41 protein-coding genes and 3 pseudogenes are annotated in these 52,103 nt (G+C 70.6%); 23 read left to right on the plus strand and 21 right to left on the minus strand.

The window, feature by feature from the left end; all coding sequences use genetic code 11:
- The first annotated feature begins 158 nt into the window (after positions 1 to 158).
- From ACFWIS_RS30100 to ACFWIS_RS30115, 4 genes and pseudogenes are all read left to right on the plus strand, one after another.
- Positions 159 to 809 (plus strand): hypothetical protein, encoded by a 651-nt coding sequence (locus ACFWIS_RS30100; RefSeq protein ID WP_380454318.1) that lies wholly within the window; start codon positions 159 to 161, stop codon positions 807 to 809.
- A 208-nt stretch (positions 810 to 1,017) separates the two neighbouring features.
- Positions 1,018 to 2,083 (plus strand): annotated as a pseudogene (locus ACFWIS_RS30105) (IS701 family transposase); the annotation flags it as partial.
- Positions 2,084 to 2,319: 236 nt separating this feature from the next.
- Complete coding sequence (locus tag ACFWIS_RS30110; protein ID WP_380454320.1) at positions 2,320 to 2,994, plus strand: hypothetical protein; 675 nt, start codon at positions 2,320 to 2,322, stop codon at positions 2,992 to 2,994.
- A gap of 369 nt (positions 2,995 to 3,363) precedes the next feature.
- A pseudogene (locus ACFWIS_RS30115) lies at positions 3,364 to 3,606 on the plus strand (hypothetical protein); the annotation flags it as partial.
- Between the two features lie 418 nt (positions 3,607 to 4,024).
- On the opposite strand, the gene ACFWIS_RS30120 reads toward ACFWIS_RS30115, so the two are convergent.
- Entirely contained in the window at positions 4,025 to 5,365 is a 1,341-nt protein-coding gene (locus ACFWIS_RS30120) for a hypothetical protein (RefSeq protein WP_380524052.1), read from the minus strand.
- An 843-nt stretch (positions 5,366 to 6,208) separates the two neighbouring features.
- Here ACFWIS_RS30120 and ACFWIS_RS30125 point away from each other — a divergent pair.
- The gene (locus tag ACFWIS_RS30125; protein ID WP_380454324.1) at positions 6,209 to 6,736 is read left to right on the plus strand and encodes a hypothetical protein; all 528 of its coding nucleotides are present in this window, start codon (positions 6,209 to 6,211) and stop codon (positions 6,734 to 6,736) included.
- 45 nt (positions 6,737 to 6,781) lie between these two features.
- Here the strand turns inward: ACFWIS_RS30125 and ACFWIS_RS30130 are convergent, their stop codons facing one another.
- Positions 6,782 to 8,086: a hypothetical protein gene (locus ACFWIS_RS30130; protein ID WP_380454326.1), complete on the minus strand. Its 1,305-nt coding sequence runs from the start codon at positions 8,084 to 8,086 to the stop codon at positions 6,782 to 6,784.
- Positions 8,087 to 8,867: 781 nt separating this feature from the next.
- Between ACFWIS_RS30130 and ACFWIS_RS30135 the strand changes: the two genes are divergently transcribed.
- The 3 genes and pseudogenes from ACFWIS_RS30135 to ACFWIS_RS30145 form a co-directional block, all read left to right on the plus strand.
- Positions 8,868 to 9,329 carry a hypothetical protein gene (locus ACFWIS_RS30135; protein ID WP_380454328.1) on the plus strand — a complete coding sequence of 154 codons (462 nt, stop codon included), beginning with the start codon at positions 8,868 to 8,870 and terminating at the stop codon, positions 9,327 to 9,329.
- 512 nt (positions 9,330 to 9,841) lie between these two features.
- On the plus strand, positions 9,842 to 10,657 hold the full coding sequence (locus ACFWIS_RS30140; RefSeq protein WP_380454330.1) for a hypothetical protein: 816 nt from the start codon (positions 9,842 to 9,844) through the stop codon (positions 10,655 to 10,657).
- 168 nt (positions 10,658 to 10,825) lie between these two features.
- A pseudogene (locus ACFWIS_RS30145) lies at positions 10,826 to 11,380 on the plus strand (transposase); the annotation flags it as partial.
- A 29-nt stretch (positions 11,381 to 11,409) separates the two neighbouring features.
- Here ACFWIS_RS30145 and ACFWIS_RS30150 read toward each other — a convergent pair.
- Entirely contained in the window at positions 11,410 to 12,363 is a 954-nt protein-coding gene (locus tag ACFWIS_RS30150) for a MerR family transcriptional regulator (protein ID WP_380454332.1), read from the minus strand.
- Positions 12,364 to 12,467: 104 nt separating this feature from the next.
- On the opposite strand from ACFWIS_RS30150, the gene ACFWIS_RS30155 reads away from it, so the two are divergent.
- Entirely contained in the window at positions 12,468 to 13,052 is a 585-nt protein-coding gene (locus ACFWIS_RS30155) for a hypothetical protein (RefSeq protein WP_380454334.1), read from the plus strand.
- A gap of 240 nt (positions 13,053 to 13,292) precedes the next feature.
- Here the strand turns inward: ACFWIS_RS30155 and ACFWIS_RS30160 are convergent, their stop codons facing one another.
- Positions 13,293 to 13,874: a TetR/AcrR family transcriptional regulator gene (locus ACFWIS_RS30160; RefSeq protein ID WP_380454336.1), complete on the minus strand. Its 582-nt coding sequence runs from the start codon at positions 13,872 to 13,874 to the stop codon at positions 13,293 to 13,295.
- Positions 13,875 to 13,999: 125 nt separating this feature from the next.
- Between ACFWIS_RS30160 and ACFWIS_RS30165 the strand changes: the two genes are divergently transcribed.
- Positions 14,000 to 14,953, plus strand: coding sequence for an NADP-dependent oxidoreductase (locus ACFWIS_RS30165; RefSeq protein ID WP_380454433.1), 954 nt, complete (start codon positions 14,000 to 14,002; stop codon positions 14,951 to 14,953).
- A gap of 460 nt (positions 14,954 to 15,413) precedes the next feature.
- Here ACFWIS_RS30165 and ACFWIS_RS30170 read toward each other — a convergent pair whose 3' ends face one another.
- From ACFWIS_RS30170 to ACFWIS_RS30185, 4 genes are all read right to left on the minus strand, one after another.
- The gene (locus tag ACFWIS_RS30170) at positions 15,414 to 15,725 is read right to left on the minus strand and encodes a transposase (protein WP_380454338.1); all 312 of its coding nucleotides are present in this window, start codon (positions 15,723 to 15,725) and stop codon (positions 15,414 to 15,416) included.
- Positions 15,726 to 16,207: 482 nt separating this feature from the next.
- A complete protein-coding gene (locus ACFWIS_RS30175; protein WP_380454435.1) occupies positions 16,208 to 17,203 on the minus strand; it encodes a TniB family NTP-binding protein in 996 nt (331 codons plus the stop codon).
- A gap of 295 nt (positions 17,204 to 17,498) precedes the next feature.
- Positions 17,499 to 17,672: a hypothetical protein gene (locus tag ACFWIS_RS30180; RefSeq protein WP_380454339.1), complete on the minus strand. Its 174-nt coding sequence runs from the start codon at positions 17,670 to 17,672 to the stop codon at positions 17,499 to 17,501.
- A gap of 775 nt (positions 17,673 to 18,447) precedes the next feature.
- Positions 18,448 to 19,320: a hypothetical protein gene (locus ACFWIS_RS30185; protein ID WP_380454341.1), complete on the minus strand. Its 873-nt coding sequence runs from the start codon at positions 19,318 to 19,320 to the stop codon at positions 18,448 to 18,450.
- A gap of 145 nt (positions 19,321 to 19,465) precedes the next feature.
- Here ACFWIS_RS30185 and tap point away from each other — a divergent pair, with 145 nt between their 5' ends.
- Positions 19,466 to 21,940 (plus strand): telomere-associated protein Tap, encoded by a 2,475-nt coding sequence (tap, locus tag ACFWIS_RS30190; RefSeq protein WP_380454343.1) that lies wholly within the window; start codon positions 19,466 to 19,468, stop codon positions 21,938 to 21,940.
- A gap of 94 nt (positions 21,941 to 22,034) precedes the next feature.
- The gene (tpg, locus tag ACFWIS_RS30195; protein ID WP_380454345.1) at positions 22,035 to 22,580 is read left to right on the plus strand and encodes a telomere-protecting terminal protein Tpg; all 546 of its coding nucleotides are present in this window, start codon (positions 22,035 to 22,037) and stop codon (positions 22,578 to 22,580) included.
- 140 nt (positions 22,581 to 22,720) lie between these two features.
- On the opposite strand, the gene ACFWIS_RS30200 is transcribed toward tpg, so the two are convergent.
- The 3 genes from ACFWIS_RS30200 to ACFWIS_RS30210 form a co-directional block, all read right to left on the minus strand.
- The gene (locus ACFWIS_RS30200) at positions 22,721 to 23,842 is read right to left on the minus strand and encodes a hypothetical protein (protein WP_380454347.1); all 1,122 of its coding nucleotides are present in this window, start codon (positions 23,840 to 23,842) and stop codon (positions 22,721 to 22,723) included.
- A 759-nt stretch (positions 23,843 to 24,601) separates the two neighbouring features.
- Positions 24,602 to 25,039, minus strand: a complete 438-nt coding sequence (locus ACFWIS_RS30205; RefSeq protein ID WP_380454349.1) for a hypothetical protein — start codon at positions 25,037 to 25,039, stop codon at positions 24,602 to 24,604.
- Between the two features lie 84 nt (positions 25,040 to 25,123).
- Positions 25,124 to 25,291: a hypothetical protein gene (locus ACFWIS_RS30210; protein WP_380454351.1), complete on the minus strand. Its 168-nt coding sequence runs from the start codon at positions 25,289 to 25,291 to the stop codon at positions 25,124 to 25,126.
- Between the two features lie 560 nt (positions 25,292 to 25,851).
- Between ACFWIS_RS30210 and ACFWIS_RS30215 the strand changes: the two genes are divergently transcribed.
- On the plus strand, positions 25,852 to 26,349 hold the full coding sequence (locus ACFWIS_RS30215) for a hypothetical protein (RefSeq protein ID WP_380454352.1): 498 nt from the start codon (positions 25,852 to 25,854) through the stop codon (positions 26,347 to 26,349).
- Between the two features lie 137 nt (positions 26,350 to 26,486).
- On the opposite strand, the gene ACFWIS_RS30220 is transcribed toward ACFWIS_RS30215, so the two are convergent.
- Positions 26,487 to 26,891: a hypothetical protein gene (locus ACFWIS_RS30220; protein WP_380454354.1), complete on the minus strand. Its 405-nt coding sequence runs from the start codon at positions 26,889 to 26,891 to the stop codon at positions 26,487 to 26,489.
- A 171-nt stretch (positions 26,892 to 27,062) separates the two neighbouring features.
- On the opposite strand from ACFWIS_RS30220, the gene ACFWIS_RS30225 reads away from it, so the two are divergent.
- Complete coding sequence (locus ACFWIS_RS30225; protein WP_380454356.1) at positions 27,063 to 28,076, plus strand: hypothetical protein; 1,014 nt, start codon at positions 27,063 to 27,065, stop codon at positions 28,074 to 28,076.
- 7 nt (positions 28,077 to 28,083) lie between these two features.
- Here ACFWIS_RS30225 and ACFWIS_RS30230 read toward each other — a convergent pair whose 3' ends face one another.
- Complete coding sequence (locus ACFWIS_RS30230; RefSeq protein ID WP_380454358.1) at positions 28,084 to 28,422, minus strand: hypothetical protein; 339 nt, start codon at positions 28,420 to 28,422, stop codon at positions 28,084 to 28,086.
- Between the two features lie 194 nt (positions 28,423 to 28,616).
- On the opposite strand from ACFWIS_RS30230, the gene ACFWIS_RS30235 reads away from it, so the two are divergent.
- The 8 genes from ACFWIS_RS30235 (at position 28,617) to ACFWIS_RS30270 (ending at position 36,277) form a co-directional block, all read left to right on the plus strand.
- Entirely contained in the window at positions 28,617 to 29,183 is a 567-nt protein-coding gene (locus tag ACFWIS_RS30235; RefSeq protein ID WP_380454360.1) for a hypothetical protein, read from the plus strand.
- Positions 29,184 to 29,536: 353 nt separating this feature from the next.
- Positions 29,537 to 30,256 (plus strand): hypothetical protein, encoded by a 720-nt coding sequence (locus ACFWIS_RS30240; protein ID WP_380454362.1) that lies wholly within the window; start codon positions 29,537 to 29,539, stop codon positions 30,254 to 30,256.
- A 390-nt stretch (positions 30,257 to 30,646) separates the two neighbouring features.
- Positions 30,647 to 31,663 (plus strand): hypothetical protein, encoded by a 1,017-nt coding sequence (locus ACFWIS_RS30245; protein ID WP_380454363.1) that lies wholly within the window; start codon positions 30,647 to 30,649, stop codon positions 31,661 to 31,663.
- A gap of 178 nt (positions 31,664 to 31,841) precedes the next feature.
- The gene (locus ACFWIS_RS30250; protein ID WP_380454437.1) at positions 31,842 to 32,093 is read left to right on the plus strand and encodes a hypothetical protein; all 252 of its coding nucleotides are present in this window, start codon (positions 31,842 to 31,844) and stop codon (positions 32,091 to 32,093) included.
- 312 nt (positions 32,094 to 32,405) lie between these two features.
- On the plus strand, positions 32,406 to 33,443 hold the full coding sequence (locus ACFWIS_RS30255; RefSeq protein ID WP_380454365.1) for a S41 family peptidase: 1,038 nt from the start codon (positions 32,406 to 32,408) through the stop codon (positions 33,441 to 33,443).
- Positions 33,444 to 33,641: 198 nt separating this feature from the next.
- Positions 33,642 to 34,730 (plus strand): replication-relaxation family protein, encoded by a 1,089-nt coding sequence (locus tag ACFWIS_RS30260; protein ID WP_380454367.1) that lies wholly within the window; start codon positions 33,642 to 33,644, stop codon positions 34,728 to 34,730.
- A gap of 363 nt (positions 34,731 to 35,093) precedes the next feature.
- Positions 35,094 to 35,666 (plus strand): helix-turn-helix domain-containing protein, encoded by a 573-nt coding sequence (locus tag ACFWIS_RS30265; protein WP_380454369.1) that lies wholly within the window; start codon positions 35,094 to 35,096, stop codon positions 35,664 to 35,666.
- Between the two features lie 89 nt (positions 35,667 to 35,755).
- Positions 35,756 to 36,277 carry a GNAT family N-acetyltransferase gene (locus tag ACFWIS_RS30270; RefSeq protein WP_380454371.1) on the plus strand — a complete coding sequence of 174 codons (522 nt, stop codon included), beginning with the start codon at positions 35,756 to 35,758 and terminating at the stop codon, positions 36,275 to 36,277.
- Positions 36,278 to 36,651: 374 nt separating this feature from the next.
- On the opposite strand, the gene ACFWIS_RS30275 is transcribed toward ACFWIS_RS30270, so the two are convergent.
- Positions 36,652 to 37,521, minus strand: a complete 870-nt coding sequence (locus ACFWIS_RS30275; RefSeq protein WP_380454373.1) for an IS5 family transposase — start codon at positions 37,519 to 37,521, stop codon at positions 36,652 to 36,654.
- Between the two features lie 352 nt (positions 37,522 to 37,873).
- Between ACFWIS_RS30275 and ACFWIS_RS30280 the strand changes: the two genes are divergently transcribed.
- On the plus strand, positions 37,874 to 38,380 hold the full coding sequence (locus tag ACFWIS_RS30280) for a hypothetical protein (protein WP_380454375.1): 507 nt from the start codon (positions 37,874 to 37,876) through the stop codon (positions 38,378 to 38,380).
- Here ACFWIS_RS30280 and ACFWIS_RS30285 read toward each other — a convergent pair.
- The 7 genes from ACFWIS_RS30285 to ACFWIS_RS30315 all read right to left on the minus strand — a co-directional run bounded on the left by ACFWIS_RS30285 (position 38,346) and on the right by ACFWIS_RS30315 (position 51,630).
- Positions 38,346 to 39,128 carry an IS5 family transposase gene (locus ACFWIS_RS30285; RefSeq protein WP_043469258.1) on the minus strand — a complete coding sequence of 261 codons (783 nt, stop codon included), beginning with the start codon at positions 39,126 to 39,128 and terminating at the stop codon, positions 38,346 to 38,348. The genes ACFWIS_RS30280 and ACFWIS_RS30285 overlap by 35 nt on opposite strands.
- A 268-nt stretch (positions 39,129 to 39,396) precedes the next feature.
- Positions 39,397 to 41,178, minus strand: coding sequence for a Helicase associated domain protein (locus ACFWIS_RS30290; RefSeq protein ID WP_380454377.1), 1,782 nt, complete (start codon positions 41,176 to 41,178; stop codon positions 39,397 to 39,399).
- A gap of 299 nt (positions 41,179 to 41,477) precedes the next feature.
- Entirely contained in the window at positions 41,478 to 44,273 is a 2,796-nt protein-coding gene (locus ACFWIS_RS30295) for a TIGR02391 family protein (protein WP_380454379.1), read from the minus strand.
- Positions 44,251 to 47,559, minus strand: coding sequence for a helicase associated domain-containing protein (locus tag ACFWIS_RS30300; RefSeq protein WP_380454381.1), 3,309 nt, complete (start codon positions 47,557 to 47,559; stop codon positions 44,251 to 44,253). Before ACFWIS_RS30300 ends, ACFWIS_RS30295 begins: the two co-directional genes overlap by 23 nt.
- Positions 47,560 to 47,660: 101 nt before the next feature.
- Complete coding sequence (locus ACFWIS_RS30305; protein ID WP_380454383.1) at positions 47,661 to 48,722, minus strand: AAA family ATPase; 1,062 nt, start codon at positions 48,720 to 48,722, stop codon at positions 47,661 to 47,663.
- Complete coding sequence (locus ACFWIS_RS30310) at positions 48,713 to 50,863, minus strand: Mu transposase C-terminal domain-containing protein (protein WP_380454385.1); 2,151 nt, start codon at positions 50,861 to 50,863, stop codon at positions 48,713 to 48,715. The genes ACFWIS_RS30305 and ACFWIS_RS30310 overlap by 10 nt, the downstream gene beginning before the upstream one ends.
- Positions 50,860 to 51,630, minus strand: coding sequence for a TnsA-like heteromeric transposase endonuclease subunit (locus ACFWIS_RS30315; RefSeq protein ID WP_380454387.1), 771 nt, complete (start codon positions 51,628 to 51,630; stop codon positions 50,860 to 50,862). Before ACFWIS_RS30315 ends, ACFWIS_RS30310 begins: the two co-directional genes overlap by 4 nt.
- Positions 51,631 to 52,103: the final 473 nt, after the last annotated feature.

The following is a 52,103-nucleotide window of genomic DNA, read 5'->3' on the forward strand; positions in this document are numbered from 1 at the left end:
TCACGGTGACGCCGATCCGAACGGCTTCTCCCACGAGGTCACCAGGCAACAAAGCCTGACCAGCCCCATCGAGTTCAGACACAGCGTCTCACCAGCGTGCCGGACAACCCGGACGGCGACCGCGCGGGAGCGGGCGCGGCCGCTGGGCGAGCGACGCTGTGCCGATCCTCGCGACCACGCTGGAGCTGCTGGCCGCCCGCGGCCCCCTCGGCCCCGTCCGGTGGCGTTACGGCCGCCCCGGCCGGCACTCTCTGCTCGACGCGCTGGAGAACCCGGACAACCGCGCCGCCTACGACCAGCGCCAGACGGCCCGGGAGAAAAAGGCCCGCCAGGAGCACCGAGAGTGGATGCGCACCCTCGCCTGCGCCGACTGCGGCGACGTTCCCGGGGAGGAGAGCACCTGGCACTACGGCCCCGACGGCCGCCGTGTGGAGTGGACCCGCCGTCCCGGCGGCCGCTGCTGGACCTCCCACCAGGAACACACCGAGCGCCTGGAGCGGGAGGCCGAAGAGCAACTGGAAGCCGCCCGCACGGCCAACGCCGCGCTGCGCCCGTGCTGGACGTGCCGGGGCTCGATCGGCGGGAAGGAGGGCTCGGAGCTGGAGCTAATCGAGAAGGCCAGCCCGGATCGGCTTGAGTGCCCGCAGTGCGAACAGGCCCGCACTGCAAAGGACTTGGGCCCGCTGGTGCTGCCCGTCCCGACCAAGCGCGAGCAGGTCGCCGCACTGGTCTCCACCCCGGACGACCCGTGGCGGGAGGTGCGGGCGGTCCACGCGAAGCTCTACCCGGTCCGGAGCCGCAAGGCGTGACCTGCTCGTGCTGTGGCGGGTTCAGCGGCGTTGCTGGTGTGGGCGTTTGGCGGGGGCATGGGTGTCGGTCTGGGAAAACGGTACGGCACTCCGGGCAGGGAGGCTGCTCAGGCGATCATGACGGTGACGACTACTGAGATCACGGCCACCACTAGTACTGCAACGGTGCTTACCGTGACGGTTGTTGGGTTCGCTCGTTAGGCCGTTCATGGGTGGGGACATATCCGGAGGTTGATGCTCGTCGCTGGTCGGCGGGGCTGGCCGGACTGCATGAGCGGTTTGCTCACCGGTTCGCGCGGAGCGAGTCGAGGGAGTCGGCGCTGGCCTACATGCGGGGCCTGCTGGCGCCGTTGGAACGCAAGAACGGGTGGACGGTGGCCGAGGAGGCCGGTCATGGGGGCCCAGACCGGATCCAGCGGCTGCTGAACCGGATCGACTGGGACGCCGACGGGGTGCTCGACGACGTGCGTGAGTACGTCGTCGAGCACCTGGCGGATCCCGGCGGCGTGCTGATCGTGGACGACACCGGCTTCCTGAAGAAGGGCGTGCGGTCGGCCGGCGTCCAGCGGCAGTACTCCGGCACCGCCGGCCGCACCGAGAACTGCCAGGTCGGAGTCTTCCTTGCCTACTCCGGCGAGCTGGGCCGGGCCTTGATCGACCGGGCGCTCTACCTGCCGAAGTCCTGGACGGACGACCGCGAGCGCTGCCGGGCGGCAGGAATCGGCGACGAGGTCGAGTTCGCCACCAAGGTCCAGCTCGCACGGGCGATGGTCCGCCGTGCGATCGACGACCGGATCCCGTTCCGATGGGTGACCGCGGATGCCGGCTACGGCTACAGCAATGGCTGGCGCTACGAGTTGTAGCAGGCCGATGTCTTCCACGTCGTGGCCACCACCAGCCACGACACCGTCGTCACCCGGCGGGCCATGGACCACCGGCTGCACGACCTGGTCGCCGACCTGCCCCGACAGAAGTGGAAGCGCCGCTCCTGCGGCGAGGGCTCCCACGGCCTGCGGATCTACGACTGGGCCCGTGCGGAGGTCCGGCCCTTTCACCGACCCGACCGCAAGCACTGGGTCCTTGCGCGCCGCAGCATCACCGATCCCACGAAGATCATTGAGGCGGCCATCACCGATGGGGACACCGTCGTCGTGCGCCGCCAACCGGTCGCCGAAAACGGCGACATCATCGCCGCCATGATCGACGGCGAAGCCACCGTCAAGCGGCTCAAGCGCGAACACGGCCAGATCTGGCTGATGCCCCACAACCCGACGTAGGAGCCCGTCAACGGCGACAACGCCACCATCCTCGGCAAGGTCGTCGCGGTGCTGCGCTGCATCTAACTCGTCGACACCGGCGGTAGCCCTGATCATCCCGCCGTTTCCGCTGTTGCCGTCGGCCGTGGTCGATCGCCATGCCCGACGGAGTCAGTCGACCCGTGGATGGTCATGTCAGCCGTAGACCGTATCGTTGTGGTGATCACCATCGAACGCGTACACCGGGGGCACACATGACCGTTCACCGGCCGGGACTTCCGGAGGACCTTCCGCCAGCCGAGGAGCTGTGGGCGCGCTGGGCGCTGCTCGCCGCCCTTGAGGCGACTACCGAGAATGAGGAGCGCCCGCCGCGCCATCGGACCGGCCGGTGGATCGATGACAAGGGCCTCCATTGGGACGACTGCGGTTGTACCTGGTGGGTCATGTCCAAGGAAGGCGACGGCCGGTTCGTGCTCTACGGTGAGGACGAGGCGAGCGACGTCAAATGCTACGAGCCGGCGATCGACGTGCTGGCGGGCGGTCCGGACTGGCTGCCCTACGAAGAACTGCGGGACCGACTCGAAGGGCTCGAGATCGGCTGCGTCTACTGGTACGAGAACGGCGCGTGGGCCCGGGCCCCGTACCCGGACGACCTTGACGATGATGGATTGGACTGCGGGATGAGCTCCTTCATCGACCGCGGCGAGGTACTGGGCGAACTTACAAACCATCTGGACGGCACAGTCGACGGGCCGAGCGCGGACAGCCTCCTGGCCGACGCGGAAGCGTACCGACTGGAGCCGCACAGGCTGCTGGAACGGCTGGGCCAGACCAACTGCTACGACGATCCGTTGGACCGGCCCGCCATCGTCAGGGCGCTGGCCCGCACAGGGCTGACGGGGGAGTTCATGGCGACCGACACCCGCTGACGAACAGGACGGGCGTCCCATCGGACTGCCTGCGGCCCCGGCCAGGGCTTCAGCAGTGCCATGACCCCCAGCGGCGCACGGCGCTACGAGGAAGCCGTGGACCAGCAGTTGCTACTCGACGCCGACCGGGAGGGTCTCGCACTACCGGCTGCTGGCCGAGCCCAAGGGCGCGAGCGACCACCACGGCCTCGTCCGGTACAGCCGTTCCGCCCCGTCGGCGTCCCCGGCCCGCTGGCGCCACCCCGCCAGCGCCGTCAGGGCCCCCGGGGTGTCCGGCGTCGGCGGCCCGCAGGGCGAGCCGTTCCGCCGTGTTGTCACGACGGACGGGCGCTACCGGTGACGTACCTCGGCGAGATGGGTGCCCAGATGATGACCTGCACGGGGTGCGGGGCCGTGACCGTGAGTACCTACGCCTCCCAGCCCCGGGTCGGGCTGCCCCAGCTCGACCTCCTGGAGAAGGAAGGCGTCGACCCCGCGCGGGTCATCGTCGGCCACTGCGACCAGTTCGCCGACACCGAGTGCCACGACGCCCTCTCCCGCCGCCGGGCCTGGGTCCAGTTCGACCTGATCAAACAGCACCACGGCTGGGAGCTCGACAAGGCCGTCCTCATCGTGCGCGCCTTACCGCGGGCACCTGGGCCGCCTTCGCCTGATCGTGGGTGGTCCGCCACCGGTTGGGACGCCGAACAGGTCGCGGACGGCGCCGCGCTCGCCACCGAGATCGGCAAGTACGGCGCCGGCGGTCGCGCACACTACGGACCCCGGGCCCCAAGACCCATGCCGCTGGGACTGGGCTGGCTACAGCCCCTGAACGGTGCAGAACGGTGGCCCGGCCCTGGCCGCGACGTGCTCACTCGATGCGGCCGGGCCGTTGACCTGACGCTGGCGACCGGTGGGCCGGCGCTGGAACACCAACGGGCCGAGAAGGCGACCCGGGCCCGTCCCGAGGAGGCCGGGGACGGAGCCGACCGGACCTTACCGGCTGACCAGTCCAGAGTGCGACGGTCACCCGTGGTACCGGTGCCTCACGTCATAACGGGGTGTCGTTGCGGCAGGCGACGTCCAGTAGTGCGGTGGTCACCGTCCCGGCGAGTGCTGTTACGAACGGTACGAACTGGCGGGGGTCGGCGTGTTCGGCGATGCGGAGGGTGAACTCCTTCGGATACCCGGGGCCGCGATGGGTCATCTCGTCATCCAGCAGGACGCGGGCGAACAACGCGGGAGTGACGGTACGCCACCGTTGCCGGGTGAAGCTGTGGTAGACGATCTCGGTTCCGAGTTCGGCGAACCGCACCGAATCGGGCGGCCACCCGCCCACTGTGAGCGTCAGGGTTCTGCGGACGGATGGCCGGCCGTTGTACGACCGGAGCCGCCAACGATCCGCCGGGTTCGCCCACGGGAGCGGTGGAGGGGTGACGGTCGGTGGCAGGAGGTCCTCCGGCCAGTCGAGGACCACCGGCCACCCGGTCACGGACTCCGAGGAGCCCGCGCTGTAGGTCTCCATGCCGGGATTCCCGGCCGCGAGAAGGGCCCCTCCGACGCGCTCGGCCGTGGCGACGATCTCCTGCTCCGCAGCGTGCCGCGCCCGGGCGTTCACCGTTGCGCACAGCAGATCCCGCCACCAGGTCGGGAAGGTTCCGGCGCCCGCCGTCTCCTCCACGCGGCGGCGGGCCGCCGGCTCCCAGGCCACCCGGCCGCACCGGCGACCATGGAGGACAACCAGGACCTTCGCCAACTCCCGTGCAGTGAGCGGAGATTGTGTGTGGCTGGCGATATCGTGCACCATCACGCGGAGAACGTCCGCATCGAACTCCCAGGCCAAGAGGCGCAGATCGGCGGCCTGCACCGCGGCGGCCCGTCGCTTGCTCCACTCCTGGAACACGGCGTACCGGACGGCCCGGTCGGCCTTCTCGCGGGCCGCAGCCCGTTCGCGGGCAACGCGCTCCTCCTCCCGCACGATGGCTGTCCGCGCTTCGATCTGCTCCAGCACCGGCCGGTACGCCGCGGCGGCAGCCGCCATCCGGGCCGCGTACGCCTCCTCGGCGCTGCGCCGACGGCGCGCCCGTCGCGCGCGTGTCAGCCGCCGCCGAGGCGCCCACCGCGCCATGGCCTGCCACAGCTCGTCGGCTGCAGCCTCCGTCTCCGCGATGTAGGCGACGGCGGCGTCACGCCAGATGTCCACCTCCCCGGGTGTCACCATCACCTGGACGCTGTGCGCCGTGCGGTCACCGAAGGACCGCCAGGGCTCCTGGCGGCGGGCGCCGTCGGGCATCAGCTCGCCCTCGACCCAGTACACGAGACACTCCGGCGCCGCCGAACTCGGGCCGTGCCAGGTGTATTTCGCCACCGCCCTGTGCTGTTCGGACATCACCGATTCCTCCCCGTTCCGGCGCCCGTCCCCGTCCCCTACCCGTCTCGCACGCGGAGACACCGCCTCACCACCGCTGTGCGCATTCCAGCTGGCCGCTGCCGCGAACGTGACAGGCAGTCACCGGCGCGGTCAGTCGGCATGTCCCTCGGCGCGGCCGGGCCTGTCATCGGGCTGTGCCTTTGCGTGAGCGGAGAGGCGCCGCACACCGTGCGGGAGGCCGAACAGCAGCACGGAGCGGACCGCGCGGGAGGCGAGGTAGGCGGCGGTGCGCTGGCGTTCGTCGCCGTGCAGCTTCGAGAGGTTGGTCAGGTCGGCCCAGGCGGTCTTGAGGCGCTTGCCCCACTCGTCCAGCGGCTTGCCGTCCTCGAAGAGCAGGCCTGGCGCGACGCTGTACGCCGCCCTCGCCCAGCACCCGGATCCTCACCCGCCCGTGAGTTCCACGGAACTCCGGTCAGACCCAATTTCGCCGATCCTCATCAGCGGCGCCCGGCTGTTCCACGAGATCCGGGAGAGCGAGGCCGCACCGGCAGCATCCAGGTCGTGCGTCGCCACCTGGCCAAGCTCCGCGAGGGGAAGGCCGAGCCGGTCCGCGCCGACATCCCCAGCCCGCGCCGCATCACCTCGCGGATCATGCGCCCGCGCGAGACGCTCACCGACGAGGAGGTGGAGAAGTTGTCGTCCCGCCGACCGTCGACGACCCGTACTGGTCACACCTCTGACGACCGGCAGGCAACGCAGGAGCGCGCCCGCTGCAGCCAGTCGGGGTCGGGCCGGTGCGGGGCCGGCGCAGTCGTGGTCATGGGTCGTGTCCTTCGTGTCGGAGCGGTTGGATAGGTTGCGGTCATGGAGGAGACGGGCGACGAGGGCGTGCGGGCGACCTTCGAGGGGCTGGCCCGGCAGGTCCGTGACGAGCTCGCCGCAGCCGGGCTGCCGGTCGTCGCGAACGATCTGGCACCCGAGCTGGCTGTCGGAGCGGAGGTCCACATCGACTGGCTGAACCGCGTTTTTCCCGACGCGGAGCCCGAGGTGGTCGTGAGCTGGAGAGTCGGCCCCCAGCTGCGGCGCAACGTGATGGAGGACGCCAGGCAGCGGCGAGGAGTCACCACGGCGATCCGGCAGTCCGGCGACGTCCAGGCCGCGATGGCTGGCGCGATGATCGCGATCCTTTCGGCGGCCGGGTTCACCGCCCGAGACCACGAGAACGACTTGAGTCCGTTCGATGTGCAGGTGCTCGCCGGTCCGGAGCCCGGCCGAAGGCCCGCCTGGGCCTTCCCGGACGAGAACCTGGCCCCGCGGCCTCGGCGCCTGGCCACCCGCCAACACCCACCCACGACCCGACATCCACCGCCATGCCCCGGCCTGCCGTCGTGACGGTTTCAACCATCACCAACAGCAGGCCGGGGTATTGATCGGGTCCTAGGAAGCGACGATGACGACGCAGCCCGCCGCGCCGTGGCTTCCCGTCTTGCCCCGCTGGCCCCCGCCACCGAAGTCCGGGCCGCCCTTGCCGCCGTCGCCGCCGTCGCCGCCAGCCCCGCTGCCCGGGCACACGCCGGTGGCGGGGGCCGGGAGAGTGAGCGTCCCGCCCTGGCCGGCGGTGAGGTCGTTGCCGTGCGAACCGGCGGTGCCGGTGTCGGCCGTGCGGGTGACGGTCAGGCCGGGGCCGACCGTGCAGGTGGGTGCGGTGCCCTGACCGCCGCCCTGGGACTGGTTGAGGGCGGTTCCGCCCGCCCCGCCCGCGCCACCGCCCTGGCCGACCGGACCGCCGTCGGTCCCGCGGGTGCCGGGGATGATGCCGATCCCGGTATACCCACCGCCGCCGCCACCGCCGCCGGGGGCGACCACCCGCACACCAGCCGGACTGTAGACGGCCGTGGCAGCCCCGCCGCCGAGACCGCCTTGACGAGAGTCCCGGGCAAGGCCGAGCCCGGGGACAGCCAGTTCGAGCACGCTTCCGGCTTTCAGACCGGTAATGGTGCAGGTGACCGCTGCGCCGGCGCCGCCGCCAGCCCCGCCCTGCCCGTCGGCGCCGGACTGGCCGAAAATGCCTCCGCCCCCGCTGCCGCCCGAGCCTCCGGCTCCGCCGGCGCCGACGGCCGTGACGGCGACGGAGGTGGTGCCCGCCGGCACCGTGTACTGGGCCGGACCGGGGGTGGTGCAGGCTGTGGTGTCGCCGGTGGTCTGGCACGGGACGAGTACGTCACGGTCGATCACGACGCAGCCGCCACCGCTGTCGTCAGGAGGGTTGCTACCGGCACCCCAGCCCGCCCCGGGGCAGTTGGGGTTGTCCGGTGTGATTGTCCCGCGCTCGCCGTCGCTGGTTCCGGCGGTGCTGGTGGGGACCTGGTCGGGGAAGGCCGTCAGGCCGGGGCCGTGCGCGGTGCAGGTGGGTGAGGTGCCCGGGCCCCCGCCGGTGGCTTCCGGCATCGCGGAGGTACCGCCCTTGCCGCCGGTCCCGCCGCCGCTACCACCACCCGCGGTGCCGTCGACGGGCTGGCCGCCGGCGTAGCCATTGCCACCGCCACCACCGCCGGAGCCGGTGATGTTCACTGCGGCGGCGGTGGAGCGAACCGAGGCGGCCTCGCCGCCGAGCGCGTATTCATAGTTGTCGCTGAGCTGGCCTCCGGCGGGGACGGTCACGTCCAGCACGGTGCCGGCCCGCAGGCCTGTGACGGTGCAGGTGATCGCGGCTCCGGCGCCGCCCCCACCGCCGTGGTACACGTTCCCGTTGGATCCGCCGTTGACTCCGCTGGCTCCGCCGGCTCCGATGACCGTGAACCGGACCGCTCCCGTGGCCTCTGGCACTGTGTAGCTGAAGTGGCCTGGAACCCCGCACACCGTCGTCGTCCCGTCGGTCGGGCACTCCGGCGCGGCCGCGGCGGAGGCCGCCGCGGCCGGCAGGCTCAGCGGCAGCACCGCGCTCCCGGTTAGGGCCAGCGCCCCCAGCCAGCCCCACCCGGTCCGGGCAGCCCTCTCGCGTCCTCTCCCGGACGCTGCCCTCGGCATCCTTCTGTACGTCACCGCAAGCCTGCCTCTCCGCCACTCATCATGGTTGCCGGGCGCACACGCCCTTGCGTTGAGTATGCGGATGGATGCACTGAGTGCCGGTTCGGTGGTGGTCCGAACGGTGGGGCTTCTGCCCGGCCAGGGGGCTGTTGCTGTGGTTGGTGCCCGGCGCTGCCAGTAGCAGAGGCGGCCTTCGGTAGGCAGGGGGGATCAGCAGACCGTAGCCCAGACCCGTGACTGTTGGCTCATGGACTTTCCGCGACCATCCGGGGGTTCGCCAGCGTCGAGCCGCCGCCGGGCCGATGATGTGATCCACCCGGCGGCCGGATGACCGGACTGGGCGGGGGAGGGAACCGCGCGTGGAGACGATCGGCCAGACCTGCGGGCGAGTTTCACGGAACTCGCGCCAGAGCCAGTCTGCCGCGTCCGCTGACACGGCTCTGAATGACGCAGCGGGCGACCGTCAGTGCGAGCCTGGCCAGGACGACGACCAGCCATGACCTCCCAGCCCCTTCCCGAGTTCTCTGAGACCAGCACCCTGTTCATCTTCACCCCCGCTTCCGGCACCACCTGGAACCTGGCCCTGGACACCTTCGCCCAGGCGCTCCGGCGACGGGAAGGAGAGCAGGCGTGCGTGCACACCAAGGCCGATGGCGGGGCCTACGGACCGACTGACGAGAACGACTGGTGGTTCGACTTCACCACCGCTGCCGGGACGACCTACGAGGGCATCGGATCCGGCGCCGCCGGCGACGAGGGCCTGTCCCTGCGCAACGCAACCGCCGGCGCCGCGGCCGACTTCGTGGCCTGGCTGATCCGCGACCTCGTGCCCGCGAACGGCCGGATCGACTTCAACACCAGGGCCGGCATGGAGGCAGGACTGCCCGACGAGATCCTGACCGACGACACCGTCACCGGACTCGAGACGGTCTTCCGCGAGCACCTGAACGGTCTGTGACCTCATCGCGGCCGCTCGAGATCGAGACCGGGCGGAGCTGGTACGACCGACCCTCGTTCTGAACTACCCGGTCGGCCCGCCTCCGAGGACATCTGGCACGCCTCCGCGTACGGCGGCGACGCCGTCCACGCCCGCGACCACCACCGAGCGCTGCCGGTCGTGGCCACCACCCCGCCGCTGCTGTGCCGCTACGGCGTGGCCGCCCCGGTGTGGCACCGGTTCGGCCGCCGCGGCTGGCACACCCTCACCGACGCGCTCGACGACCCGGACGGCGACGAGCTGCTGGCCGTCGAGCGGGCGGAGGCGGATCGGGCCCGCCGGGCGCGGGAAGCCGCGGAGCGGGACCCGGGGCCGTTCTCCTCCTGCCGAGGACAGGTCGGCCCCGCGCGGGTCATCGCGGTGTCGGATGTGTCCGTTCGGTCACCGTATGCTGCCCGCCCATACCTTGCGCCAGCGGCTCCCCGCCATGTAGCCAAGGAAGTTGACGGACTCACACCAGAAGAGGGGCTCCTGTGCACGATCACGAAAAGGCGGGCTCCCACACCGTGGCGGGCAACAGGCGTATCCCTGCCCGTCGGCCCACATCCGCCCCGCCCGTGCGGCATGGCCTGCTCGGCCTACAGGCCGCCGCGGGCAACGACGCGGTCGTCCGGATGCTCCGCCGCGCAGGCTCGGTCGCCGTACAGACCGCGTCCTCCGACGGGAAGAGGAAGCCGCCGCCCGTACCGAAAAAGCCCGGCAACCTGACGAGCGTCGGGGCCGCGCGGACCTCCGGCGCCGACCAGACCAACTCGGCCGGGCAGACGTCGGCCACCGCAGAACCCGCGCAGGCGCAGCCCGACACCCCCGCGCACGGGTACACGCTCGCTGAATCGGCCAGTCTGGTCTTCTTCCGAGCCGATGGGCGCTCCCCCGAGGTCATCCGGAAGGCGAACGGGATGAGGTCCCGCACCAACACGTCCGTCGCGACCGAACTCGCGATGTTCCTCGAGGACCCGATCGCCTACACCCGGGCCCATGTCAGCAGTCCCAAGCCGACCTTGGTCTCCACGGCGCTGGACGAGGACTGCGGCGGGTACGCCAGCAACGACCGGCACATCTACCAGATCCAGGTCAGCGGCTGGCACAGATTCGCCGCGCCGCCCGCGCGGAGCAAGATCCTGACCAAGCCGACGGTCTACGCCAACAGCACGTCCCTGGAGACCGCGACCGCGGCCGTCATCGGTCCCGTCGGCCCCACCCAGGAAATGGATTTCATCGGAGGAATCCCCCTGACGGCCATCACTGGCTGCCGCCGACCGGGGCAGAGCGGATTCAGCGCGCTCTGACACCCGTATCGGGGGCGGCACCTACCCGTCGCCGCCTGCTGGAGGCCGGCGCCGCGAAGGTCAAGGAACAGGACGCCTGGGCCAAGGACGCCTTTCCCGCCGCCCACCAGCGCCGCCAGGACGCCGCGGCCGCTGTCCCGGCCGACAACGTCGCAGCACCATTCGTTTCTGGCCCTCGGCGACGGCGCGCTCGGGTTCTGGAAGGCCCTGCGCGAGGTCTTCCCCGAAACTCGCGAGCAGAGGTGCTGGGTCCACAAGACTGCCAACATCCTCGACTCCATGCCGAAGTCCGCGCAGCCCGCGGCGAAGAAGGCCCTGCAGGACATCTACAACGCCGAGGACCGAGAGCACGCCGAGCAGGCCGTCGTGGTGTTTACCAAGCTCTACCAGGCCAAGTTCCCCAAGGCGGTCGCCAAGGTCACTGGCGATCAGGACGAACTGCTGGCGTTCTACGACTATCCTGCGGGGCACTGGATCTACCTGCGCACGACGAATCCGATCGAGTCGACGTTCGCCACCGTGAGGCTTCGGACCAAGGTCACCAAGGTCACCAAGGGCGCCGGGTCCCGCGCCGCTGGACTTGCGATGGTGTTCAAGCTGGTCGAGTCCGCCCAAGCCCGCTGGCGTGCCGTCAACGGCGCCCACCTGGTCGCGCTGGTCCGCGCTGGCGCCTGCTTTGGACGCGGCCTGCTCGTCGAGCGTGCCGAGGCCCTCGCAGCCTGATCAGTGGCTGCGGGGGCCGGGCAAGGGGGTTACGCGGTGGTGGGGCTGCTGCTGGTCCCGGCGCGCAGGGCCGCGATGAGCCAGGCGAACACGGGCGCCAGGCTCGGCGGGATGGGCCATGCGTTGATCACGGCAAGGAGGTGCCAGTAGCGTTCCGCGCGAGGGTCGTTGGCCGTCTCCAGGCGTGTCAGCAACCATCCGCGCAGGTGGCCGTCGTCCGCACGGTCGAAGGCTTGGGCATAGCGGGCGGTCAGGTCGGCGACGATGGGTACGGCCTCGGCGGAGGCCGGGGCGATGCCGGCGTCGAGGGCGTGGCCGACCCGGTCGCGGACGGCTTCGGTGAGCTCCTGGTGCAGGCCGGTGGTGTCGCCCTGGGCGCGCTCGTTGGCCTGGTGCTCGGCCATCCGTCGCACGGAGGCGCGGAAGGCCGGGTCCTGGGTGAGTTCGGCGAGTTCGACCCAGGCGTCGGCCTGCTCGGGTTCGGGGTCGTCGGGCAGTTCGGGCATGGCGGAGCGCATCAGGGCCACGAAGTCGGGGTTGGCTTGGAGACCGCCGAAGGTGTCGTCGATGAAGTCGTTGACGAGGCGTCGGCGTTCGTCGTCGGAGAGTTTGGCGAGCTTGTGCATGAGGTCCATCTCCTTGGGAGTAGAGCCCCGTTTGGCCACCGCCCGCAGCACCGCGCGTCGCAGGCGAAGGGTGCGGATCTGCACCTCCAGTGCGTCGGCGTGGGCCGCCGCGACTTCGGGCACCGAGATCTCCCGGTCCAGCACCTGCCGGATGACAGCGAGTTCCAGGCCCAGGTCGCGAAGAGTGCGAACCAGATCCAGACGTGCCAGCGCGGTGATGTCGTAGAGCCGGTAGCCAGCCGGGCTTCGGTCGGTCGACGGCACGATCCCGGTGTCGGAGTAGAACCGTATGGTCTTGACCGTCAGCCCGGTCCTACGGGCCAGAGCCCCGATCGTGAAGAGTCCGTCGCCGTCCATGCCCCCACCCTCGTGTCTCCCCCCACTGGAGACTCAAGTCATCTTCCCTCCACCCCACCACCCCACGGCACCGTGACAGCCGCCTCATCCACAGGTCTTGACAATTGCTCAACATCTACCACGTCTGCAACATCGGCCTCACCGCCGACGGACTCGACGCCGACGTCATCGGCGACCAGCCCACCGCCCGCCGCGAACTCCACAACGCCACCGGACGCCACGTCACCCTCCACACCTGCCACCTCGACCCCGGCATCGAACACGGCAACCGCACACACCCCGACGCCGACCGCTACGCCCGCACCGTCCAGGGCGACGGCTTCACCGTCTACATGGTCGACCAGATGCCCGACCGCCGGGTACGCGCCGGGGCCATCGGCGACCAGGCCAGAGCCCAACAGCTCTTCGGCGAAGCCTTCCCCGGCCAGATCGTCGTCCACAACCCCCACGAGCCGCTCACCCTCCCCGACCCGCCCCCCGCGGAGTCCTTCGCCGACTTCGTCCGCCAGCTCGCCCGCGAACACCAACAGCCCGGCCCAGCCCCGTCCGTCACCGTCGACGAGAACCAGCAAGCCGTCTCCGTCACCTGGCCCGGAGCGATGCCCCCCGACGTCCTGCAGATCCTGCGCCGAGCACCGAAGGACGTCACGGTGTGCGTCGACGGCGTCCCGGTGATGAAGGCCCTGTAGCGCCCGAAAGAACTGGCCGGATGCCTACGAAGCTGAGTGCCAGGCGGGGCGGCGTGGTCGGGGTCCCTACGCTTGCCGCCAGCAACGCTCGCTCGCCCACGCGGTGACGGCGCCAGCTGAACATCGCGGTCAGGGCTGCCTCCTGGCCGCCTCCGACAATCCGCTCGACAGCGTCCCCGACAAGACCGACCGGCAAATGGATCACTTGAGGCGGTGGGCGGTGGGGCGCCTGGCGCCAACTCAGCGCGGTCTGAGGCCGTCCATGAGCAGGTCGAGCAGGCGTCGGGCCTGCGCGGGTTCTCCGGACTTGGCGGCGACGGCGAGCATACCGAGGATGCTGGCGGAGACGTCGTCGGCGCGAGCATCGGCGCGGATGTCCCCAGCGGTGGCGCCGGCGTCGAGGATCGTGGTGATGGCCGACAGGAGCTCCTGTCGAGTGTGAGCGAGGGAGATTTCGCCGGAATCGATCATGGAGAGCAGGGTGTCGGTCATGCCGTGCTTGGTGGCCTGCCATTCCGCGAACAGGTCCATCCACAGGCGCAGCGCCTGCGCGGGCGGGTGGCTGGCGAGCAACTCGCTTGCCCCGGCCGTCAGTCGAACGACCTGGTCCTGATAGACGGCGTCGACGAGCGCTTCCCGGGTCGGGAAGTGGCGGAAGAGGGTGGCGACGCCAACGCCCGCCTGTCGGGCGATCGCGCGCATCGAGGGCTCGGTGTCGGAGGTGGCGAAGGCGCGGGTGGCCGCCGCGAGCACGGTCTCGCGGTTGCGCGCGGCGTCGGCGCGCAACTGCTGGTGGGCTGCGGGTGATGGTTCGCTGGCCATGTCTAAGCGGATCACGTTCCATTTGAGTCGGTCCTGGGGGTATTCTATGCCCGAGATAAATGGAACGCGTTCCGATTAACCCTGGAGGAGACCTCATGGCCGAACCCGCTTCCGCGCCGGGCACCATGCGCACGGTGCGCTTCCACGAGAACGGCGAGCCCGCCGACGTCCTGCGCCTGGAGACCGTCCCCGTGCCCGAACCCGGACCCGGTCGCATCCGTGTCGCCGTTCGCGCGTGCGGACTGGCCCCAGCCGACTGGGCGCTGTGCCGCGGTCTCTTCCCCGGGAGCCTGCCGCGCGGCATCGGCTGCGACGTCTCGGGCACCGTCGAGGCCGTCGGCGCGGGCGTCACGGACGTGGCCGTCGGCGACCGCGTGTTCGGCACCGCCGACTTCGCCGGCCAGCCGAGCGCCGGCGCGGCGGACCGCGCCGTGCTGGACCACTGGTTCGCCGTGCCCGAGGGCCTGGACCTCACCCGGGCCGCCGCACTCCCGATGGCGCTGAGCACCGCATCCTGGCACCTCGCGCGACTCGGCCTGGCCGCGGACCGCACGATCCTGGTCAACGGTGCCGGAACCACCATCGGCTACGCAGCCGTGCAGATCGCCCTCGTCCGCGGGGCGCGGGTGATCTGCACGGCCGGGGAGACCTACGCCGAGCAGTTGCGCGACCTGGGAGCCACGGTGGTCGGCTACGGCGAAGGCCTGGCCGAGCGGGTCAAGGCCCTCGGCGTCGGCCAGGTCGAGCTCGTCTTCGACACCGCGCCGCCGGGCGGCGCCCTGCCCGAACTCGTCGAGATCGTCGGCGGCGACCCCAAGCGTGTGCTGACCTGCTCCGACCTGGCCGCAGCACCGGAGATCGGGGTACGCGACACCTTTCACGAAGACCCCGCGAAGCGGACCGACGACGAACTCTTCGGCGTCTTCCCCGAGTTCGCCCAACTGGCCGCCGAAGGCAGGTTCACCGTGCCGGTCGCCGGAACCTTCCCCCTCGCGGACTGGCGCAAGGCCCTTGAGATCAGCCTGACCGGGCGCGCCCGCGGGAAGCTCCTGCTCCTGCCCGCTGTTGGCGCCGACTAACCGGAGAGACCACCCGGGCCCGAGACGTTCACCGCAATCAGAGCGAGCCCGACCGCAGGCTGACCCAAGGGGCGGGTCGCCGACCGAGAATACGACGCCCCCGGAATAGGACCGACTGGCGATGGGCGCTGGAGGGTTGGGGCGGGCAGCAACGGGCACGGCCCTACGCGATCATGGAGTCCTACGTTCTGTGACCCCGAAGGACGGCCGTGCCCGCGCTGCCGTCAGAACATGCACGGACTGATCCTCGACGGCGGCGGCGTGACCTGGGAGCATGCCATCGACCACATCCGTGCCCTCGAGCACGACCTCACCATGCAGCCCCCACCGATCTGGTCCCCGCTCACCCTGGCCCGTGTTGTCCTCGAAGGCGCCACGCTCACCCATTACCTGCTCGACCCCAGCATCTCCCTCAACCAGCGCCTCGCTCGCTGCGCTGGCATGGTCGTACAGGAATCCATCAACGAGACCAAGGCCGCCCGAAGCATCGGGCTGCCACCGCAGGCGGGCGAAGCACGCAAGCAGAAGATTGAACAAGTGCTTCGCATCGCCGGTGGCCGCAGTCCCGCCAGCGCCGGAAGAAGGCATAGACGCGGTCCCACGCGGGGAAGTCCGCGGGCACCGCCCTCCACGCGATACCGCCCGCGACCAAGTAGCGCACTGCGTCAACCATCTGACGGTGGCAGTAGCCCTCCGGCTGCCCGCCCCGGCCTTCCATCCAGGCCGGGACGGGCATCGCGTCACGCACGACCGCCCACTCCGCGTCGCTCATGTCTGACGGGTACCTCGGACGCCCGTACGGCCGGTCTCCGGCGTTCCCGAACCGGTGAGCGAGGCAATCACACGTACGGGCCGCGGAGTTGGAGCCGGCCGGCGCGAGGGCATACAACAGCGACAACAGGGCCTCCTGGCGTGCTCAAGGTCTCGACAACCCCGAGCTGCACCAGAGGCCCTGTCTTCATGCCCCGCGGGCGGCAAGATCGCCCGACCGAGTTCCTTCCGTCGAACCCGTGTCCACCAAGATCGGTACGACAACGGCTTCTGAAGGCTGCTTCCACGTTTTGGCTGATCAGGGCTGTTTTGCCTGGTCAGGTGGGGTGTCGTGGGGGCTGTCCGGGGGCCCGCTGGTGGGCTGTTCTCATTGATCTCCGGGTGTTCTCGGCTCATCTCGGGTACGGGGGCGATGGCGCCGGGCCGCGTTCTCGCTGTTTCTGAGGGGTTCTCAGCCGGTCTCGGTGGCTGGTGTCTCCGCCTTCATCGGGTCCGTCCGCGGGGGCGGGGTATGGGGTGGGTTTCGGCGAGGTGGTCCAAGCGCACCGCGTCGAGGGTGGTTTTGGTGATGCGTTCGGTGCCGTCGAGGATCGCGGTGAGGGCGGCTTCGCGGATGAGGCGGGCGAGGCTGCCGATACGCCCGGCGGTGCGTTGGTGGAGGTAGGGGGCGTGGCGGGACAGGGTGCCGGGCCGGTGCCGCCGGAGGTCGAGGGCTGTTTCCATGTCGGTGACGAGGTCGGTGAAGGGGCGTCGGGCGCCGAGGCGGGCGGGTAGGGCGCCGGTTTCGACGAGGCTGGCGCGGGCGGCGAGTTGGGCTCCGCGGACCCCGCTGAACAGGGCCGTGGCGGTGACGTCGATGCCGGCGTAGACGAAGGTCGCGCCGATCTGTTCGGTGAGGTCTTTCAACAGGTCGGCGGCTTCGGCGCCGGTGGTGGTGCGGGGGTTGAGGCGGTGGATCTCGTCGATCAGGACCAAGCGCACGCCGGCGGTGTTGTAGGTGTGGCAGACGGCTTGCATGAGCTGGGCCTGGGTGGTGCGCGCGGTGACGGGGATGCCGAGGTAGCGGGCGAAGCCCGCGGTGAGGGTCTTGGCGCTCGCTCCTGGGGGGACGAGGACGTAGGCGACGGGCACGGCCGGCTGCCCGTTCCCGAGCGAGGCGGGGTGTCGCCTGTGGGCGAGGTGGCAGGTGCGGCCGACTTCGAGCAGGGCGGTGGTCTTCCCGGTGGCGGCGGGCCCGGTGAGGATCAGGCTGGGGCGGGCGGTGGTGCGCTGGTGGCGTCCGAGCAGCATCAGGCGGCGCACGCTGAGGGCGAGGGTGTCGATGGCGGGGGTGCGGACGGTGACGAACGCGGAGTGGTAGGCCAGGCGCTCCTCGATGCTGCGTTCCGGGTCTCCGGGCCTGGGTGGTGTGGGGGCGGGGGTGGTGGCGAAGGTCTGGAAGCCGTGCCAGGTGTCGACCGCGTACGGCGCTGGCCCCACTGCGGCGTCCGTGGTCGCCGGGACGTTCGTGCTGGCACTGTTCACCGCCTGCGCTCCTTTCCCGCGGTACCAGCGGGCCGGTACGCCCTGTGCGGGCCCTGACCGGTCGCCGGGTACCCGGCGACCCCATGAAGCCGGGACTGGCAGCGCCGCAAGGCCCCGGTACAGCCGCGCAGCACCTCGGCACGGCCCTGCTGCGCCCGCCTTCGGCATGCCGGGGCCGCTGCCGCCGGTTCGGTCCGGGGGAGGGAGCGTCGTCGGTTGCCGCCTGGCCTGGGGGTGTGGTGGTGGGTGTTCACCATCGTTCGGCTTCCTGGTGTGCGTTCCACAGGCCGAGGCCGGTGTAGGGCGGGGTGGGGGAGCGGTCGTCGTTCCAGCCGTCGCCGTCGCCGTCGCCGTCGCCGTCGCCGTCGCCGTCGCCGTGGTCGTGGTCGTCGGGCGCCGGTGTCGGGTTCGGTGTCCAGGCCATCCAGGCTCTCGGTGTCCTCCCAGCCGTCCGTGTCCCCGCCACGCCCGTGCGGGCTGCTCTCGGTGTCGAGGCGGTGCGTGGTTCGTCCGGCCGCGGCCCGCCGCTGTGGTGTGCCCGTGCGGTCTCCCCGTGCCGGCTGTCCCGGGGGCGCCGTGTCGTCGCCAGCACCGGTGGGGTGGGGGATGCGGGCGGGTTGGGCGCGGGTGAGGAGGGCTTGTTCGGTGCGGGTGGCGTGGCCGGCGGCGGCGCGGCGGATCCCGCGCCGCGCACGACCGACACCCGAACGCCACCGGCCCCACCACCGCACCGCCCACCCGCCATGCCGCCTGCGCCCCGTTCCCGCCCGCCCGTGCGGTCAGCTTTTCGTCGGCCAGCCCCCACGCCGGCAACGCCCGCCCCAGTACCTCCTCGCCGACCCCGCACGGCCCGGCCAGTATCCGCCGCCCTGCCCCGTCCAGCAGCATCTCGGCGTCCGCCCGCTGCGCACCGCTCTCGTGCCGCGGACGGTGGCCGCGCCGCTGCCAGTGCGTCAGCACAGCGGCGTCGTCCAGGCCGTAGCGGGGGGCGACCCGGCCAAGAAGCGAGAAGGTCGTCTCCCCGGCGAGAGGGGACACACGGAAGATCCCGGAAGCCATGACCCCAGCCTGGCGAAGAGCCGCAAGTCATGACGGCACGTTCCTACTTCCCGCTTCGGGCCCTGGTGGCAAGCCGTTTGTCCTGTGACAGGTGATCTTGACCGTTTGCCAAACGATCTCGACTGCCGGCGCGGGATTGCTCACCAATCGGCGCTGACTTGGTCGGCGATCGAGAAGTCGGTCGCGCAGTCGGGACAGGTCGCATGGCCGAAGACGTGAGTCAGCGCGTATGCGACCTCGCGCTGCCCCTCGGCGAGTGCGAGGTCATGGAGTCGTCGGCCGATGCCGTCCAGGTCTGTGGGAGCTGCGGGGCGCAGGGCTCTCGTCTCGATGTCGCCGTCCGCGACCGCATAGTCGTCGCTGGTGGAGAAGAAGCCGCGTTCGCCGAAGGCGATGAACAAGCTCGCCTCGCAGCCTGGGCATGAGACGTCGTACTCCTCGCTCCCGAGCCCCCAGGCGAGGTTTTCACTCCAGCCCACGACACCTTCGAAGCCCAGCATGGCTTCCATGAGGTGGATGTACTCCGTGCGGTCCGAAGCGGCCCGACGGTACTGATCCACACTCCTCAGCAGTGTCGCGATCTCCGCCGCATGCTCTGATCGGACGTCGCCGGTCCCGTGCCGCTGACTGGCGCGGGCCACGATCGCGCCCGCCAGGACCAGGGCATTGACCGCCTGTTCCCGATTCCCGCTCCCGGCCGTGTCGGCCAGCCAAGGCAGTGCCGCGAAGCTGGCCGAGTAGACGCTGCCTTGGTGACACAAGGCCGACCACAGGTCGTTCCAGAGCTCGGCGTTCGGCTCTGCTGCGATCCGGTCCAGCAGGGCCGGTATGTCCTCGGCGGCACCGTAGGCATGGCTGAGTTGCGACCAATCCGTCATGCGGAGATCCAACCAGGCCAATGGGCTCATTACGGAAGCGGGACGGCGCTCGCTGACCGCGACGACATCCATCGATTGCTTCCGCCGCCACCGGTCGAGATCAAGTGACAGAAACCAGCCAGCCGCCAAGATCATTTGACGAACGGTCAAGGTCTCGCGTCAAAGGACACCGTTCCCGTCCACGGATGTCTCCGCGCTGCCTCAACCCAGTGAATGTGCGCTGAAATGTGCGATCCAGAAGTGACTTTCGCGCTAGAGTGTGTGATGTGGAGGTGAGGTTGTGACTGACGACCTGTTCGCGTCGATCGACGCGCTGCTGGCCCGCCCGCGCCCGGTGGACGACCTGCCGGTCCCGGCCGAGCGGGAGCGGCTGCGCAAGGCCGGCGACTACACCCAGGAGGAACTGGCCGCGGCGCTGAAGACCCGCAGGGAGACGATCGTGCGGTGGGAGGCCGGGACGACGGAGCCCCGCCCGCCCAAGCGCGAGGTGTACATCCGGTTCCTCGCGACGCTGGCGCTCCAGCACGGCACCGTGGAACCTGCCGAGTGGCTGCGCCGCGCGCAGGTTGCCGGCCTCGTGCGCGCCGACGGCGGCGCCGCACCCGCGCCGGCCCCGGCCGAGACGGTGCGGCAGACCGACGTCCCGGCTGCCCTGGACACGGTGCCGGAGGCGTTCGTGGCCGCGCCGACGCCGGAGCAGAGCGCCCCGGCCATGCCGACGGCGCAGGTGGTGATGCTGGACCAGAACCCGGACGGCTCGCTGCTGATGGCCGCGCCCGCGCCGTGTGTGCAGTGCGGGCAGCCGTCGGTCTACCGCGCCCAGGGGATGCCCATGCACCTGGGCGGGTTCTGCCGCCCGGTCGCCGCCGTCCCGGCCGTCCAGCAGCAGCCCGCCCCCGTCGCCCCCGTCGGCCCGGCCGCCGTGGCGGCGCCGGAGCAGGCAGCCTCGGTCGCTCCGGTCACTGCGCCGCACCGCGCGTCGTCGTCGCGTCCGGCGGCGTCCTCGCGGGCCCGGAAGGCCCCGGCGAAGAAGCCGGCCGCGGCCGAGGGCTCGGCGGACTGGGAGGCCGCCGCGGCCGCGCGCTTCCCGGCCGGCCCGCTCGCGGTGCTGGACGTCGCCCCGTCCGGCCGGTCCCTGGTGGCCTACCTGGCCGACGGCACCGTGGCGCCGACCGCGCCGTCCGGGCGCACGCTCGCCGATGTCGTGGAGTGGGCACTGGAGGTGAAGCTCGGCTCGCCGAGGCTGCACCGGCACGGCAAGGACGGCGACGCCCTGGTCGTCCTCACCGACGCCGCCCTCGCCGAGCTCGGCCTGCCGCCGATGGGCCGCGACGAGAAGAAGGAGTTCGTCCAGCGCCTCGGGCAGCTGCCGAAGACCCACAAGGCCGTCAAGCAGATCGAGAAGGCCGGCTGGCAGCTCACCCAGCGCGGCCTCGGGCCGTGGGCCCGGGTCTACCGCACCCCCGAGGACGGCAAGCGGGTCTGCGTGCAGCTGTGCATCCCCGCCTGGGGCGCCCTCACCTCGGGCGGCTGGCAGATCCCCGACGGCCTGGACACCTCCGGCCTGGCCCGCCTGCTCGGCACCTACGCGAAGCGCGTCCTCACCCCGCGCGGCTCCACCGCCGTCTCCGGCCTCGAACTCGTCACCGCGCTGCGCCCGCCCACCCGGGCGGTGCGCACCGACACGGGCTGGACGTCCGGCCCGGTGGAGGGCTCCCGCCCGAAGGACGGGTTCGACCCGGCACCGCCGGAGGTCCTGGACGTGCATCCGCTCGCCCAGGACCGTGGCCCAGGACAGGAATTGGTGACGGAGGCGTGGGACTGGTTCCGCGAGCTCACCGACGACGAGAAGCGCACGGCGCTGTACGGCGTCGGCCTGGACGTCAACATGGCCTTCCTCGCGGCCGCCGGCCGCCTCACCCTGCCGTTGGGCCCGCCGGTGCACGAGTTGAACCCCGTCTTCGACAAGCGGATCCCCGGCTCCTGGTGGGCCGACCTCTCCCACCTCGAGACCGACCCGCTGCTCCCGTCGCCGTTCACCGCGGACGGCTCCCGGCCGACGGGACCTGCCTGGTACTCCACAGTGAAGCTGGCCTACGCCCAGGAGCTCGGCGCCACCGTGCGACCGACCGAGGCGTACCTGCGGCACGAGCACGGCCCGTACCTCGACCCGTGGCACAAGCACCTGCGCCAGGCCTACCTGGACACGATGGCCGCCCTCGGCGTCCCGCAGCACCTCGCCGACACCGACCCGGTCGCCTTCCTGGACGCCATGGCAGGCCTCAAGACCACCGGCGACCCGGCCGAGCTCGCGGTCCTCACCGCGATCAAGCAGACCGCCAAGGGAACCATCGGCAAGATGCGCGAACGCCCCCGCGGCCACGGCTACAAGCCCGGCGAGCGCTGGGCCGCCCTGGAACGCCCGACCTGGGACCCGCTGATGCGCGCCCTGGTCATCGACACCGCCACCGTCAACCTCCACCGCAAACTCCGCAAGATGGCCACCGACACCGGCCTCCACGCCTTCGCCGTCCTCTCCGACTGCGCCGTCTTCGCCGCCCCCGGCCCCGGCGCCCTCGACATCCTCACCAAGCCCGACGGCACCCTCACCACCGCCCTACGCCTGGGAGTGTCGCCGGGGATGGTGAAGTTCGAGGGCTCCCGGCCGCTGGCCGAGATCGCCGAGCTCATCGCCGACGACACGAACCCGGCCCGGCACATCAAGACCGGCGGCGTCGTCTCCGCCGACGAGTAGTCACCCTTCGGCCCGTCGGCACCCGTCCGGCGGGCCGCCCACCGATGACCACCAGCAGTGGCCGCCGCTCTCGTCGGCCGGGAAGGAGAGCAGTGTGAGCCGGGAGATCGACGAGGGCCTGGAGCGGGCCGAGCGCACCAAGCCGATCCCGCAGTCCGTCCCCGCCCGGATGCGGTTCCTGCTCAAGGGCGCCAAGGGCTCCACGAAGAAGCTCGCCCAGGACCTCGGCGTCTCCCAGCGCACCGTGCAGCGCTGGCTCAAGGGCCAGGGCACCCCGAAGCCGGCCGCCGCGAAGGCCATCGAGCAGAAGGTCCGTGCCAGCTGGCAGCCGCGGGTGAAGCAGCGGGTGCGCCGCGACGCCGAGAAGAACGGCTTCATGCTCCACATCCAGGCGACCTTCGGCTACAGCGCGGCTGGCGGCTCCACCGACGACCCGCGCGAGCGGGTGATCACGCAGAAGATGCCCGGCCCGGTGGCCCAGCGGCTGTACGCGGCCCGCGATGCCGGAGCCAGCCAGGACGAGCAGGAGCGCATCCTCGCCGAAGGCCTGCGCGAGCACTACTTCAAGGACAACGGCCACCGCGCCCGCGGCCTCGATGTGGAGCTGAACGACATCGCGTGGATGGACGTCGAGTTGTAAGGCTCGCCGCAGGACCCCAGCGTCCGTCTGCCTGTGACTGAGTGCTTCAGTTAGCGATTGAGTGCTTGCGGTGGCGGGGCCCTCGAAGCATGGCCGAGAGGCCGGCGCCCTTTCCAAGGAGGCGCCGGCCTCGGCTCACATCAGCTGACCGTCGCCCACTGGTGGGCGCTGCCCTGGTGGACGGCGGCGTAGATGCGGTCGCGCAGTAGGTTGGCTTCGTGGTCGGTGAGGGTGCGGTCCAGGTGCCGCAGGATCACCTTGAGGAGGACGTTCTTCTGGTCCGGGCGGGCTCCGAGCCGTTCCATGGCCTGCGGCGGGAGTTCCGCGTACGGCGTCTGGCTGAGGATCTCGACGGTTTCCACACAGTCGGCGTCGGGGCCGAGGGCGTCGCGGACCCGGTCGCCGAGGTCTTCGGCCAGATCGTCCCGGTCGACGGCGACGGACAGGTCCCGGCGGATACCGGGCATGGTGGACACAGCTCGGTAAGGGGCCAGGTCGGCCATCTGGGTGGCCACGGACGACTCGGCCGAGCGCAGGATGCGGATGTCCGGGACGCCCTTGAGCAGCATCAGCATGCGGTCGAGTCCCATGCCGAGCGCGAGGCCACTCCACGAGGCGTCGAGGCCGGCCCGCTCCAGCACCTGCGGGTGCGCCAGCCCGCACTCGGCCACCTCGATCCATTCGCCGTCGCGGTCCACGTCCACCTGGCGGCCGGAGAGGGTGTAGGGATGGAGACGGTCTTCGTGGCGGTGCCTGGCCCCGGGGAGGATGCCCGCCACGAGAGTGGTGACCATGTCGTCCAGGTCGGCGGTGGTCATGGGCGCCGGGCGGCGGGTGATGCGCCACAGGTCGAGCTGGTGGGGAGTGCCGGTGTGCAGGCGGTCGATGCTGTCGCGGCGGTAGACCAGTCCGGGGCAGACCAGGAGCACGTCGTCGGCCGGGTCCGTGGCCAGCGCGCGCAGCGCGGCCGGGATCAGGGCGCTGGAGTGGCTGCGCAGCATGGTCCGGTCGTCGAGGTACCGCGTGTAGCGCGCGTCGCGGGTGATGTCATCGGCGCGGTAGCCGAGGTTGTCGTAGTTGTCCTCGACGGTGACCGTGCGCTCGCCGCGGCACCAGCGGACCTCGCAGCCCCAGCTGTTCGCCAGCGCCTCGACGGCGCGGTTGAGGATGAGCTGGAGAGCGTGCGGGCCAGCGGCAGGGTCGGTGAGGTCCCGGACGGACAGGTCGCGGGCGAGTTGGTCAGCGGAAAGGTGGGCGGGCATGGCGGCCTCCTGGCCAAGAGCTGTGACGGGGTTTCGGACACCCCCCAGCCCCTGGGCTCGACCGCACAGTGGGGTCAGCCGACTCAGCTCTGGAGACGTGGCGAAGTCCGACCCCTGCGGCACCCTTCGGGGGCCAGGGGGCCGGTAAATCGGCGAGAGATCGCTACGACGGCCACATCAGTACTGTAGCTGGCGCGGACCGCCCCGCCTTGTTATTTCCGCCAGTTGCCGGCGGGCACCGCCTCGGAGAACTGGGTCCTCGGGCCCTGCGCCACGTCCGCCAACCACAACACTCAGACTCGCCAACTGGAGCGCTCAGTCACACTGCCGCAGCGCCCGGCAGACGGACGCCGTCGATCCAGGAGGTCGTGTGAGTTCCCTGTACCTGGTCGACGGCCAGCGCGTGTACGCGCCCGCCATCGGCGGCCGCAGCGCCTTGCTGCACCTGGCCGTCGTCCTACGGCTCGGCGAGGGGCCGTGGGGGGTGCGGCAACGCGGGGCGCCCGGACGAAGACCGGCTGCTGTTCGCCGACGAGACCGGCACCGCCCGGCTGTGCGCAGCGACCGGGTGCACCGGTCGGCCGTGGAATCGGGGCCGTGGCCCACAGCCGATGTACCGCTGACAGGCCTGGGACAGCTCCGTGTCGCCGATAAACCTCAGTCCCGCGCCGTCGAAAAGGCGGCCGGGACTTTTTCTATGACCGACCGAGCGAAATTAACCGGACGAAATCCAAGGAATCCCACAACGAAGGCACTGGTCTACGGAGCGGTGTGCCTGCGGCGGCGAGAGCGCGCGGCCTGCTGCATTTCGGCCTCCGCCAGGTGACGACGGCCGGCGGCGAGGTCCTGGCGGACCTGTTCCCCGACGGCGGTGAACACCCGGTAGTAGGCGCGGTTGTACGCCTCGATCAGCTGGTAGGTCCACATCCCCGGGACGACGTCCCGCCCGAGGAGCTCCCGCTCGACCAGGCCGGCCTGCTCCTCGTGCCCGGCCTGGCGCAGCATCCGCACCGCCTCGGCGAGCATCCGGTCGGCGCCGCCGGTCATGTGGTGCACCGCGTACAGGTGGCCGCGGGCCCGCTCGGTGCACTCCAGCGCCTTCGTCAGCATCCCCAGGGCCTGGACCGTCGCGTCGTCCACCCCGGGCGGCCGGCGGTGCGCCTCGTCCGGCCCTTCGGTCCCGACGTCATCTGCCACTGATGCCTCCCGACGTGCTCGCGCGACCCCCTTCACCGTCATCCGCCTGGGAGCAGGCGCATGCGCAGGAGGGCCGACCGGCGGTCAGGCCGCCGGTTCCTGCGTGGTGTCCGGGCGGGCGGCCTGCTTGAGCTTCATCGCGGCCTTGTGCCGGTTCCCCGCGCCGGCCCAGTGCGAGTGGGAGTACAGCTCGGCGGCGTACCAGCGGCGCTGGAGTTCGAGCAGGTCAGCGGGGAAATCGGTGTCGGACACCGGCCCATCGTAGATCGCACACCCGTGCGGCCGACGGCACGGCACCCCCGTGGTGTTCGCCTACGCCCCCGCCCCGCCCTGGCCGCCGACCGTACGGATCGCAGCCGTCGTCCCCGAAGACCCGCCGCACCCCGCGCCGTAGAGCCGGGCCGGCGAGCCGCGACCGCTACGCTGCTGCCGGTGCCCGCCGGACCCGAGACGCACAACCCGGGCCATCACCGGCGGGCGCCGTCGCCCCGCCGGCGGCCTGGGACAAGGCTGAGACGCCCCTGTCCCAGCACGCCCGATTCGCTAGGACGGTCCCACCCGAAAACCCCAGGTCACGCTGTTTTGCGTCCGGACCTGGGACAAGGCTGGGACAACCGGCCGCCGACCTTCGTGTCCTCTGGCAGGCGATCTTGACCACCGGGGGTTCCCGCCACCTGATCTTGGCTGATGGCGGGGAAAGCGGTGGAGCTTGCTGTACGGGCGTACGGCGATGCCGTGCTGGCGGAGTGTGCTGGCTTCCGCCGGATCAAAACCCGTCGCTCCGGGCTGGAGTGGGCGGTTACGCTCGCGCCATGGAGCTGGACGAGGCACTGGAACCGCTGCGCCGGGTGCTGCTGGAGCGACGCATCGTCGGTCATCCGGAGTCGGTCGTTGCGGCGGTGGAGGCTGCCTGGGCGGCACTGGCCGGCGGGGCGGACTCCAAGAGCCTGTGGGAGCTCGGTGTGCTGTCCGATGGGGAGGTTCTGGAGGCGCGCCGGCTGCTGGCCGAGGTGGAGCAGGAACTCTGGCCGGCGCTGCGGCTGCCCACCACCATTGAGGGCCGAAACCGGGCGCTGGCACGGTACTGCCTCCTGGACCTGCTGGAAGGCCGCCTAGATCCGTTGGTGGTGGCCGAGCGGATCGGCTGTGAGCTGTGCCCCGCCGACGACCCTGGCTCGTCGCTGTGGCCGGTCCGCGGATGGCTGTATCGCGCGGACGACCAACAGGAACAGTGCGGAGGGCTGACGAAGGATCTGGTGACCGAACTGCACGACCTGGCCGCCCAACTGCTGGCCGGTTCGCTGTCCTGACGCCGGGTCCCGATAGCGCTTCCCGCCCCGGTGCCGGGCGCGGGGTTTCTGTCACTTGATCTTGACTGGCGGGTGGGGAGGCAGTGTGGCCGACCTGTGCCCGCCTGCTGTTGCGACCGGTGCGCCGGGCACGGAGGTCAGGGAGTGGTGTTGGGGCTGGGGGTGCTGCCGGCGCCGAAGGTGATGGTCTCCGGCTTGGAGTCCCCGTAGCAGCCCGCGTCGAAGCCGGCCCGGTCCAGGCTTGCCTGCTTCGACGGCGACAGTTCGTTCCACTCTGCGGCGCAGGTCTCCGCGGACGGCTGGCGGCCGCGGTGGGTGATGGACGCGAAAGCGGCGGCCCCAGCGAAGGCGGACTGAACCCGGTCCGCCACCACCGGCGTGGCTGCTGCGGAGGGTGACGATGAAACCGGTGCGGACATCGACGGAGCAGGCCGGGTGGCCTCAGGCTGGGTGGCCTCGGGCTGGGCGGATGAACATCCTGCCGACAGGAAAGCCAGGCCGATGACGGATATGGATGCGGCGAGCTGTGTGATCTTCTGCATGATGGCAGAGAGTAGCTGGCGCGTGCCACTTAGTGCGGAGTGGGGCGAAGCATTAGCCGGGACCCACCCCCCGCCTGCTGGTCGGTGCGACAGGGCGGTTGCGAGTTGGTGGCCGAACTGCGCGGCCTGGCATCCAATCGCTGGAGGGTCCGCTGGCCTGACGGTCGGACCTTGACAGCGCATCTCGCCCCGGCGCTGGGCGGTCAAAGTCGCCCGAAGCAGTACTGCTCCCGCTCGTGCCGCAGCAAGGTCGACCGCGTCAAGGCCAAGATCCGCGAAGCCGCAGCAGCCCGAGTCGTTGCACCCTCTGCACCGCAGCCCGGCCCGGACGCTGCACCCGGCCCCACTGCTGCACCCGGCACCCCCGCTGCGCCCGTAGCCGCCGTCCCGGTCGACGCTGTCCTCGCCCGCTGGGGCGAGGACGGCCACCACCTCCTCGGCATCGCCGACGCGCTGCACCGCCGGCTGACCCGCTTCCTGGAGAAGACCGCCGACGGCGACCCAGCCGAGGCCTTCGCGGAGCTGGCCCACGTGCTGCCCGCCTACGGCACCCGCGCCTACATGGCCGCACAGGACATCCGGGACAAGGCCCGCTGGCCCGACCTGACCCAGCACGAGCGCGTCGTCGCCCGCTCCTGCGAACGGATCGACCGCTGGAACGAGGGCGGCGCCCAAGGCGACGACCAGGCCGTCGTCGAGGACGACCGTTTTGCCTCGCGGGGCGAAACCCCGGCCGCCCCTCCGACCGCTCTCGCCACCGAAGCGGCCGCCGCCACCGGCCCGGAGACCGAGAAGGAGCCGATCTGGCGCTCTGCGGCCGAGGCCGCCGAGCGAGCCCGCCGTACGGCCTGCACCGACCCCGAGACCCGCTTCGACTTCCCCGACTTCCTCCACGACCTGGAGATCACCTTCGGCCCCTGCTGGGAACTCGGCTCCTGGCACACCCCCGACGCCCAAGGCGTCCTCCAACTGCGCCACCACAGCACGCCGATCGGATGGACCGCACCCCTGCCCGACGGGCCGTGGGGCCAGGCCGGCTGGATCGCCCTCCTCTACCAGCCGCGCGGCACCGCCAAGCTCCTCAGCGACAACTTCTCCCGCCCCAAGACCCACCCCAGCACGGACCTGGCGCTGGACGCCGTCCTGCGCGCCCACCAGGCCAACAAGCCGGCCTCCGGCCGCTGACCGGCCCTCACCAAGACGCGGGGCCGCCGTGGTGGTGCCGGGCGACGGCCTCCAGCAGCGCCTGCCGAGCCCCCCACAACCGTCCCTGCTCGACGGCCAGAGCCTCGGCCGCCCACACCGGCAGCGGCCTGCCCAGCGCCGCCGCGGCCAGTGCTTCCTCCAAGGCGGCACCGGTCCGCCTCCAGTCCTCCAACTGCTGGATCAGACCCCGCACCAGGACATCGACGGCCCGAACCGGATCCCGCCCTTCCTGCCGGGCTTCCTGCGCGGCGTCACCGAGGACACCCTCGTCCAGGTCCTCGAACGCCTCCGCCCACCGCTCGGCCACCAGCCGCTGATGGGCCACCAGCACCTTTTGGAGCCCAGCGTCGACCCCCTCCTCGGACCACGGCAACGGGGAACGCGGCGCCCGCCCGCCTACGGCGGCCAGCACCCGCCCCGCACCAGGACCAAGCCCACGCCGAGCCCTCGCAGAAGAAGACGAAGTGCCGCTCACCACCCGCACGCTACCGCCGCGCCCGTCGGCTCGTTGAACAGAGGGTGACGACACAACAGACCAGCGAACAGGCATCCGTGGACGTCAGCGGGCTGCCCGCCGACGCATTCAGCCCCTCCGACCGGGCCCGCATCCAGCTCGGCAGCAGCATCGCCAGCAGGGCTTCCCAGCTGGAGGGGATGGCGCTGCTGCTCGGCGACGACGTCGCGGTGGCCGGCGACTACATCGCCCGCGCCTGCGTGATCCAGCGCTCCTACGAGGACGTGATCAAGCTGGCGGTCATCGCCGAGCGGGTGCGCGGCACCAGCTGGGAACGCATCGGCAAGGAGTTCTTCACCACGGCAGAGGAAGCTGAGAAGCGCTGGTCCGCAGCTGTCGAGCAGTGGGAAGCCGAGACCAAGGCCAGCAGCATCTACGTGCGCGAGCCCGGCAGGTACGTTGCCCGGGTCGACGAGTTCATCACGACCGGCCGGGCCTACCAGCCGTCCACCGTCGGCAGGCGCCCGCTGAGCCACAGCCTCGACGCAGCCGCCCCCACGACCGGCCGCGACGTGCCCGCCGCCGACCGCGCCTTCGCCGGAACCCAAGCCTGCACCCACTGCCACCGCTGAGCCTCCCGAGCGGCCAGACCCACCCCGCCAGCAGACCGTGGAGGGCCTGGCCGCCTTATTCCCCAGTACCTCGCCACCGACCGCACCCCACCCACGCCACCCACCCCGCCGGCCTGGCTGCGCCCGGAGCCGGGCCGACGGTCTCCACGCTCGGCATCTGCGAGGCCTGAGGCGGCGCCAGGACGGCCGTCGACGGTGTGCGGCAGACCCGCAGCGGGTAGCGCTTCCCACGGCCGTCCAGGCCCGCTGTGAGCCGCCGTCAGAGCGCGCCGCAGGCCCGGCGAGCTGGAACAACTCCCCGGGTGTCTCCCCGGGGCGTCCCCGGGGGGCTTACCTCCCAGGCGAAGATCCTCGTGCGGATCGACGGAGCGGGCGCGACGCACGACCTGCTGGAGCATTTGGAGGCGCTGAACACCGCCGGCCGCACCGTGCGCTACCTGGTCGGCTGGACGATCACCGAGGACGACGAGAAGGCGATCGCCAAGCTCCCCGCCAGGGCGTGGGAGGCTTCCCTTTGCCAGGACGGCGACATCCAGGACGGCTACGGAATCGCGGAGTTGACCGGCGTGAACACCCGACCCGGCTGGCCTGAGGGCATGCGGCTGCTGGTCCGCCGGGTCAGGCCCGCCGGCCGACACAGGAAGAAGCTCACCACGTTCGAGCTGAAGACGGGCTGGAAGTACTCGGTGATCGCCACGAACATCCGTCACATGTGGGGCATCCCGGGCTCGCACCAGCCCCAGTGGCTCGACGCCGTCGCCCGCGAACACGCCGTGGTGGAGGACGGGGTGCGAGCGGACAAGGCGATGGGGCTTCGGAACCTTCCGAGCAAGTCCTGGGAGGTCAATCGCGGTTGGATGCTCGCCGCGAACCTCGGCCACGACCTGGACTGCTGGTCCGGCTGCTGGCCCTGCACGACCGGCCCGACCTGGAACGGGCCGAGCCGGACACGATGCGCTACCGGCTCTACCATCTGCCCGCCCGTCTCGCGGCCCATGCCCGCCGCCGCTGGCTGCGGATCGACCGCACCTAGCCCTGGGCCGAAGTGTTCGTCCTCGCCTAGCGGCGATTGACCGAGATCCCGGCCGCCACTTGACGGCTGGTCACCGCACCGACGACCAGGAAGGAGAGCAGCCCCGGGCTCGTGGAACCCGGCGTCCCCGCAGCGTCATGCGACGGCCCACCCCGAACGGCATCGGGACATTACGGGCGAACTGCCGAGCCGATCACCGAGCACAAGCCGCTGAAGGATCGAGGCTGATGGCCACCCGGCTCCTGAACAACTCGATGAAGCACAAGCCGACCGCCCGGTCGTTTTTCTTCTTCCATTGTAGCGAGAACTGAAATCTCGCGCCGTCTTGTTCTTGCTGTTTCCGCCGTCTATTTCCGGGAAGGAACCTTCGATGGGAGGCCTCTTCCCCCGTAGAAAACAGCACAATCGACTGCTTTCCGGAAGGATTTCCGTGCCTGCTCGCCGCATCATGACGATGCTCGCGTCCACATCCCTGGCTGTGACCGCCCTGCTGGGGTCATCCCCGTCCGCCCAGGCGGACGACCCCGTCTTCTGCGGGATCCCCGTCGGCGGAGCGATCCTCGCCAAGTACAAGGACTACAACTACGACCGGGGATTTCTCGGCTGCCCGAAGACGACCGAGCTGGTCAACCCGGACGGCGTCGGCCGCAGGCAGGAATTCACCGGGGGAACCGTCTACTGGAAGCCCGCTACGGGCGCCCATCCCGTTGGGGGCGCCATCGGCGCGAAGTGGGCGGACAAGAACTGGGAGTCCGGTCCGCTTGGGTACCCCACGTCGGACGAGCTGGCGAACCCCGACGGATTCGGCCGCCGTCAGGAGTTCGAAGGCGGCTCCGTCTACTGGGCGTCCGCCTACGGCGCGCACCCCGTATGGGGGAAGATCGGGAAGCTGTGGGGGGATTACGGCTGGGAGGGCGGGTCGTTCGGATATCCCACCTCGGACGAGAAAGCCGACACTGCGACGAACCAGACGTACCAGAATTTCTCCAACCGGCAGAGCACGCTGTTCTGGAGTTCCGGACACCGGGAGGAGGGATGTTCGGGAGAATGCACGGGCTATCTGAGCGAGGCCGCCACGGACTGGTTCAAACAGGTGCGCGTCGAGATCCCCGCCGCTTTCCCGAACGAGGTGGTCATCCGCGCCTATCCGACGGACGCAGGATTCCGCAACGCGGTCGGTGATCTCGGCGGCGCCTGGGACCAGCTGTGGACGATGGCGCCGCCCCCGCAGCAGCTGTCCGTCCAGTCGAAGTACAACGCGGAGTATGAGCAGTTCATCTGCCATGCGAATTTCGTCTTCCCGGATCCGCTCAATTCCTCGGGATGGAGCACGGGCGACAGCTGGGATGTGGAGTCCTGGCGCGCCGACGTAGGGACCAGCAACGCACTGTCTCGCGTCTTCTTCGCGCTGCACCAGTGCAACTGGGATCCGCAGAACCCGAGCTAGACAGAAACGGCCGCCAGGCATTCCGTGCTGGCGGCCGTTTTTCACGGGTTTTTGAGTATGTCGTGCGAGCCGACCCGACGCCCAACGTCGCTTCTGTTGGCTGATCTTGATGGCGTAGGGTCTCGTCCTTGTGGCACGTGATCACATAGCCGGGGACAGCTTCCCGGAGCGGGTCCGGATGGGGCTGCTGACCCGGACGTTCACGCCGGAGCTGGTGCACAAGGCGGTCGAGGAGGCCGGGGCGTGGGAGGAGCGCACGAAGGCGCTGCCGAGCGTCCGGGCCATCTGGGCGCGGCCGCGGCCGGCGAAGACCCGCAGGTGGACCAGGCGCTCGTGCTCGACGGTGCACAGGTCGGCCGGGGCGACGCCGACGGACTTCGCCAGGCGCGGCAGTACCTCCGGCCTCGGCACGCGTGTCCCGGCGAGGTAGCGCCCGCTCGGTGACGCTAGCCGCGGGGACGATGTGGGCGACCGAGGCGTCGGCGGCGGTACGGGCGGCCGCAGCTTCACCGCGTCGAAGCCGTACGCAGTGGTTCTCACCGTCTCCTACCCGCCGTTGGTTGGGGAAGTCTTTTCCACTGGGCTGGCCGGTCACCACCGATACGACAGGGCGAACGGGGCAGGCACGCCGATCAGCTGTTACCCCGTGCACGGACGCAGAACAGCCGCTCCGCGACTGCCCTGCCCGGTCCTACAGTGGTGCACGCCCCGCGACGCCTTGGGGTAACACTGGGGGGAACAGATGGCACGGAAACGTTCGCTGCACCTGGCTGCCCTGGTGGCGGCTGTGGGAGTCCTGTTGCCGGTGGCCGGGTCCGCGAGCGGGTTGTCGCAGGGCCCGGACGACGGCGTGTCGCCTGCGGCCCGGACCTACCTGACGACGGCGCTGGACCTGATGGAACACCACTCCGTCCAGCGCCACGAGGTGAACTGGGCCCAGCTGCGACGGCGGGCGCTGGAGCAGGCGCACGGCGCGCGGACGGCGGCCGACACCTACGGGGTCATCGCCTTGGCGCTGAACTCCCTGGGCGGCGGCCACAGCTTCTTCCTCAATCCGCAACAGGCCGGGGCGAGGTACGAAACCACCGCGTTATCGTTCGAGGGCCTGACGGGCCGCGCGCTGGAGGACGGCCTCGGCTACGTCTCGCTGCCGCAGGTCCAGGGGACCCGGCAGACCTACGACGCGTACGTGCGACAGGGCCGGGCGGCAGTCGCGACGGCAGGCGGGGCCGGCGCCTGCGGCTGGATCGTGGACCTGCGCGACGATCGCGGGGGATCCCTGTGGCCGATGCTGGCAGTGTTGGGGCCGGTGCTGGGCGACGGGCCGGTGGGGGGCTTCGTGGACGCCGACGGCAACCGCTCGACGTGGTCGATCCAGCACGGCAACGCGTACGCGGACGGCGAGCCCGTGGGCTGGACGGACGGTGAACCGCTCGCCCGCAGCGCCCCGCCTGTCGCCGTGTTGATCAGCCACCGGACCGGCAGTTCCGGTGAGGCGGTCGCGGTCGCCTTTCGTGGCCGTGCCGACACCCGTTTCTTCGGTGAGCCGACCTACGGTGTTCCCACCGGGAACGGGGTGTACCACCTGTCCGACGGAGCGGCCCTGGTCCTCACCACCGCCGATGACGTCGACCGCGCCGGCCGCACGTACAACGGTCCGATCCGGCCTGACGAAGAGGTGGACAACGACCCCACCGCTGCCGTGGGCGGCGATCGGGACCGGGTGCTGGTGTCCGCCCGGGCGTGGCTCCACCAGCAGCCGGACTGCTTGCGTCGTTGAACCCGGGCGTGGACGAGTGGAGTGCGCGCGGATGTTGCTGATGTTTCGGGTGCTGGGCGGGCCGGTGTTGTCGGCGGTGCTGGGCGGGTGTCCGGCCTGCGGCACGCTCCCGAGCGATGTCGCCGCCCTGGTCGACGTTCCCGCGGTGGTCGACTTGCCCTCACTCGGCGGCCCGGTCCCGCGGGTGGGGTGGGCACCGTGACCGACTGGGCGACCGAGGTGGAGTTCCTGCTGCCGGGCGGCCGACGCAAGGTGCGCCCGGACGCGGTGCTCCAGGCTCCGGAGATCGGGGTGTCGGTGTTGATGGTGGAGGTCGACCGCTCCACCATGGCCCCGGAGCAGGTCGCGGCGAAGTTCATCGCCTACCGCGAGCTGTTCCGCGTGAAGGTCCGCGACAACGACCCGGCCCGCTCCGAGGAGGAGCCGGCCGACCGGACGGTGCACTGGTGGCGCCGGGCCTACCCCGGGCACACCCGCGCCGGGTACCCACCCGTCGCCCTGGTCGTCACCGACGCCGGACCGGTCGCGCTGGCCAGCCGCCAGGAGGCCGTGGCCGAGCTGTCGGCAGAGTGCTGGGGCGGGCGATGGTGCACGGTGCACCGGGACGACAACGACGGGGACGGCTGGCGGGTCTACGACGATGCTGTCCCGGTCGTCGCGACCACGCTGGAGATGCTGGCCGAGCACGGGCCGCTCGGGCCGGTGTGGTGGCGCTTCGGCCGCTCGGGGCGGCACTGCCTCATCGAGGCGCTGGAGAACCCGAACAACCGGGCCGCCTACGACCAGCGCCAGGCCGTCCGCGAGGACGAGCAGCAGAAGGCCCACCAGGAGCTGATGGACTCCCTGGTCTGCATCGACTGCGGCGACATCCCCGAGCAGGAGAGCACCTGGGAGTACGGCCTCCACGGCCAGTGGACCCGGCAGCCTGGCGGACGTTGCTGGACCTGCCACCAGAAGTGGAAGGAGCGGCTCGAACGGGAGGCCGAAGAGCAGCTGGAAGCCGCCCGCACGGCCAACGCCGCGCTGCGCCCGTGCTGGACGTGCCGGGGCTCCATCGGCGGGGAGGAGGGCTCGAAGCTGAAGTTGCGGGAGGTGGCCAGCCCGGACCGGCTGGAGTGCCCGGGGTGCGTGCGGGACCGTGTCGCGAAGGGCTTGGGTCCCCTGGTGCTGCCCGCGTCGACGAAGCGGGAGCTGGTGGCCGCGCTGGTGTCCGTCCCGGACGATCCGTGGTGGGAGGCGCGGGTGCTCCACGCGAAGCTCTACCCGGTGCGGGACCGTAGGGCGTGACCTGTTGCGTCTGGTGGCGTGGGGCGGGGCATCGATTCAGCTAACCCCGCCCCTTTCTTCTCACTTCTGCGATACCTGCTGCCCCGGACGATACGCACCCCCGCAGACAACCCTTGGTACCGCGGCCTGCGCGTGGAGTGGTCCCGGGCCGACCGCGAGGCGTCCTTCAGACAGGCCGTCCGTAGGGCGAACGCCTTGCTGCGTCCGTGCTGTACGTGCCGGGGTTCGATCGGCGAGAGGGAGGGGCCGGACATCCTGTCCACCCCGTCCCGGCCCTCCTGTTCGGGTGCGGGGCATCGCGTTGCCCGCGCCGTCGCCACCCCGCTGGCCGTCACATCCCCGATCCGGGATATCCTCCTGAATGTGAGAGAACCGGAACCGTCCCCCGAGGACCTGCGACTCGCCGCCCGCCTGGCCGCGCTCCGCGCCGAGCACGGCTGGTCCCTCGACGACCTCGCCGCTCGCAGCGGCGTCAGCCGCTCCACCCTCTCCCGCCTGGAACGCGCCGAGATCAGCCCCACCGCCGCCCAGCTCGGCCGGCTCTGCTCCGCCTACGGCCGCACCATGTCCCGCCTGCTCGCCGAGGTCGAGGCCGAACCGCCCCAGTTGCTCCGCGCCCCGGACCAACCGGTCTGGCGCGACCCCGCATCCGGCTTCGTCCGCCGCTCCGTCTCCCCGCCGCACGCGGGCCTGCGCGGCGAACTGATCGAGGGCACCCTGCGCCCCGGCGCCGCCATCGACTATGACGCCCCGCCCGTCCCCGGTATCGAACAGCACCTGTGGGTCCTGGACGGCACCCTGGAACTCACCGTCCGCGGTGAGACCCACCAGCTGGCCACCGGCGACTGCCTGCGTTTCCGGCTCTGGGGCCCGTCCCGCTTCCACTGCCCGGGCCTGCGGCCGGTCCGCTACGCCCTCGCCGTCGTCCTGCCGTGACGGCCGTGACGGCCGTGACCGCCTCGACCGCCGGGACTGCCCGGACCGCTGTGACAACCGTGACCGCCGCGCCCCAGGGGGTACCCGCCATGACCGAGATCGTCTGCCTCGCCGCCGCCGACCTGACGGCCGACCAGGACGGGCTCGCCGACCTGCTGCTCGACGCAGTCGCCGACGGCGCGTCGATCGGCTTCCTCGACGACCTCGACCGCACCGAGGCCGCCCGCTGGTGGCTCCAGTACGAGGACGCTCTGGCCGCCGGACACCGTCTCAGCTGGATCGCCCGCGACTCCGGCGGCCGGATCGTCGGAACCGTCAGCCTGGTCCTCGGCGACAAGGACAACGGCCGTCACCGCGCCGAGGTCGTCAAACTGATGGTCCACCGCGACGCCCGCGGCCAGGGCCTCGCCCGTCGTCTCCTCGACACCGCCGAACGCGCCGCCGCCGCGGCCTCCGCCACCCTGCTGCTGCTCGACACGCGCACCGACAGCCCCGCCGAACGGCTCTACCACTCGGCCGGCTGGACCCCGTACGGGCTCGTCCCCGGCTACGCCGCGGACCCCGACGGCACCCTCGCCTCCTCCACCTTCTTCTACAAAACCCTCGCCTGACCACTCGCCGGCTTGCCTGGACCGGTTGGAGTGGCCCGCAGTGCGTATAGGCCCGCGTTGCAAAGGACTTGGGCCCGCTGGTGTTGCCGGTTCCGACCAAGCGCGAGCGGGTGGCTGCTCGGACGATCCGTGGTGGGAGGTGCGGTGCGGCATGCCAAGCTCTACCCGGTGAGGGGTGGAGGGTGTGACCTGATGGTGTTGCGGGGCGTGGAATGGCCCCGCACACCGTATTGTCTGGACCTTTGGTTGGACCTGTTCGGAGAGTGGGCGGGTGACTGTGTGTGGCGGCGGGTGGGGTCGGGTCAGCCTACTTGGGGGGGCGGTGGGGTGTTGTTAAGGGCTGTCCCGTTTAGAGGTCGTTTTCGTCCGATGTTTCATCCTGGGGTGGGTTGTTTGGGGGTATTTTTCGGGTCGCGCCAGGAGATGGTGCTTTCCCCGGTGAGGCGGCGGGTCATGAGGTCGGTCATAGCGATGAGGATGACGGCTTCGGAGCGGGTGGGGAGGGTCTCGTAGTCTCGTGCGAGGCGGCGATGGAGCATGAGCCAGCCGTAGGTCCGCTCGACCGCCCAACGCTTCGGGACGGGGGTGAAACCTCTGGTCCCGGGCTTGCGGGCGGTGATCTCCATGTCGATGCCGAGGGTGGCCGCGTGCTCGACGAGGTGTTGGCGGTAGCCGCCGTCGACCCACACCTTTCGGATGGCGGGGTGATCGGTGGCGACCCGGTCGAGCAGTGTGGTGCCGGCGACGGAGTCCTGCACGCTCGCCGCGGTCACCAGCACGGCGAGGAGGAGGCCGAGCGTGTCGGTCACGATGCTCCGCTTACGTCCCACGATCTTCTTGCCGGCGTCGACGCCCTGGCCGGCGGCGGGCACGCTGGTGGAAGTCTTGACGCTCTGCGCGTCGATCACGCAGGCCGTCGGCTCCGGCGCCCGCCCTTCCCTCTCTCGTAGAAGCTGCCTGAGCAGGCCGTTGAGCCGGACGAACACACCCTCGTCCGCCCATTTGGCGAAGTAGCCGTAGACCGTGTTCCAGGGCGGGAAGTCGTGCGGGAGGTAGCGCCACTGGCTCCCGGTCCGGTCGACGTACAAGATCGCGTCCATGATGTCGCGCAGGTCGTGTTCGGGCGGCCGACCAAAGCTCAGGGCCTTCCTGCGGCGCTCGAGACGCCAGCGGACAAGGACCGGTTCGATCAACTCCCAGCGGGCATCGGACAGATCGCTCGGATACGGTCGTCGCTTCGCCATGCTTCCGGTCTACCGCTGCGGACCGAATGCGCCCAGGCGCACGGCACCGACGGCGGAAGCACACGACCGACGACGAACGCCGGACATCCCGGGATGAGACAGAAACAGGGTGCCTGCCGCCTCATCCGCAACCTCGCACGATCCGTGGATCTCGATGGCCTCATAGGCCCCACCCGCACCGCAACCCCACACCCCGCGAACCGGCTCATACAAGGTCAGTCCAGGTGAAAACGACCTCTTAGAAGCCGTTGTCTTTCCGAGAGTGATGGGTGCGTTTCCTGGTTAGGCGTAGGCTCGACGCTTCGGCGGCAGGGATGACGTGTCGTGTCGTCTGCTCGGTGGAGGTGCCGGGATGCCGTCGGTGATGGGGTTGCTGGAGGAGCGCGAACGCACAGCTCGGCAACGGGTGGAGGCCCTTCAGGCCGAGCTGCGCGAGGCGGAGGCCGTGTGGGAGCGGTTCGTGATCGCCCGTGAGACGGTGAGCGAGGTCCTGGCCGGGCCGCGGGAACCCGGCGTGGTTGAGGCGGCCCCGGCCGCTCCGCCTGCCGTGACGGGGCCGGAGGCGGGCGGGGCCAAGGCGGTGCCCGGTTCGGTGGTGCCGGTGCGGCGTGATGGGGTCAAGGTGACGGCTCTGGCGCCGGACTACCAGCGGATCATGAAGGTCCTGGCCGACCGGGAGCGGTCGGACGCCGGGCCGATGGACTGCCGGCAGATCGCCGGAGCACTGGGGTTGGAGGTGGTTCCCGCGAAGGTCGAGGGGGTCCGCTCGAAGGCGAAGCGTCTGGTGGCGCGGGGCTGGCTGGCCGAGGACGCGCCCGGCATGTTCAGGGTCGCCGACGGGCGAGGCGGCGGCTCATGACCATGGTCATCGACCACCACAGCATCGCCTCGGCGGTGTCCGTGCGGGCCTCGTAGTCACGGGCCAGGCGGCGCGAGCGCATCAGCCAGGCGAACGTGCGCTCCACCAGCCACCTCTTCGGCAGCACGGTGAATCCGGCGGTGTCGTCGGTCCGTTTGATGACCGTGAGCGCGACGTGCAGCACCTTCGCGGCGAAGTCGACCAGGTGCCCGGTGTAGCCGCCGTCGGCCCACACGAGTGTGATGCGCCAGTACCGCTCGCGCAGGCGGGCCAGCAGGTGCTGCCCGGCCTGGCGGTCGGTGATGTTCGCGGCGGTGACCGCCACGGCCAGCAGCAGTCCCAGGGTGTCGACCACGATGTGGCGCTTGCGGCCCGGCACCTTCTTCCCGCCGTCGTAGCCGGAGGTGGCGGCCGGCACCGACGCCGCGGCCCGCACCGACTGCGAGTCGATGATTCCCGCAGTCGGTTCCTCGTCCCGTCCCGCGGATTCGCGAACCTTCCCGCGAAGCCGGTCGTGCAACTCCTTGACCAGGCCCTTGTCGCGCCATCGCCGAAAGAAGGCGTAGACGCGGTCCCACGCGGGGAAGTCGGCGGGCATCGCCCGCCAGGTGATGCCGCCCGCGACCAGGTAGCGAACAGCGTCGATCATCTGCCGGTGGCAATAGCCCTCCGGCTGCCCGCCCCGACCCTCCAGCCACCCCGGTACCGGCAGTGCGACACGGACCTGGGCCCACTCCGCGTCGCTCATGTCCGACGGATACCGTCGCGCACGTTCACCATGATCGGCCGCGTTCCCGTACACGTGCGCGAGGCAATCACACGACGACACGCGGGAGTTGGACTCCGCGGGCCGCACCGCGTACAACTGCGACAACAGGGCCTCCTGCCGTAGCTCTTTGGATTCGCACCCACGAGCTGTTCAGGAGGCCCTGCCGTCATGCGCCGACCGGTCCGCGATCACCCGATCGAGACTCCCGTTCGATCGCCGCGCTCCTTCGCCGGTACGACAACGGCTTCTACGCCCACTCCACGCCATGCTCAGCGAGCTGCGCCAGTTGCCCCGGGGTCAGCTTCGCCCGGCGTGCCTTCGTGTTGTTCAAAAATGCACCCAGCCCGATCTGCACGGTCTCGACGATTTCCTCCCCGCCCGGGCCAGCCACCGTGACCTCAAGCAGCTCCCGGTGCGGGCGCGGGACCCGTGCGTGGCCCTCCCGCTCGACGAACATTGCCAGCGCGGCCAGGCCCTGCTGGAAGCGATCCACCCTCGACACCTTCGGCTTCGCCTCCGCGGCCTGCTTCGCGGCCACCAGCTCGGCGTCCGGCTCGACGCCGATCGCCGTCAGCAGGTCCCGCTGGTCTTCCTCCAGGTCGGGCCAGCCGGCTCGCTGCGCCCGCACCCAGCGTCCGAGCTGCTCGCCCTCGAACACGGTGTCCTCGGGCAGCGTGGTCCAGCCGACGCGACCGTCGGACTCCAGCCACCACAACCGTGCCACGGCGTAGGCGCGTTGCCAGGTGATCGGCCAGGCGGGGCACCACCACGGGTCGATCTCCTCCAACGCCCTGCGTCGCTCCGGCGACAGCGCCCCCGGCTCCCCAGCCGGCACCTGCGCGGCGGCCCTCAGCTCGGACAGCCACGTACCGATCGGATAAGAACCGACCGAGGCCCGGGCCGGCGCGGCCAGAGACGAACCGTGCTCCTTGGCCCAGACCCGGGCCCAGTCGAGGCCGGCCTCGAAGCGGGCGTCGGAGACCGACCAGATCATCCCCAGCTGGTCGAGCATGTCGACCCGGTGGCGCGCCAATTCCCCATCAGCATACTCGCCACGCCTATCCGACAACCATTTACCGAGCGGAAACTTTCCTTCTTCTCCGGCCATCGCGGAATATGGCACGTAAAGCCCGCCGGTCTCCTCGAACCACCGGCGGGCGTGGTTGATCCCCTCCCGCCAGAACTGGTTCTCCCCGGTCAGCACCCGCGAGGCGATGAACAGCGCGAGCACGTTCTCGTCCACCGGCGTCTGGAACCGCACCGGCAGCGTGAACGCCCCCGAACCACCCTCACCAGACCAGCTCTCACCAGGACCAGAAGCCGCCTCAGCGCTGCGCCCCTTCGTACGCTTGCCCGACTTCTGCGGCACCGCAAGGGCCTCCACCACGCGTGCGTCGTGAGACCTCAAAGCGGTCAGAATCTTGATCAACGCCGAATAGCTCTCCGACTCCAGAATGTCCCCAGGCTCCTCCCCGGGCTTCAGGAAAACCGGCACGATCAGCGAGGCGGTCTTTCCCTCTCCAGGCTTCATCCGCAAAGCCCGGCCGATGGCCTGGACGATATCCACCATGCTTCCCCGACCCTGAAGAAGAACAGAATCAGCGTCCGGAATATCAACACCCTCGCCCAGGACCTTGCACTGAGCGACGACCCGGTGCCTCAGCCCGTCCTCCTCACCGCTGCTCCCGAAATCGGCGATGACATCCTTGCGGAAATCCACGTCATGCTCGCCGGAGAGCCACCGCGACCAGAATTCGGCAGGGTATTTCTGCGGGTTCTCAAAGTGCAGTTTCTCGACGGCCTGGTTCAGCGTCTCGCTGAAGTAGCGGGCTTCGATCGTGCGGTTGTGAAAGGTGATGCACCGTGCCAGGCCCCGCTCCACCATCGTCTTCACGAGCCCGGCCTGGATGGCCGCGATGTGCGCGGCCGGCACCTCGTCCTCGCTCCCGTCCTGAGCCTCGCCGACACCGGGGCCCCACGGCACCCCCTGCTGCGCCGCCTTGGCCCGGTCGCCGAGCGGGTCGCGCATGTCCGCGGCCGTTGATCATGGTCTGTGTTTCGGTGTGTGAGCTGGGCTGTTCAGATAGGTGGTTCGGCTTGTTTGGGTGTTGCACCGGGTAGTGAGTCCGGATTGCTGTGGGCGTGGTGGCCGCTGACCTGCCGCTTCGGCTGGGCAGCGAGGCCTGTTCAGTTTTGCTGGTTGGTGGTCATTTTGAATGGGTGGTCCGAGGTAGCTGTGGTGTGGCCCGCCGCCGCGTGCCGCCGCCGTGGAGGTGGCAGCACGCGTCAGCGGGCCTGGCCGTCGTCGGACCTGGTCGAGTCTGCTGGCTACGGCAGGAGCCGGCGGATGGTTCCGGCTCCGAACTCGGCGACATAGACGTCGCCCGTGCTGCTGGTGGTCAGCTGGCCCGGATTTATGAGGTCCGCGGTGACTTCGCGGACCTTGTTGTTGTGCAGGCTGATGATCCGTCCTCCGTTGAAGTCGCTGAGCAGGATGGATGCCCCGGAAAGGGTGATGCCGTTCAGGCCGCTGAGCCTGTGGTCCTGCAGGAGGTCCGCAGCTGTGCTTGGCTCGGCGTATGGGATGCTCCACAGCCTGTTGTGAGCCAGATCCGTGGCTTCCTCTAGCGAAGGGGAACTCAGGATGAACAGGGAGTCTGGACCGGTGGCCATGGCGACAGGGGTTCCCTGGACGCGGGCGAGCTCTTCCGTGGTGCCGTCCAACTGCACCCGGTACAGAGCGCCGTCGTGCATGGCGGTGAGGAGCGCGTCGTTGTCCCACACGAAGGCCATAGGCACGCCCTCTGCGTCCGGCGCTACGACCACGCTGCTTTGGTAGTCGTCGTGGTGGTGCAGCACGAGAATGCTGCGGTCGCCGACGACGCGGACGGCGAGCTCTCCGTCATCGCGGGCGGCAATTGTGTCGGTGCCCTGGTCGTGGGCGGACACCGGGGGCAGCGCGCTGATCATTCGGTATGCCCGGGTCTTCGCGTCTACCCGCCAGAGGTGCCGGCCGCGCGTGCTGACGACGAGGCCCTGCGGGGTCCAGCAGATGCCACTGACGGGAGGTAGGCCGGTGAGCAGCGCGGTGGCGGTCCAGCGGGGATGGGCCGCCACGTCGACGCGGGCTTCCGCGTAGCAGCCGTCGTGCTGGCAGCGCAGGGTTGTGACGCCCGGATCCTTCGCGCGGACGGTGTTGTTCTGGACGAAAGCGATCTTCTCGTCTGTCGTCTCCACCGCTGGGCTGTTCAGCGGCACGGTCCATGTCGCAGTGCCGTCGGTGTAGTGGCCCAGGACGCGCAGCGGCACCTGCTCGCCGCGACGGAGGCGCAGAAAGCCGGGCTCGATGCTGATCCGCATCAGGCGCTCCTCGTGAACGGGAGCGCTCGGTTGGCCGTCAAGCAGCGCAGAACTGTCCCATACCGGGCGCAGCGGGCCTCCGACATGGTCGCGCGCCCAAGCCGGGCCGACCTGCTCGCGGGCCGGCGACGAGTGCCACTCGACGTAATGGCCCACCCGGCAGGTCTGACGGGTCGGCACAACCCGTTGACTGGTGATCCCAGCTTCGAGGACCTCCAGTCGAACACCCGAGACTTCGAGCAGTTGCTGGCCGAGGGCATCGCCGTACAGGGGAACGTCAACCTCGACTACTCGGTGCCAGGTCGAGCGCCGCGGGTCGCGTACCAGCCATACCGTGTGTGCCGGCCCGTGGCGTGTCCCGTCGACCAGATGGACGCGGTGCTCCCCTGGGGAGACCGCGGAGACGTCGACGACCAGGGTTCCAGGCCGGTAACTGCGCGTCGTCAACGATACTGTCTCGTCCAGCCAGACCTGGACTTGGGGGCCTGCTCGCTCGACCCACAGCGTGAGGTCTACCTGGTGGTACTGGTATCCGCGGACCGCTGGTGCGCGGTCGATGTCGCGGTCGAGAAGATCAAGCAGGGAACTTGCGTGCGCGAGGATGCGAAGGCACGAACGACGTGTCACGCACGGCAGGTTCGGCTGGCTCTTGTGGGAGCGGTCGCCTTTGAAGAGCCCGACAGCGCCTGCGAACAGCTGGACCATGCGATCCATATCGCCGTCGCGATCGGAGATCCGGATGGGATTCGTTTTCTCCTTGAAGGCAGCCTTGATCAGTAGGTCACCGATGGCTGGGCTGCCTGCCCTTTGCTGAACCTCGTCTTCCAGTCGCCGGAAGGCGGCGAAGATGGCTTCGTCGTACAGGTCAGCACGCAGCGGTGCCTCGCACGAGTCCACGATCTCTTCCCGAAGCAGGGTCAGCAGCACATCGAGGCTGTGGTCCTGGGACGGCACCGGCTGTTCCTCTCCGGCGCCTGTCGGCCTGTCTATTGCGTCCGAGGTTCTGGGAGCGTCCGCGAGCCGGTGCATAAGCGCTGTTGCCGCTGTTGCGCGCTCGCGTTCGACGGACGCGGTGTACTCCAGGAGCCCGTCCACCCCCTGTACATGCCGGTACGGCCGCACTCGTGGTCGATCCAGGGTCAGTTGCCACAGCCAGGGCTTTTCGGCTTGCCAGCCGCTGCTTGCCCAGAAACCTGGAAGCAGATCGGCGAGGACTCTGACGCGCGCTACTTTCCCACGCGCGGCTTCTACGTCTTCTGAGACTTCCTGCTCCTCTACACCCAAGGCTGCCCAGGAGACGGATGCCGTGGGCTCTTCCGGTTCCATGGTCGCGTCGGCTGCGCTCTGATCCTCGGCCTCGTCTGGCTCGTCGATGTCCAGGCCCTCGTGTGCGGCGAAGGCCTTGCTGCTGGCCATGAGCGCGGTCTCGGCCGGGCTGGTGTCGTGGCGTTCGAGATCCGTCACCCAGGCCACGAACCGCGCCAGCAGCTGCAGATCTTCAGCGCCACCCTCGCAGGCTGTCACCCCCTGAAGAGTCAGCCGGACCGCGTCGTTGTTGGAGAAGCCGTGCCTCTGCCATGGGCGGAACAGGTAGGTGTCAGGAACGGCGAGAAGCGCGGCCTGGGCGTCCTCGATGCCCAGCTCTCTGTCGGCCCACAAGTCCACCGCAGTGAATGTGGGCCAGTCACCTCGCTGCTTCATCAGGGTGTAGACCGTTTGAAGAAGCTCTCGGGTAGCGGTATCAAGCCATGTTTCCTGGGTCACAGGACGATTCTTCCGCCATTGGGGAAACAGGGCTCCCTCTTTTCCGGTGGGTACGAGACCTGTTGTCCCTGGGTGCGAGGCCGATGGCGGTGAGGAGGGTGCGTTGGTCGGGGTGCAGGGTGTGCCAGTTGGTGTGCTGGGTGGCGAGCCAGCGGTGTTCGCTTCCGGTCCAGCGCCGGTCTTCGGTCGCGGCCGTGCGGATGCGGGTGTAGGTGTGCTGCCAGCTGATTCTCCAGGGCGGGTTCCACCATGGGTCGAGTGCTGCCAGGGCTTGTTCGTGAGGCCATGGTTGGCCGGTGCGGCGTTGGTGGGCGTTGGCGCGTTTGCGTTGTTCGTACAGCCACCAGCCGAGGGGGAAGCCGTTGTTTTCGGCGTCGTAGTGGGCGGTTCCGAGTCCGCCGTGGGCGTGTGCGTAGGAACGGGCGTAGGGGAGTCCTCCGTCGATGGAGGAGGAGACGGTGGTGGGGCGCGGCTGGCCGGCGCCGGTGTGGGGGCGCTCGCGTGGTTCGTGCTGGGGTTGGGCGGTGCGCGCGTCGGCCTCGGCGATGCCGAGGTCGGCCAGGAGCTGCTGCTGGCCCGGGTAGAGGCTGTCGTAGTTGATGCACTGTGTGAGCAGCCACCGGGTGGCGCTTGGCGGTAGGCCGGGGAAGCCGGCGGCGGCGTTCAGGGCGCGGCCGTGGATCTGGGTTCTGACGGTGTGGTAGGTCATCTGCCATGGCAGGCCCCAGGGTGGGTTCCACCAGGGGTCGATGGCGTCGAGGGCTTGGACACGGTCGTGGGGGAGGCGGCCGTTCGCTGCTCGCTGGCGCTGGTTGGCGAGCCATGACCCGAGTCGGTGGCCGTTGTGGCGTGCGGTACGTGATGCGGCGAGGTGTCCGTGCTGAGCGGCGAAGGACCGGGCGTGGCCCAGGCCGGTCTCGAAGGACGCCTGCTGGGTGATGCGGCGGGGCCGTGCGCGGCGGGCGTTGGCGGCGGTGATGCCGAGTCGCGCCAGCATGTGCCGCTGGCCGGGGTGCAGGCTCTGGTAGGCGGTGCACTGGGCGTAGAGCCATTGTCCGGTCCAGTCGGGTGTGCCGGGGAACCCTCGTTGGGGGATGAGTTCGAGGCCGTTCTCGACGAGTTTGCGGGCTGCACGGTGGTTGATCTGCCAGTCCGCGCTCCAGGGTGGGTTCCACCACGGGTCGAGGGCGGCCAGCAGCGGACCTGCCGGGTAGGGGGAGGTGAACTTGGCGGTGTGGAGGTTGGCCTGGTGCCGCTGGCGGCTGAGCCAGGTACCGATGGGGAAGCCCTCGTGCCGGTCGGTGGGCGCGGTGTTGAGGTCGCCGTGGAGTGCCGCGTAGGAGCGGGCGTAGTGGAGCCCGGTTTCCAGGGAGGGCTTGTTGGTGGCGGGGTTGGGCCGGGCGGTGGCGGCGACCTGCCGGGTCAGGCCGATGGCTGCGAGCTGGTGGCGCTGCTCCACCGCGAGGTTCGGGTAGGCCACGCACTGGGTGTAGAGCCATTGGCCGAGTTCGTCGTCGAAGCCGGTGAAGGCATTCTCGGGGTCGAGGACGTGGCCGCGGCGGACCAGATCGCGCACCGCGTAGCAGGCACGCTGCCAGCCGGGCGGCCACGGTGCCGCCCACCAGGGGTCCAGGCCGTTGAACGCCTGCGCGATGGCGGGGTCTGCTCTGCCGCGCCGGGCGCGTACCCGCAGATTGGCCAGCACCTGGCCGATCGGGTAACCGTCCTGGGTGTCGTTGGACCGGGCGCACAGGTGGCGGTGCTTCTCCCAGTAGATACGTGCCTGGTCGAGGTATTCGGCGCGGATGTCCTCCATGCTGCGTGCCCGTCGGCGTGCGTGCTGGGCGTCGTGGGGCATGATGCCGATCTGGTTCAGCAGCTTCTGTTGTTGGGGGTGCAGGGCCTCGTATCTCAGGCACTGCTGGAACAGCCAGGTGCCGAGGTTCTCGCTGAAGTCGTCGAAGCCTTCCCGTGGCCTGATCACGGTGCCGGATGCGACCTGTCGGTGTGCCCGTAGGTAGAGGCGCTGCCACCGGGTGCTCCAGGGCGGGTTCCACCAGGGGTCGAGGGCTGCGAGGGCTCTGCTGCGCTCGGGAGCGAGTTTCGGTCCTGCGGCGCGCTGGTTGGCTAGCCACAGGCCGAGCTTGACGCCGTCTTTCTGGTACCCGGAGGGAATGCACAGGTGGCCGTGGTCGGCGGCGAAGGCCCGGGCGAGGGCGAGGCCGCGGGCGAATCCGTGCCCGGCGTCACCGGGCTTCTCTTCGGGTTCGGTGGTCGTGGTGCTGCGCGCTGTCGTGCCGGGGGATGCGGGCGGGGTGCGGTAGGCGGGCGGGATCCACCACATGCTGGTCGTCGTGGTGCGTTGGTCGGCGCGGGAGCGCCAGCAGGCCTGCAGCCATGCGGTCAGTGGTCCCGAGTCGGTGGCGGCCAGTGCCTCGGCGAGCCAGGGGCGTCGCAGGCGGTGGGCGAGTTCGCGGGTGAAGGTGGGGGTGTCGGCGGGCACGTGCGGCTGGTGGTTGCCGGCGTCGTTCAGGACTTGGTGCTGCCAGAAGCGGCTGGCCAGCAGTCCGGCGAGGGCGACGGTCTCGGGGTAGGTGACGATTTCCCAGGTGAGGTGGGGCGGGAGGCCGGTGTTCTGGTTGGCGGCGGCGAGCTGTTCCAGGCGCTGCGGCCACTCGGTTTCCCGGGGCCATTGGGCATCTCGCCAGGTCGTGGTGATCGCCTGGGCGACGGGGAAGGCCTCGGCGATGAGTTCGCGGCGGCGCAAGAACGTCGTGTGGCGGCCCTGGGCTCGGATGACCTGCGGCAGTCCGGCCAGGCTGAGCTGCCGGAACGCGGGCAGCGCCGGGTGGTCGTCCTGGGTGGCCAGGAGCCAGGTCTGGTGGCGCACGCAGACACGCTGGTGGACCGCCGTGTACAGCCGCGCGGGCTCGGCCCGTCCGGTGTGTGTGGCAACGCAGCGTGTGCACGCGGCCGCGGTAGGGGCGATGGAGGTGGCACCGTAGAAGGTGGCTGCCGGCCCGGTGTCGTAGCGCCCGACCGGCTCGAGCTGCGTCCAGGCGGGCAGGGCGAGCTCCAGATGCTGCGGCGGCACCGCGCACAGCGCCGCGAAGCGATCCCGCGCGTCGGCGTTGAAGTACACCTCGCCATCCGAGCTGAGGGAGGACATGGGCTTGCGGTTGCCGAAGGCGAAGAACTCGGCGATCAGGTCGTAGGCGGTGGTATGGAAGCGGCCGGCCAGACGCTCGATGAACGACAGCGTCGTCTCCCGGGCCAGGGGCCGCACGCCGCCTCCGGCACACGGGGCCGCAGGGAACAGCGTGGACGAGGGCAAGCCCGCCGCCGACCGCATGGGGCTGAGCCGTCCGGTGACAGGCCGTTGCGCGGTCACCGCCCGCTCCGCGCGGGCCGGGCGGGCCGGGCGGGGCTTCGCCGCGGCTTGGGCACGGTGGGGGCGAGCAGCTGTTCTTCTGCGCGCAGGTCCAGCTCGCACCGCTCGAGTGACTCCTTCGTGATGCGCTGGGAGCCGTCCAGGATCGCGGCTGTGGCCGCCTTGCGGATGAGCGAGACGAGGGTGCCCATCACACCCCCGGTACGCCTGTGCAGGTAGGCGGCCAGGCGGGGGAGTGTTCCCCGGCGGTGGTCGTGCAGCCGCAGCGCGCTCTCCAGGTCGGTGACCAGCTCCAGCCAGACCTGCTTTTGGCTCTCGGCCCCGTACGGCAGCGGGTCGTTGCGCAGCAGCTGGAAGCGCCCGGCGATCTGCTGCCCGCGCGGGCCGACCAGCAGCGGGGAGTCCTGCACGTCGACCCCGGCGAAGACGAACGTGGCGGCGATCCGCTCGCCCAGGTGCTTGATCTGGTCCGAGGTCTCGGCACCGGCGCGGGTGCGGGTGTCGAGGAGGTGGATGTCGTCGACCAGGACCAGCTGCGTGCGCAGTTCGCTGAGCTTCGCGCACACCAGGTCGGTGATCTCCGCCTGGTTCATACGGCGCAGCAGCGGCAGCCCCAGGAACCGGGCGAACTCGGCGACGAGCATCTTGGGGGTCGAGGCGGGCGGCACGGCGACGAACGCCACCGGAAGGCGCACGCCGGCATCGGGGTGCTTGCGCCGGTCGGCCAGTTCGAAGATCCGGCCCAGCTCCATCATGGTGGTCGTCTTCCCGGTGCTCGGGGGGCCGGAGACGATCAGCCCGCGCCTGGCCGTGCCCCGCTGGCGGCGGTTGACGTGCAGCAGCAGCTGCAGCTCCCTCGACACCTTCGTCATGACCGGGGTGGTCATGACGACGAACTGCGAGTGGTGGTCGAGTTGCTGCTCCACGGTCCACAGGGAGCTGTCGGCCGCCGGTTCCAGGGACAACGGTGGGCTGTCGACGTAGTCGCGCCAGCCCACCCAGGTCGTGATGGGCTTGAACGCGTCCTCGTCGTCAGCGGCGATCTCTACTACAGCCATCGGGCGGCCTCCTCATGGGGATTCAGCAGACGGGACACACGCGCGGAAGGGACCTGCGCCGTGGCTGCGCCCAGGGCGTCCTCTCCGTCGTCCTCGTCCTCGTCCTCGCCTTCGTCGAAGCCGAGGACGAGGTCCTCATCCGGTTCCGCCGGCTGTTCTCCCGGCGGCCGTGCCTGCACAGGTGGCGCCACATCCGACGGCACGTCCACATCACTGGGGTCGGGGCGGCGCAGCGCGACGGCCTGTCCGGCGGCGGCCCGCGCCGCCAGGGTGCGCTCACGGCGCGTACCCACCCCGGCGCCCGCACGCCGAAGCAGCGCGTCCAGCGCTCTGGCCAGGGCCAGTTCATGGGCATCGCGGTCGCTCGCGCGGGCCACCGTGGCGCGCACGTGCCGCCAGGTGTAGTCGGTGAACGGCAGGCTGACCTCGGTGGCGTGGATCCACGGAACCTCCACGAAGCCCTTCGGCAGCCGCACCCAGATCCGCGCCGGGTCGTAGGGGTTGTAGTGGACTTCCCACCGCTGCGCCTCACCTGTGCCGTAGACCGTGCGCCGCCTGAAACCGTTCAGCGCCTTGCTGTCGTAGGTGCGGTAGTCGAAGCGGATGCCGTAGTCGTTGATGACCTGCCAGCGCACCGGCAGCAGCTCGATGTGGCTGTCCGATGTAGGCGGCACCGGAACGTAGCCCGTGACGCCCACGAGCGCGGCCCACATCTCGATGGGGGACAGCGCCAGGTGGGGCAGCAGCGGGTGCCGCAGCGCGGAGTGCTTGCGCGCGTGCCAGCCCGCGACCAGCCACTCGTCGAGGAAATCCTGCAACTGCGGCAGCGTCCAGCAGGCCTCCTCCTCCACACCCGAGCCGCGCTCGGTGGTGTTCGACCCGGTGTAGCCGGCGACGTACTGGCAGAACCCGTGATTGATCGACTTGAAGGTACGCTCCACATGGCCCTTCGCCGGACCGTTCGCCGGCGGCACCGGCTGCAGCGACACTCCCAGGCTCTCGCACGCGGCCAGGAACGAGGCGGACACGAACACCCTCCCCTGATCCACGACCACCGTCTCGGGGACGATCACCGGCCGCGCGGCCGCCCCCTCCAGTCGCTCGTCCAGGCTCAGCAGCCGCTCGTAGGGCACCACCGACCGCTGCATCGCCAACACGGCGTCCCAGCCAAGGCGCATCCGCATCGGCGCGACCATCTCCGCCAGCAAGACAGCCGCGTCCACCGTGCTACTGCCCGGCGGCCTCAGCACCGCCGCGCAGATCGCCCGCGTGGCCACATCGATCGCGATCGTCAACTCCGGCCGGCCGACCACCCCGTCCGCCATCACCGCGAGCACGTCCAGCGGCGTGCTGTCCATCATCACCAGCTCACCCGGCCGCAGCGCCACCGTCGCACCGAACGGCGGCTCAGGACGCGCGGCGTGCCAGCGTCGCTGCACTGCGCTGCCCAGCACCCCCTGACCGTCCCCGAGCGCGTGCACCAGCCGGTTGAACGTCGACTGCGGCGGCACCGCCACCACCCCCGGACCGTACAGGTCCTCCAGCAACCACCGGACCCGGTCCCGCAGCGCGCTCAACGTGCCCGTCGACCTGCCCCGTTGCTCCTCAAGGACCGCCTTCACCGCCTCCACCACCCGCGGATCGGCCCGGCCCACCGGCGACCTGGGACGGGTCGTACGTTGATCCACCAGCCCCCACACGCCCCGCTCCCGGTACCGCGCCCGCATCCTGCGCACCGTCGCCACACTCGTCGGCACACCCGCCCCGGTCAGCTCCGCGGCCTTCGCCGCCTCCCGCTGCGCCATCGTCCGTGTCGCAGGGTCGTACTGGGGCCGCGGCGCCTCGCCGCCCGGCTCTGTGATGCCGGACTCGACCTCCCGCACGTGCCGCTCCCAGGCCAGGGCTTGGTCCCGGACGTGGTCGGGGAGCGCGTCCAGGAGCGCCAGCGGCGCCACCACGGGCCGATCAGCTCCCACGACCTCGAAGCCGGGATCGGTGACGAGGTGGGGGAGCGACACGGCGGCGACCGCGCCCGTTCCCGCCTCCAGCAGCCGCGCACTGGCTCCCTCCAGGACGGCAACGTTCCAGGTGCGCCCGTCCCAGCGGACCTCATCGCCGACGGTGAGCCTCAGGCGCGTCACGCGGTCACCACCGGTCCGGGCCGGACGCTGACGGCGACGACCCGTTCGTGCAGCGGCCGGTCCAGGGGGGCGCTGAGCGCTCCGCTCCACAGGGCGTGGAAGACGGCCGGCCACACCGCGATGGGATCCCCGAGCCGTCGCACTCCTTCAACAAGGAGCCGGGGCCGGGCGAAGCACGCCGCCATCTCCTCCATCCGCCCGGCCTGCGCGTTGCGAGGGTGGCGGAACCCGGCCAGCCACCGCACGTTGGCCGCGAACGCTCGGTCCGGAACCGCAGCGATGTGGTGGCGCCAGCCCACCGCCTGCGCTGCCGCGGCCATCACAGGGGCGTTCTCGGTGATCCGCTCGGAGACGCCGTCGCGGCCCGCGCAGTCGATCAGTAGACCGCTGCCGTCGGCAAGGCGCGCCATCAGGTGCGGTGTGTGGCATGCGGGTTGGCCGTCATGCCCAAGCCATGCCAACTCCACCGGGCTGCAGGCCAGTGCCACCACCTGCGGGTCATGGTCCAGCAGCATCACCTGCGTGCGCATGGCCCCGAACCCGTAGTGCACCAGGCGCCCGGTCGTGGCCGACCACCACCAGCCCGGTGCCACTCGGCGCCCACGCCGGACCGGAAAGGTACGCACTGCGGCGGACTCCTCCAGCACGACCTGACCGGCCACCTGTGGCCAGGGAAGCCGCCGCACTCGCCCCCTTGCGTCGACGATCCGTGCCTCGAACCGCCCGGGCACGTCGACCTCACCCTCACGGAGCGGGAAAACCTCCATGACCACCCCTCGCACTCATTGGACTTGCCCACTGCCCAAGTCCGATGGCTCATCGCCGGGTTGCGATTCTGGTCCGTGCCTCGCCAGCTGCCAGTGATCGCACGCTCGCAATCAGTCGAACGGGTGAACGTGGGCAGTTCTGGCAATAGGGTCGCTGGTGAGCTGGTAAGTGCCCACTCATCGATGTGATCGCGGAGGTCCTGGGTCGGATCGGCACGCGGCGTGATGACGCCTGTGATCCGGAGCTGGGCGGGTGGGCGCGGCATGGCAGCGCATGTCGGCCAGCATCGAGTGGAGGGAAGGCACTGCGAGAGCTCGGATCGGGTCACCGTCCCGCGAGGAACGTGACCGGGACTTCCCTCCAGCCCGACTGGGCAGCCGACGAGAGCGCGGCCCGCGTGGCCGCCCGCGCCTCCGTCCTGTCGGAGGCGAGCGAGGAGTAGACGGCGGGCCCCGGTCACCACAGCGGTGAC

The organism is Kitasatospora sp. NPDC127060 (assembly GCF_042724935.1).
Taxonomy (GTDB): domain Bacteria; phylum Actinomycetota; class Actinomycetes; order Streptomycetales; family Streptomycetaceae; genus Kitasatospora.

Bases quoted from the DNA above. Each gene is read 5' to 3' on its own strand.
- ACFWIS_RS30125 (WP_380454324.1), top strand. From the start codon at position 6,209: ATGGAGGAGACGGGCGACGAGGGCGTGCGGGCGACCTTCGAGGGGCTG.
- ACFWIS_RS30200 (WP_380454347.1), bottom strand. From the start codon at position 23,842: ATGCCCGCCCACCTTTCCGCTGACCAACTCGCCCGCGACCTGTCCGTC.
- ACFWIS_RS30160 (WP_380454336.1), bottom strand. From the start codon at position 13,874: ATGGCCAGCGAACCATCACCCGCAGCCCACCAGCAGTTGCGCGCCGAC.
- ACFWIS_RS30270 (WP_380454371.1), top strand. From the start codon at position 35,756: ATGACCGAGATCGTCTGCCTCGCCGCCGCCGACCTGACGGCCGACCAG.
- ACFWIS_RS30150 (WP_380454332.1), bottom strand. From the start codon at position 12,363: ATGGACGGCGACGGACTCTTCACGATCGGGGCTCTGGCCCGTAGGACC.
- ACFWIS_RS30220 (WP_380454354.1), bottom strand. From the start codon at position 26,891: ATGCAGAAGATCACACAGCTCGCCGCATCCATATCCGTCATCGGCCTG.
- ACFWIS_RS30255 (WP_380454365.1), top strand. From the start codon at position 32,406: ATGGCACGGAAACGTTCGCTGCACCTGGCTGCCCTGGTGGCGGCTGTG.
- ACFWIS_RS30250 (WP_380454437.1), top strand. From the start codon at position 31,842: ATGGGGCTGCTGACCCGGACGTTCACGCCGGAGCTGGTGCACAAGGCG.
- ACFWIS_RS30275 (WP_380454373.1), bottom strand. From the start codon at position 37,521: ATGGCGAAGCGACGACCGTATCCGAGCGATCTGTCCGATGCCCGCTGG.
- ACFWIS_RS30215 (WP_380454352.1), top strand. From the start codon at position 25,852: ATGGAGCTGGACGAGGCACTGGAACCGCTGCGCCGGGTGCTGCTGGAG.
- ACFWIS_RS30110 (WP_380454320.1), top strand. From the start codon at position 2,320: ATGACCGTTCACCGGCCGGGACTTCCGGAGGACCTTCCGCCAGCCGAG.
- ACFWIS_RS30315 (WP_380454387.1), bottom strand. From the start codon at position 51,630: ATGGAGGTTTTCCCGCTCCGTGAGGGTGAGGTCGACGTGCCCGGGCGG.
- ACFWIS_RS30280 (WP_380454375.1), top strand. From the start codon at position 37,874: ATGCCGTCGGTGATGGGGTTGCTGGAGGAGCGCGAACGCACAGCTCGG.
- ACFWIS_RS30180 (WP_380454339.1), bottom strand. From the start codon at position 17,672: ATGGCCTGGACACCGAACCCGACACCGGCGCCCGACGACCACGACCAC.
- ACFWIS_RS30285 (WP_043469258.1), bottom strand. From the start codon at position 39,128: ATGAGCGACGCGGAGTGGGCCCAGGTCCGTGTCGCACTGCCGGTACCG.
- ACFWIS_RS30170 (WP_380454338.1), bottom strand. From the start codon at position 15,725: ATGAGCGACGCGGAGTGGGCGGTCGTGCGTGACGCGATGCCCGTCCCG.
- ACFWIS_RS30305 (WP_380454383.1), bottom strand. From the start codon at position 48,722: ATGGCTGTAGTAGAGATCGCCGCTGACGACGAGGACGCGTTCAAGCCC.
- ACFWIS_RS30185 (WP_380454341.1), bottom strand. From the start codon at position 19,320: ATGATCTTGGCGGCTGGCTGGTTTCTGTCACTTGATCTCGACCGGTGG.
- ACFWIS_RS30135 (WP_380454328.1), top strand. From the start codon at position 8,868: ATGACCTCCCAGCCCCTTCCCGAGTTCTCTGAGACCAGCACCCTGTTC.
- ACFWIS_RS30290 (WP_380454377.1), bottom strand. From the start codon at position 41,178: ATGCGCGACCCGCTCGGCGACCGGGCCAAGGCGGCGCAGCAGGGGGTG.
- ACFWIS_RS30165 (WP_380454433.1), top strand. From the start codon at position 14,000: ATGCGCACGGTGCGCTTCCACGAGAACGGCGAGCCCGCCGACGTCCTG.